Origin of the sequence: Lysinibacillus sp. FJAT-14222 (genome assembly GCF_001278875.1) — a bacterium.
Classification (GTDB): Bacteria; Bacillota; Bacilli; order Bacillales_A; family Planococcaceae; genus Lysinibacillus; species Lysinibacillus agricola.
Genome location: NZ_LIYL01000048.1, coordinates 1 through 57,671, shown reverse-complemented (window position 1 = coordinate 57,671; position 57,671 = coordinate 1). Strand labels below are relative to the sequence as shown.

Genomic DNA, 57,671 nt, shown 5'->3' with positions numbered 1-57,671 from the left:
AAAATTGTTGTATCCTCTTTATTTAGCCAACTTTGTCCGAGCTCGCTTAAATAAGTTAAATCTGCTGATGTTGTAACAAGTTTTCGCATAGGTGTATCCAATACACCTTGATCCTCTAAACGAATTACGAGCATAATTGCACCCACAAGTAATATCGTGACCAACCATTTCCATTTCTTAAACAAGCCCTCATCCTTTTTTTACACTATATGAGGTTGCATGTCCATTCATGCACAAGAAAAAAACCTTCTCGTACAAATGCACGAAAAGGCTGATGATTATCTTGTAAATAACGCTTTAAGTTTTGAAAATACACCTCTATGTTCCGCTTCAATTGCCATAAGTGGAACAGACTCCCCTAGTATACGTCGGGCAATATTACGATAACCTAGAGATGCTTTATTAGTAGGGTCCATTACTACTGGTTCACCTTTATTGGAAGATGAAATAACCTCTTCACTATCTACGATTATCCCTAATAGATCGATAGACAAATGTGTTGTAATTTCATTTACATCCAAAGTATCGCCGCTTTTCATCATATGTTGGCGAATGCGGTTAATAATTAGTTTAGGTGCAGAAATTTCTTCCTGTTCGAGTAAGCCAATAATTCGATCTGCATCACGCACAGCAGAGATTTCTGGTGTTGTTACTACAATTGCATGATCTGCACCTGCGACAGCATTGCGATAGCCTTGTTCAATGCCAGCAGGACAGTCTATTAAAACATAATCATAGTCTCTTTTTAATTCCTCTACTAAGCTCTTCATTTGCTCAGGTTTAACAGCATTTTTATCTGTCGTTTGAGCAGCAGGTAATAAAAATAGTTTCTCATCTACACGTTTATCTTTTATTAACGCTTGATGAATCTTACAGCGCCCTTCAACAACATCTACTAAATCGTAAATAATTCGATTCTCAAGGCCTAAAATTACGTCCAAATTACGTAGACCAATATCAGTATCTACTAAACATATTTTTTTACCTTGTAGAGCCAATGCAGTTCCAAGGTTAGCCGTTGTCGTTGTTTTTCCGACACCGCCTTTACCTGAAGTTATGACGATCGCTTCACCCACACTAGCTTCCTCCCTTAGACCCATTTAACAATGGTCGAATATTTTTTAACGCATGAATTTGATCGTACGTAATGCGCCCATCATAGCCGATAAATGCACAAGTCATCTCTTCCTGATTAATTCCTTTTACATGTTCATCTGACATTGTTTGAACCTGATCAGCAATCATGATATGTGTGGCTTCAAAACGAGATGCTGCAATGATTGCTTCCTTATTACCATGAACACCAGCATGTGCAATTCCTTTGAGTCTACCTAGGACATACACATTGCCACCAGCTTCTACACGTCCGTTCGGATTGATATTCCCCACGATAACAATATCTCCTGGCGAACGCAGAATCTGACCCGATCTGACCACACCTATATATGTATCTTGTTGACTTTCAATCATTTTCTGGTTGTTCTCATGGACAGTCAGTACTTCACTTTGCACCTTTGAGACAATTAGTTGATCTGTTTCTTGAACAATTTTAATAAGCTCTTTAATTTGTTCATCAGAACAGTATCGATAGCCTAAATATAATTGTACATCTACTTTGCTATCGATACCGCTTTCTGACACTTTCTTTTTAAGCTCTTCTACTAAATCGACATACGCACATTGATCATCTAAACGAAGAACAAATCCATCCTTTGTTCCCTTCATATTAACTAACTGTTTTTTCATGAATGCCTCACCCCACGTTGCTCTTTGTTAAGAAACTTCACGTGCTCTCTGTAAGACACGCGCATTAATTAGATATTTGAAGGCCCAACCAAGAATCATTAAAAATAGTGCATTAGCAATGATCGTTGGCAGTAGTCGTGAACGTAAGAAATCCGATAATGGGATCGCTGTAAAGTCGATAAGATAGAAGAATTGATAGAGTATAAATTCTAAAATTGCTACTAAAACAACTGAAATCGTCGTTGTCACAACTAAGTGCTGATGAATAATTTTCATAATAGACCCTGCTAAAAAACAAATAAGAGGATATAGTACTGAATATAATCCAATAATATCAATGTAAAACACATCATACAAGACACCAAAAAAAAGTCCATACATTACCGCTCGCTGACGGCTGTAATAAATGGATATAAATATTAAATATAAGATTAAAAATCTTGGCACTAAATAATAAATTTGTCCTTTCACTTCAATAGGTGAAAGCATTGCAAACTCTGGTTCTAGTAAAAATAATAAAACCGCCACAGAGGGGATGAGAAAACGAACCATCATTTTTCCTCCTCTTCACTCGCCTCTGGCGGATTCGTTAAATCCTTGTTCGTTGCATTACCATCCGACCCATCTATCACAGTAGTGGAACGATTAGCAATAACAACATAGTCTAAAATTGAAAAGTCAGCAGATGGTTTTACATAGGCCATTTTTGTTAAGCCATAATCATCTGTACTTACTTCAGTAATTTCTCCGATTGGCACATTCTTTGGGAAAATGCCGCCAAGTCCTGATGAAACGACTTGCTGGCCTTTTTTAACTGTTAAACTAGAATCGATTCGCTTCATAATGAGTTTATTACGTTCTTTATCAAAGCCCTCAATTAAACCGTATGCTTCATTATCTCCTAAAACCATCGCAGAAACACGATAGTTTGGATTATTTGTATATAAAAGCTCTACCTCAGAGGTGAAAGGTGTCACTAATGTAATTTTACCGACTAACCCTTTCGCTGTCATAACTGCCATATTTTTTTCTACACCGTGTGAAGATCCTTTATCTAAAATAATTTTTTCTTCCCACTGGTCAGGATTTCTAGCAATAACTGTGGCATGAATCGGATTAAATGCTTTTAAGTTCTCCGATTTATCGAGAAGCTCTTGAAGCTTTTTATTATCAGACTTCAAATCCGTTGCCTCAGCTTGTACAGCTGCAAACTCTTCTAAGCGTGCTTTTAAACGTTTATTTTCTTCGTACGTGTTTAAGAGGGAATCCATACTATTAAAAACACCAGTAATATAATTCGCCGGCTTCGCAACAATAGATTGTGCGACGCCGACAGTATCTTTAATAATTTGCTCTGGTAAAGTTGCATTCGTCCGATCACGTAATGAGAAGCTAATCAATGCCACAAGAAAAACCATGCCCACGAGCAGTAAAATTACTTTCTTATTGAAAAAAAACTGTGGCATTGCCTAAACCTCCTTACCCTTTAACTTGTTGTTGACGAATTAAATCAATATGTTCTAGAGCCTTGCCTGTACCAATAGCAACACAGTCCAGTGGATCTTCTGCGATAAATACTGGCATATTTGTTTCTTGGCTAATAACTTTATCTAAATTTGTTAATAAGGCACCACCACCTGTTAGTACAATTCCGCGTTCCATTACGTCTGCAGATAATTCAGGAGGTGTTTGTTCAAGAGTTTTGCGAACACCATCAATAATAGATGCTACCGCTTCACGTAAAGATTCAGAGATTTCCTGTGAAGAAATTTCGATAGTTTTAGGTAAACCTGTTAAAAGATCGCGACCTCTAATGTCCATTTTTTCTTCTGGACCCTCAGCCAACGCTGTACCAATTTCCATTTTTACTGCTTCTGCAGTACGTTCACCAATTGTTAAGTTATACGTTTTACGAATATACGAAATGATGGAATGGTCCATTGCATCCCCACCAACACGCACGGATTCACTTGTTACAATACCACCTAATGAAATAACCGCTACCTCTGTTGTACCACCACCGATATCAACGACCATTGACCCTGTTGGATCCCATACTGGTAAGTTCGAACCGATTGCTGCTGCAAATGGCTCTTCAATTGTAAATGCATCTTTAGCACCCGCTTGGCGAGCAGCATCAATAACCGCACGTTGTTCAACCGATGTAATACCGTAAGGCACACAAATCATAACATTCGGTTTCTTCCAATTTCCACCAGAATTCTTAGAAGCTTCTTTTAAATAGTATTCTATCATTGCTGTAGTAATATCAAAATCAGCAATAACGCCATCTTTCATAGGACGGATTGCTACGATTGAGCCAGGTGTACGACCAATCATATTTTTTGCATCATTACCAACTGCAACAATATCTCCAGTTTTTGTATTTTTTGCTACGACTGAAGGTTCGCGTAAAACGATTCCCTTCCCTTTAATAAACACTAATGTATTCGCTGTGCCGAGGTCAATCCCGACATCTTTACTTCCTAATCCAAACAAATTGTGTACTCCCTTTCTATTTAAGCCATACTTTCGTTGACATCATTACACCCCGGCGCATATTTATACCCGGAAGCTTTATCTTCATTCAATCGACGTTAACCACCTATCGAAAAAACTACACACTCATTTATCTCACACCTATTGAAGTGAGAGTCTTTTTTTGAATAAAAATAAAATCATACCGTTCATTATAACGGAAAAACGCAAGAATTTGTAGTGCCACATACCTCTTCTCGCGGAAAAGATACTATTTTAATTCCCTCCCAAACAAAAACAGTACGTATAGATTAGCATATAATTTTTATTCTTGTAAGACAACGTGTAATAGGCTACCAATTTTTGTGAATATTATAGACATTTCTACGAATACAATAACGTTTTATATTAAAAAAGGTTCGCTTTCATTTTTAGCTTTTCGCAAAAAAATACAAAATATTTATTTTTAAAATAACGAAGAGATTTGATTCTACACAAATAGTAGGGTGTGAAAAAATGAGAGGCTTCCCGAAATGTTCCGACGCCTCTCTTTATAGTCAGTTTTGAACGTTTTCGCGACTACCCTTCCCTTTCATAGAGTCAGCGATTTTTATCGATATATAGACTAAAACGTAAAAAACTCTGCAAAATGCATGCAGAGTTAAAAATAACCTTTTTCTTTCAAACTAATAAACTGATGATCACCGATGATGAATAGTGATAGGTAAGAGACAACCTCAACATTACTCAGTAGGAGCTCTTTCCCCCCACTTCACACCGTACGTGAGACTTTCACCTCATACGGCGTTCCATCATTTCGAATTATTAATTTAATCTCAACTTTTCTCTAAAACCAAGAATTTTTTCCCATACTGTCTTTCCAACCATCGAATAATCCTTAGCACTGTGAATCATTTGATGACATTTGACATGTAGAGGGATGCTAAATTGAGTACTCGATTTACTTCATCTATTGGGAGTTTTGGATTAACATGATGAATATGTATATCATCACCCCAAAGTTCCCCCATACAAACTCTACATTTTCCTAAAGTTGATTTAATTTAACTAATCAAAATGACTATGCCCCTTCACTCCATTTCCATTACAGAAATTTCTTCGCTACTACGGGCTGCTGCCCCTCAAATTCAATTGTCATTTCCTACAATTTAGACACCTTCGATTTAACTACCGTTAACATTATCTTCCGAGGTTCCGCTGTTCCTTACACTTTAGCTTTCCATTTCTACCTTAGCTGTCCTCTTTAACCCGTTAACCATCTATTTGTCCGCTGTTGGAAGGACGCAAGACACTATTCCTTTATTGGAGTAGTACAGATCTAGCAACCATCAATACTAAATCCACGATTAAACTTTGAATTACCAAAGCGAGAAACTTCAGATTCGTTTCCCCCTAATATACGAGCCGTACGTACGAGGATTCCTGGTGTGTCAGCATAGTAGACTTATAGCCTCCCGCTTACTTCACTAACCGCTTCACAGGTCTGCTTTTCAACGCCTTTACCGAGCTTCATACGGTCATGTAGTTAACCATTTCCGCATGTCGGAGTTTCAGAGCATTATTACCAACATTTAATAATGAGCTGGTACTTCCCCAGCCTATTCAAGCGTAAAGTTCAAAGTTAAATAACTTTGCCTAGTTTTATTGCATATTACTATGCAGATTGTCTAGGAACAACGCGCACGATGATCGATTAACTCAATGCCTATAATATAACCAGCCTCTATAATTCTTCTCGTCACTTCAATATCCTCATCACTAGGTGTTGGAACGCCACTAGATAGCAATAGGTAAGACTTTGAAATTATCGCCACCTTTTCCCCTGCTCCACACCGTGCATGCAACTTTCATCGCACACGGCGTTCCATCGTTCGTTACGTTCTTTCATTTTTCTCAAACCACGATTTGTTCATTGTTCCTTACGTGTTAAATTGCTTCGTTTCCAACCATTTTTCTTAATTGATTGATTTTGTTTCGTTGTTCGTCATTTGGCTTCACTATATCTGTATATTTTCGAATGGTTTCGTCGGATGTCGCATGAATGAGTCTGTGTACATCTCTTGATAACAAGACCAAGTTCACATATCGGTCATCCTTCGTTTCATACCATAATGTTTTATGATGACATTCCATTTCGGTTAAAATTAATTCATCACCCATGACAGCGCATTTCCCATTTTGTGCGACAAATAGGGATATACGGTTATCATTTAATTCAATGGTTGCACGTTCACTTGTGATGGGGTGTTCCCGTAACCATTGAAGCTGCCATTCAGGTACACTGCGTTGATTTCGGTGAATCAATGCACGACCTTCAGGGGTAAATTTACAAACGCCATTTTTCGGCATCAATGCCGTTCTAGTTCGAATAAAGCCAATGGGAATAATGGGGTAATCATTGATATACCTCGTCATTTCTGACTTTAAGTACGGTCGAATGCCTTTATCAGTGATACGGTATCCTTTTGAGCGTTTCTTTAAAGACAAATGTTTAAAGCGGTGTCGCTCTACTTGTGTCAATTGATATTGAATCGGTATCAAACTCGCATTGACTTGCGTGGCGATTTGATAGTAATTATGAATACCAATGACCATACTGTTGTAGATTTGAAGTTGCTTTATAAGTTCTGTCCCATAAGGTGCTCGTTGGATGGCACTGATTTGATTTTTCAATTGGTCTTTAATACGCTTTCTCGCCTTTTCGGTGATGTGCGATTGACAAACAAATTTCTTATTTCCAACACGGTCATAGCCTTTTCGTTCCATCTTCAAGTCAAACCCTAAAAATTCACTGCTTTTCTTTTTCAAGTTTGTAATCTGTGATTTTTCTTCCGAAATAGAAAGTCCTAATCGTTCTTCTAACCGCATTTTACTTGCGGTGAAAATCTTCTTCGCATTTGCGCGTGACGTAGTAAAGATTTTAAAATCGTCTGCGTAGCGCACTATATACATTTCTTTTAGCGTTGACGTCTTTCGAAGTTGTCGGTAACGATATTGATGGCTATATAGACCGGTTTTCTTATTAAGATAGTCGTTAATGGAATGGCACTTCTTACTTTCCCACTGATTCGCAATCCACCAATCAAATTCATTTAAATTGATATTCGCAAGTAACGGTGAAAGTATGCCTCCTTAGGGTGTACCTTTTGTCGGATACGTAATGTCGCCATTCGGTAAAACAACAGGTGCTTTTAGCATTTTCCGTAAAATCACGAGTAACTGCTTATCTTGAATACCTATCGTCCAAATTTGACGCATTAATTTTGTATGTTTCACTTCATCAAAGAAACCTTCGATGTCAATGTCTACAACGTATTGCATCTGATTATTATTGATGCGACTAGCCGCTATTGAAATGGCATTTTCAGCGGATTTCGTCGGGCGAAACCCGAAACTATATTTATAAAACTTCGCTTCACATATCGGCTCTAATACTTGTAGGATACATTGTTGGGCAATACGGTCCCACATCGATGGAATACCAAGTGGTCTCGTTTTCCCGTTCGGCTTTGGAATTTCCACGCGTTTTACACGGCGTGGATTGTAATGACAAAAGCGTTTATTAACCGTTTTGATAAATTCATCCGTACTCAATTTTTCAATATCATAAATTGTCACACCATCAACACCCGCTGTTGCACTCCCATTATTACGTTTGATATTGCGATAAGCGAGTAAAACATTATCATCAGATGTGATTATCGACATTAAATTTTTAAATGGTTGGTTTTCTTTGCTTTGTGCATACAATGCATCAAATGTTTCGGTCATGCCATAATATTCGGCATGGCGAAGTCTCGTATTTTTCATTCTAGGAATCTTTTTGAAGTTTTCGCTCAAGGTGCATCACGCTCCATTTGTTGGCTCGTGACCTTTTTAGTCATACGAGAATCCTTGAAGGTTTGAGTTAAAATCACGTAAACAAACGACTTGAGGCTATCGCTCCATTTCTATTACAGAAACTTCAACGCTCATGCCTCTACTCTCACTACCATAAAAGAAAGTTATAGAGAAGCCTCTTTTCCTTTCCACCACTTCATTGCGTGTGTCCGCTCCATGTTGGTAGCTTTCCACGTTCCCTTCACTCTATCTATGTCCTAACTTAGGTGCTAGCTCTTACCTGACATCCTCTCCACCGCCTATAACGGTGCATGGAGCTTTCGAAACCACCATACTTACTCGCCCACGGAACGCGCTTGTCTCTTTCAACAAGCCCACTCATTTCTAAGTGCTCGCCACTCACAGATAGTACATTCGCTAGTTCGTCAGTGTTTTACCACATTCTCACCATATTAGGTTTTTAACGACCCCCGACCTATCCGCTACAGCCCCTACCTCTAGGTGCATTTCGGTACTAAGATTTCTAGTACTACGGTAGCGTTCAACCGACTTCACCGAGCTTCACACCCTATTCAATGACACCTTTGAATAACGCATGTCGGAGTATTAGAGTAGGCGTTTTGAGACGTTACCCTCTCATTCCACCTATCGAGCGAAGAGTTCACGACTCTCTTACTTGTCTTTGCGACGTTCGGACAGCGTGCATAACCTTTTCAGTTATGAACGTGTCGCACGATGGTTATGTGCACAAATTATAGAAGCTGCCGATCTTTTTACAGCCTCGCGAAAGTAGGGTGAGAACCCAGCGCCTTGGTATATTTCTATATTAGGTTTCCAAGAACTCCCCTCCAAACCGTACGTACTCCTCTCAGAGTATACGGCTTTCCATTTACTTTAATCTAACTTGCCATTATGCAAATCGTGATGGCACGATATACATAAAGCCATTGTTTTTCGTCTACGAGCTATCATTTTCTGTTCCCATTTTTTCTTACCTTGTAAATTCTTCAATTTATGAATATGATGCATTTCAAGTGATACACCTGATACACCACACCATTCACATTTTTCGGCAAGTAATCGGTCAATCAGACTTGTTCGCCCTGTATAAATTAGTGTATTTTCAACTATATCAACTGTTGGCTGTTTAATCACATCGTTCTTTTCCATTCGTTGCTCTGTAAAATAAGCAATTCTCGGACCTTCTTTTGCTTCATATCGAATGCCATATTCCCCATTAATCTTATATTTAGTGATAATTTCACTAACGGTACTCTTATATTTATTCGCATACGTTTTAATCATGCTGTATTTCATCGTTTGACGGAAAGACTGTAAAACATGTACATTACTCGCTAGGCGATAGTAATTGTAATAGCCTTCTATTTCTGCATTGTACGTACGAATAATTTCAAGGTCGTCATTATGCACTAAATATGGGCGATGAATAGGTTTCCAACCATTATTCGTTCCTATTTTTAACGCGTTTAATTGTAAGAGCTTTTGAATATATTTTTCATGTGGAACGAAAAGCTTTGTTTGATAGTTGAATTTACGCTTTTTGGTTCCGTTTGGCATTTTCATTCGATGCCAATCTCTTACGACACGAATATCATACCCAAGAAAACGGGCATTCTTCTTGCTATGAGTAATCAATGTTTTCTCAGCACTTAATTCTAGCCTTAACTTTTCTTTTAAGTACATTGTCAAGTCTTGTTTAATTTGTTCAGCTTCCTTTTTACTTCCGATGACGCCAAGTATAAAATCATCTGCATAACGAACATATTTTAGACGTCGGTAATTTGGGTCAAAAAGGTCTTTGCTATCATGGCTTTGCAGTTCTTTATAAAGGTTTTTTAATCCCTTTAAGCGTTCTTTCTTTTCCTCTTCGGATAAGGTCGCCCAATCACGTTTATTCTTACTTTTGCGATGATTAATCTTAGAAGCAAGATTATGATATGTTAAATTGTGTACTCGTTTGTCACCTTTGTTATAGCTTTCAATATATTGCTCCACATATTTATCGAGTTCATTTAAATAAATATTCGATAACAGAGGGCTGATGATTCCTCCCTGTGGTGCACCACTATAAGTTTTATGAAACACCCAATCTTCTACATAACCTGCTCGTAAAAATTTCCAGATTAAATTGATGAATTTTTCATCGTGAATCCGTCTTCTTAAAATGCTAACTAACACATGATGGTCTATATTATCGAAGAATCCTTTAATATCACCCTCAATAAACTATCTAGTTCCCGTAAAAGTATTACGGATTTCTTTTAATGCTGTATGACAACTAAGATTTGGTCTAAATCCATGAGAGTGTACTGAAAACTGCGGCTCATAAATGCTTTCAAGTAATCGCCGAACAACTTTTTGGACTAGTTTATCCTCGAAAATAGGGATGGCAAGCGGTCTTGTTTTCCCGTTCTTCTTTGGGATGTACGTCCGTCGTGCTGGATTTGGTTGATACGCTTGATTTTTTAATTTCTCAATGAGCTTTTCTATACGCTTTACGCTCATGCCATCAATCGTATCTTCATTGATACCTTTTGTATTACTGCCCTTGTTTTTGTACAATTTAGCGTAAGCTTCAAAATAGAACTCTTTGTTGTATAAGTTACGATACAGCCATTCAAATACATAATTTTCATCTTTTGCTTTGGTAGTTAGACGATTTAATACTACTTTTGGAATTCTCATAGAGCCTCCGCTCCTTTCCAATTTTGTATTAACAGCGTAAACTGCTCCCCTTCACCATGTACTAGGCTTTCCCTAGCTCGGATTACTACGAGAGCTCCGTTACCATATCAGATATTCAGTGTCTAAACACATAGCCCATAGGCATTCTGACTTAGGTAATCCCCATTTAGATTTATAAAGACTTATCGCATGTATAATGTCGGATATGACGTTCGCTCGTTACTTTTATACGAAAGTTAGGTGAAATGGTATCACATCATCATTCTCGAAATTTATAAGAACAATGCACATTTCAAATAGCGTAAATCATGACCTCCCACTAAAGGTCCCCGTAGTCCCCCTTGAGCTATCATTCAAGCAGTTTAGCCTTTATCCTTATTTATACAATTCATCTCGCCATTCAGTCGTACTTTGGTCATTAAGTAACTTATGGCTTTTCCAACATGCTACACTCCCTGATTAGTTTCCATTTCAGATAAGTTGGCTGATGATAGGGTACAGATTGTGATATTTCCCTACTGCTGTGCGAAAGCAGATTCCTTATAAACCCTTATGGGCGCACAATCTCCCTCGGATGGACGATTGAAGCATTTATTAATATAGAAGTTTTCCTATTTTATTTCAATTTACCTTATTGTTAAAACGCCTATTTATTGCTGTTTTGTGGACTATCAGAAGTGTTTAAAATCATTTGTATCTATTTTAAACTGTTTAGTTAGTCACTTTTTTAGTCACTTTTTTTAGAATGATATTTGAAGAGAAGTACAATTAAGACCACCCTCAAACGGAGTGGTCTTTTTCTTATCTCCGTACAACACGCCCAACCTTTACGAGGCACTACTACATTTTTATTATCAACAACTTTATTAACAGTCGTGGACGGCTTTTTAGTTTTCATTTCTTCATATTGATCCATATATTCAAAATGAGTCATTTATATTTTCTCTTTTTAGAATGATTTATTGTCTAAATTAACACCATGTACTTAGATGATAACCCATTAACACTCCCCTTCACTGAATAGACTAAGGGGGAAAAGGAGGTGTAAAAATGTGTAGAAATTGTAGCAATAATTCTATGGATTGCAGATGCAATTGCCCATCTGAAAAAAAAGTGGAATGTAATGCAGGACCATTTGTTGGTATTGATGCTGCATGCATTACTCCACCGACAGCTACTGGTTTCATGATCCCATACGCTTCAGGAATAAATCCTGTAACTATGGACACTCTGGATAGTGGTTTAGCTGGAACAGTAAGTACTCTAGGATTTGGCACTACTCTTTCAGTACCTCTCACTGGTACTACTATAGTAGTGATTACAGGAACGGAAGCTTTTTCCGTTTCACGAGCAGGTAATATTACTGCAATTTCAGCTTCCTTCACTTCAACCAGTGCTGTAACCTTTGCAGGAACAGTAACCATCACAGCTCAAATTTACAGTGCGCCTGCGGGAAGCAATACTTTCAGCCCCACGACAGCACTTGTTAATTTAACACCGTCTCTCACAACAGTAACACCAGGTACTATTGCAAATGGCACTATAAACGTTGCACCAGTACCAGTATCTCCTGGTGATCTTTTACTAATGGTGTTCTCAGCTACTGCAACAGGAACTGGTTCCCTAGTCAATACAGTACAAGGTTTCGGAAGTGCATCAATAACTATCGTATAAGATGGACAATAAGTAAGTGCATTAAAGCGAGGTTGATTGTGGAAGGCTATCCCTTTCATTTAACCAATTATAGAAAGGCACTGGACGTTCTTTAGATGTGGTTTCTTCTATAGATAGTGATTTATTAGGCTTCAAGTTAGAACGCTCTACAGCCTTACTATATGCCCCTACAAATACAGCTCTTAATGTACTTGCAATTGTTAATGTACCGTTCGCAATATCACTGATTATGTTAGCTAAAACGTCTTTAGCGTTCACAAAATCACGTATACTGTTCATTTTTGTAGCTAATATGCAATTGTGCCGTTGATCTTTTAAATCGTCACGTAAAGGCAATGAGTGCATGAAATCAAACAGCATTACCTGGTACTCATTCATGTATTCCTTACGAGCTTCTTTTTCAGCGTGAGCGTTATTATATACTTCTTGTTAATTGCTTGTTTTTAAAAGATTAAAAGAGTTAAAAGATAGGTTTTCAGATTGTGGAGGGCAAACACTACTCTCACAAGGCTTTTCAGCATTTGAACCCTGGGACATTGACGGTGAGACATTGTAAGGCAAGATGATATAAATGCTTGCACCTTGTCCACCTTTGCTTTTTTACAGCGTTTCTTTCTTAATGATTCCTAGCGATTCCAATTTTGAAATAGCACGATAAACTGTCTTTGTGCTGATCTCCTACGCTGCAGCAATAGTACTTGCTTTTAAGTGACATACTCCTGGATACTCCAATGAATGTGAAGCAAACTTAAAAACGATGGCACGTTCAGATTCAGTCAAATCATAATAGTGTGTTGCCATGTGATCCTCCACACTTTTGTCCATATCTGCTATTGAATCAAATGTTGTGTATGCTGCTAAATATTCAAATGCCATCGTTTTCACCTCGCTTTCTATTTCTAAATTAATTACAATTCGCTTCCGCAATCACAACAAACTGTAATTGTCTCCAGTCCATTTGCAACTGGAATTGTTTCATTGTTAATGTGTTCGCATTTCTTTTCAGCAAACTTTTCTTCTACAGCTGCTAATCCTTCGTCGATGATACCCAAAAGTTTAGTTGCATACTCGACAACTTCACTGGATTCGTCGTACTTGATAGTTCCTTTCAAATAACCTTTTACGGTAGATAATACGAGTGTTTGCTCTAATAAAAATCTAGATCGTTCTTGCTCGAGTTTGAAATAATTATTCATTGATTTCCCTCCTATTATCCGTTTAGACGTTTTTCCGTCTAAACGTCTTATCGATATTCATGTTATATACGTTTAGACGGAAAGTCAACTATTTTATTTACGTTTAAACGGAAATGTTTTATAATAGAATTAGGAATAATAAATGAAGGAAGGTGAATATATTGGAAATGCGAGTAAAGCTAAAAGAGGTATTAGAAGAACTGAATATGACTCAAGGTGAACTAGTCAAAATGACAGGACTAAGGCAAGCTGTTGTAAGTGAATTAGTGCATAACCAACGAATGAGCTTAAAAAAAGAGCACATCACAAAAATTTGCGAAGCACTCAACATTAAACGTATAGAAGATATATTAGAACTTGTGGAAGACAGATAACTGTTTCGGTTGTCTGTTTTTTTATATGTACTTTCCGCTCCAAATTCCCTAAAATGTAAATGTAAAGGAGGAATTACATATGAAAAAATTAGTCTACATAGGAGCTCTGTCGGCGTTATTACTTGCTGCTTGTGGTGAAGAAAAAGTTGAAGAAACAGATAAGGCTCAGGAAGAATTAGATAAAGCGAAAGAAAAAGAGGCTGAACAGGCCAAAAAAGAAGCTGAGGAAAAGGCTAAAGAAGAGGAAGAACGAAAAGCTAAAGAAGCCGAGGAAAAGGCGAAGTTGGCAAAAGAACAAGAAGAAGTTGATAAAGAAGAGCCTACTACCGCTGAAAAATCGAAACCCATTATTAATACATCTGTTTTTGAATACGCGCAAGCCGTTGATGTGACAGATGCCATTGACTTGAACAATCATGTTACACTGATTATCAGTATGAGCGAAGCTATTAGTCCTGGTTTAGCAACGCAGCACGTCGTGAACCAAGTGTATGATTTCGTACAACAAGTCGATGTAAAGGGTGCCAAAACTATCGGAATAAACGTTAAACAAGGCGCTAATAAAATTGCGCAGTTCACTGTTTACACAGATAAACTCGTGCCCAATGACGATGAACCTATGTCTGACGCTGTGATTGTGGCTTCCGAGATTGAATTTATGACGGATGAGGTGAAGGCTTTCGGCAAAACAATCGGTTCTTGGTAAACACAAAAAGGTCACTCAAACGAGTGGCTTTTTTATATATTTTAGCACAATAGGAAAGGGCCATGTACATCATATTTAAAAATTGGTTACGTTGCATTGCTTTAATTAGTTGTTTTTTCATCCTATGCACCTCTTCGATAAGAACATTTGTTTGTGTTAATATTAGAACAATCGTTTGTGTTTTGGCAAGAAAAATTTTAGAAACGCAAAAAAGCCCAGGCTCAAAATTAATTGAGTACCCGGGCCTACTTTTAGTTATGCAATACAAAATGAAGCATGATGACATTCACGCATATCTTCAATTCTATATTTCTGTCTATTAATTGATGTTGTCTGAAATTAATCAGTTCATGTTCTTCTACATTAATAATTTTCGATAAACTTTCAGTTGATAACATGTAATTCGTTATCAGATCATTTAATAGTATTGTTGTTCTTTCTTTTGCATCAAAACTTTCAAACCCAAAATTTAACATAGTTATTTTATTCTCAATTTTTTCAAATTGTTCATTTGAAATGTTACCTTTATTATTCATTAAATTTTCCAAATCATTCATTGGTAAATCTAATATTTTCGAAAGTTGTTGATGATTGAAATTAAATTTTCCAACTAATTCTTTAATATTTTCTTTAATATAATCAAATTGTGATGAGTTGGTTCCAAAAGATATTTCTACATTATTCTTATATTCTACCATAATATTACACCCCTTCATTTATTTATGCAATTCTATACACTACATCAATATAATATTATATACTATTTTTTGTAATTAATACATATTTTATGGAGGTAGAAAATGAAGAAATTATTTTCACTAGTACTAACTTTATTATTATTTATTGGATTGATGCCAACAAATAATGTACAGGCTGAAGAATATCATGAGGATTACTCTGATGAGCTTCTAACATCAGTTAGTATCTCAATTTATGAAGATGCTGAATTCTTAGAGTATGAAGAGGAACCACAATCTCCAGAAATCGAAAATTCTGAAGAAGCTTTACCTAGTTTTTCTCCATTTCTTGCTAAAAAGAAAGAAATTGCTACGGTGAATTTTGGTGTTAACAAAAGTAATAAAATAAGTTATAAAGTGGTTATGAATAAAGGTTATAAATTTAAATCTTTTTCAGGAGCAATAACTACAACGGACATTTCAAGTGGATTATCTCAAGGAAGAAAAGAGATTTCTGGTCAAAGTGGGTCAGTTCAAATAGCTAAACTCGATGGTCATTCATTCCGTTCAACATTAACTGGTGCAGTTACTACTTCAACAGATTATGGTTACAATCTGGGTGGAGCTAGTATTATGTGGACATATAAGAAATAATTAACAAAAGGTCTGAGTCTAATAAAAATAGCTCAGACCTTTATTTCTATTTACTACGTTGTGCAATGATAAGTTTCAAACCTTCATAATCTCCGACCGTCATAGTTCCAGAATCAAATTTCTCTAACCATGACTTATCAATCAACTTTTTGTCTACTGTTTGTTTAATGTGGTCACGTACTGCAGCCTCTGTTGTCTCATTCGAAAATTTCATTGTATCATCATCCTTTTCATTTTTATTGGTAAACCAAGATAACCGCTTAGAACCGTTAAGAACATTCAAATCCACATTACCTTTTATGCCTGTAACTGCCCCACTTTCAGTGTATTGCCATAAATCACAAGCATAGTTAGGCTTTAACCCTTGTGCGCTAGTACCGCTATATCTCGGAACCCATAGGAAATCATAGTTTTTAACAGTATCCATTTTGTAAGGCTTGTAGAAGTGGTGTCCTGTATATAGCCCTACTTTGACGCCTTTGTCTTTTAAGTAATCCACGAATGCTTGTGTGCCCTGCACTATGTTTTGCACGTTTGCCCCAAAGCTTTCTTCGACATCCACAACGTAAAACAATGGATTGTAACCTTTTGCACGTTCGTAGAAATCTTTTGCTTGCGCCAATGCCTCGGTCTTATTTTTGAACGTTACATAAATGTATACACCGAATGGCACGTTGTATTTTTTACAACCTTCGATATTTTGAACATACTTACGGTCGATTGTACTTGTACCATATTGAGTACGGATGATAGCTAGGTCAACTTCTTTACTTGCTTTTGACCAATCAATATCTCCTTGATGATGCGATATATCAATAATTTTACCCATTCAATTCTCATCCTTTCTTGGAGCGCCATAATTGAGCGCTTGTGAACTGTCGGATGCACCTGAAGTTGTTGGGTCGATGATAATACCAAGCAAACCTAAAATGCTTAGAACTGTCTCTGAAATAGCTGTAACTTGGTCGTTGTAAATTGTAATATCGATATTAAAAATGCCCGCTATTTGATTCGCAAGCACAAGTAGTAATGCAATTAATGACACCCAAAACTGTTTGTGTTGTAAACGTACTTTCCAATTAATCTTCATGCTGTACACTCTCCTTTTTATTCTTTTGAATACCTGCAACTTTTTCTAACACAACGATTCGCACTTCATGATTATTGATGCGCTTTGCAGATTCTTTTGAGGTTTCGTCAACCTCATTTAAATGTTGATTTAATCTTTCTATGCCATTAGTTAAACTAAGTAGCGTTTTATTTAGATTGTTTGTAATGCGCCAAATGAATAAAAGTCCTGCAATTAATGCTGATACAATCGGTAACCAATTGTTAATTGTTTCGACCACTGATCTCACCTTCATTTCCAATATAAAAGCCCTCCACAGATGATTGTGGAAGGCATATTCCTAAAAACATTTGAATATTAAAAAGCACCCTCGATTGAGAGTGCCAAGAATTATTCTTTATGTCTTTTGAAAAACAATTTGATATTTGTGTCGTTCTTTGATTCTTCCTGTATTGCAGAAACTAATTCCCACCCATCAGAACCGTTTTCGTTTAGAAGATTAATTAATGATTCATCAACATTCGGAATCTGACGATCATTTACTTTCGGTATAAAGGTAAAAACTTTATATTCCCAATTCATATAATTCCTCCTTTCGTCTTTACCATAATTCGACAAAAGGAAAGTATTCCCTGCTATTTTAGACATAAAAAATAACGCTAGCTTATGCTGCGTTTCTCTTAAATCATATTAATATTCTCACTCTGGGAAAGTACATTATACTTACCGCCTTTAATTTAGTGGCGGAATAAATTCATACGTGATCTTCATAACCTGTTTATCAGTCTTTGTAATTGGATTAGCTAACAGTGCGCGAGAACCGAACATACTCATCTTTCTATGCATGTACCCAGAAGAGAATAACCAACCATCATGAATTAATAGAACGTTATTTTCAGTCATTCTCCAAGCCTTAGCACCTTTAACGAACCAACTCCCCATAATCATACCATCTTCAAAGTAACTAAGTTGGCCTTTACTGTATGATGGATCAGTAGTTAGAATAGGCTCTCGGCGTAATTCATTAAATGTCTGATCAAAGTACATTAATTCACGCGCAGATGAAGGATAGTTTGCAACTACAAATTCTTGAGTTTTTTCATTATAAAGTATACCTCCGGTGTAGCCATTACCAAAGTCTTTAACTTTAGTTATTTTTCCTGGACTGTCAAGGCTGGCCTTTATTATTGTGTAAGTTGATTTGTCGCATATAAAGTAGATAAAGCCATCTACGATACAGCTTTGTTTAATATCAGAATAGTTTGAGAAACCTTCCCAAGGAAACTTACCTAGCAGTACCCAATCGTCAGAGTATACATATACACCTGAAGATTTTGCAACGTAGTACTTATTTTCTGAATGTGACACGGCATATGCTCCTGATAAAGGTGCAAACCCCTTATTGTTAGTGTAAGGTGCCCTACCGTCTGGTGGGCCAAAATAGACACTTTTAATTTCACCATTAGCGGCATTAGTAGGGAAATCAAATACAAGTTTTACATACCCCCAACGGTTAACTGTTTCTGCTATATTAACTGTACCTCTTAGAGGATCAGCGCCTGTAAATACCTCAGAAGATGACGCCCATCCAATAGTGTTACCATTAATAAGCCACTCTTTAGACGGATCCTCTGGATGCGCTGCGTCAGTTAGGATTATTCGACCAAACATATCGTAGTATTGATATAGTACCTCTTGCGAATCTACTGCTCTACGATAAGTGAAGATGTTATTAATAGCTGCTGCGAACAAAGTTGTAAGTACATCGTTTGCAATAAAGTTATGCTGCCCGATTTCCTGTACTAATTCACCAGTAGAAGCGTCAACTAATTCTATCTTAAGTTGTCCTTTTGCATGCAATGCAGGCAAGTCAATTTTCTCTATCATAGCTTATCCTCCAATACAATGCCGTGTGATGTAATAACTTGACGTGGTTCATTAGTGACCTTCTCTGTCTTCATAGCAGGTCCTAAAGGAACGCCACTAGCTCCGCCTGAACCACCACCATTTATAACAGCGTTTGCTACAACTTTATTCCAGTCATCTTCAGTTCCTTTGAAGCCAGCAGCAACAGCAGCAGGATAAGAATTGTCACCCTTAAGTGAATTTAGCCATTCTTGCTCAGTGCCTACAAAGCCATTCTTAACCGCAACTTGGTAAGCTGAATCCCCAGGATTCCCTTTCGGACCTGGTGGACCTTGCTCTCCACTACCACCTGAAGTTGTTTGAGGGACAAACTTCTCACCATCCCAATATTGCGGTATGACTGCGCCAACTGCATCACGGATTAGCTTCTTTTTTGTAAAATCAATATCTTCGCCACCTGGTACTATAAAAACTTCCTTTACATCATCCCAACCCTGACTAGGTATAGGGCTTCCCAATGCATCACGGATTAACTTTTCTTGATTAATTTTCGTCATATTATCACCTTCTGTAGTTTGCTAATGGCATCCGTTTGCACTTCACGCTTTTTCTTATTGGTGAAAAACGTAATCTTGGATACTCGCCTTCTTTGATTTTCCACACATTTTCAAAATCCCAACCTATATAATTCTCCTGTGTTTTCATTTGTGCTGTAGTGCGAGCTTCTGGAAACTTAGGATTCCCTAATATAGGTTCCCAATAGTTTTCCCACAATTCCCCTGAAATTGGTTTAGCTCTATAAAAAGGAGGATACCGTTCTGGAGGTTCTGTCCAATCATCTCCCCAATAGTTATAATCTTGATCACCTTGAGTTTTAATACATACATAGATATTCTCGTCTGTCCCTTTGACCAAGGCACCTCCACCATAATCGTTATACCAAACATCATCTTCCCAACTGTAATTAATTAGAGTTTCAGCATCGCCATAACAGGATGTCATCTCATTCGAATCGTTAGATGCTAATAAAAATAACATCCCAATACTCCACTTATCAGTTATTAAATTAGTCATATCACCAGTAATTAAACCAGCAGCATAGCAATTTTTATATTTACTTTCAGATAGATAAGAATTCCCACTAAAAATACCACCTCGCAAGTAAGTGGTATCCGGTGTCAAAAGTAATTTAGTTACAGTACCTGTAGCAGAGCAATTTTCATAGTTAGTACGAGCACAACTTCCACAAAAACAGCCGACATTGTAATAACCACTCACATTCGCATTAACTACTTCCATTTTCTTTATATTAGCTCCTTGTACATTGCCAAATGCTCCGCCAATTGTACCTCCATTAGTATCATTTACATCAGGCTCACTAATGGATATATTTTCAACATTTGCATTCCGTAGTACTAATCCAACTAGTGATCCACAAGATGCATTTTCTTTATTATTTAATACTGTAGGTGTAATTAATCGCAAATTTTTGATAGTGCCACTACCATCAAGTAAACCAAACAAACCAGCCTGAGAATGTTCTTCATTCACAATATTCAATCCATTAATATCAAAATTCCCACCATCATATGTCCCCCAAAATGGCGGCGTTGAACTGCCATTGCATATAGGGTCCCATGTACTGCTTATTGTTATATGTTCATTTTGCTTATAATGAAATTTTCCATCTAAATTTTTTTTATCAATGTCCCGCAAATCTTGTTCAGTTTTAATTAAAAATGGGTCATCTTTTGTACCAGTTCCACCACTAAACATAATCCCCCTCTCCTTCTTCTTCCTCTGTCCCCTCTTGACACACGGCTTGTACACTTATATCTACATTTCCACTTTTCAGTCCTTTTAATTTAATTTTTACTCCTATATATTTATCTTCTGCATCATCTTTATTTAATTCCCATAGTGCTACTATTGGCTCTGTTTGTTCTACCTGGCCAATCCCCGTAGTCACACTAATTACTTCATCATAGGAAGTTGTAAAAAGAAAATCAGCCCCTTCACTACCTACTGATACAGTTTCCGACTCTAAATAATATGTTGGTCCAAGTAAACCAGGGTCAACAATCTCATCATTTTGTGCTGTAAATCTAATAGCATACCAAGCTTGCCTGTGCTTTGATGAGTCAAATTCTGATGGTGGTTTTTCAAGAATGCTAATAACAATGTACATCACATTTTTGCGTGGGAAAGTCCAGTCCTTTATACCCTCGTATGATCTGTTAGTTCTTATACCTTTACTGCTGTAAGTACGTATACCAACATAATAAGAACGATATTTTCTTAATAACGTCAAGCGTAATCCGTTGTGTTCGAGTAATGCTGTATAAAATATTTCTGCTTGGATGGCATTTAATGAAGGACTAGCAGGTACTGACACATCATTTAATTGCAAACAATTTACTTCTCCAATACGTAACTCGTACAGAGGTTCAAATGGTATCTTTTCGAAAGCAACGCCATACACCACATTCTTATGAACAGTTGGATCAAATTCTGAATTTGGAACTTCTGAAACAGAAACTACTAAGTATTCTGCATCATCACGCGGCAGTTTCCAATTGGGCAACTGATCTCTTATCGTTTCGTAATCGTACACAAATGGGGCACCATCAGAGCTGAACGTCACAATAGTTATTTTATAATTACTAAATTCACGCCTTAATGATAATTTAATACCTCCGTACTCTTGCATCAGATGATAGTTTAACTTGACAGAAAAATCATCAAGCTCTAGATTTTCACCTTCTGTGTCAATTAACAAGCTACTGTTGCCTAACATGTTGTTCTTACCAATTTTAAATTCACGTAACGGGTCAATATAAACTTTATTGAATTTCACTGCATAATCTCTTACTTTGTGAATCTCTGGATTAAGTTGTTCGAGAGGCACTTCACTTATGGTAATACTGATTGCTTGCATTTTAGGTTTTGGAAATGTCCAGTTACTCATGACGTCAGCTATTTTCTCAAGTTTGTATTCTTCATATTGATTGTCCTCATACCACTCACTGATGTACACGTGGTACCTACTGTATTGGGGCTTAACCTTTAAAGACATACCTTTTAGTTCACCTTGGATATAATAATCAATAGAGGTAGATATATTGTCAGGTAAGATTTCTTCCTCGCCAAGTTCGATTCCATCAAGAGCCATACAATTGATCTTGCCCATTTGCCAGCTCTGCAAAAAGTAATTTAAGGTAGGGTCTTCTTTCTCTTCATATCCCTTATCTTCATTCATGATATTCACAATATCACGTATAACCTGCCCTACATCCAACTTCGGTACTTCTTTAAATAAAGGATTATAACGTTTACCTACGATACGTTCCGTTGCATCAATGGCTAAATCTGTATCAATCATGCGAACGGTATCCCCTAGCTCAGCTGAAGCGATTTCTTGCTGTTGAGAGCCAGACATTTTACTAAAATCGATAATGTCTACTTCATGTGCATATTCAAACGAAAAGTTTTCATCTAAATCAATTTTTTGAGTAATCGATTGAATGTTTTTCCCAACCTCTAACATAAGGTCATTATTGGCACCACGTCTGTTATGAATCGTAATGACAAACTTGTTATATTCAACTTCTAACCCATTTTGGCGTGCAAATTCATTAATGCGACTCCTACCACCTTTAGCGCTTGGCCTATAGTAATAATAACCGCCTGCTAAATCAATAATCTGAAATCCGTTCATTCCCCAGCATTGCGAAATGATACTCCGTGGTGAACCCTCATAAAATTCTTCTTCATCTTCTGCTACAAAGGGCGCTTCCGATGGATTATTTAATACATAACTTACATGCTCAAGCATCAGCTTAATTGCTTTACTTCGATCACGCTGCTTGTCTACCCCAGCAATAATAAAATAATCCCCATCCATTTCCACTAAATTAGGATAGTGTAAAAAGGAGGGGAATATATTTTCAGCCATTTGTATGTCAGCAGTGTATTGGTCATTGATGACTTCATAAATCTCTGCGTTAATAACATTTTCAAGCGTACCGATAAGCGATAGATTGCTATGATTTAAAACCTTAATATCGTAACTCATACAGCCACCATATCAGGTGAACAACGGAACGTTGCCCAAAATAACCCGTCATCCACGATACGCTCAAAATCTTCACTAGAAATAAACTTGGCCATGTATGCCCACTTTGAATCTTCATCAAAAATTAATCGCTCTTTCTGTGATGATTTAAAATAACCACGCAAAGCCCGACAAGCATCATAATAGGTTTGACCTGGCAACGGTGTAAGTAGGAATTGTATGCGAATTTCAATATCACTTTCACTATTATCAGTTACCACTACACTGCCACTAACCTCTGGTAATTTTATAAATGAATCACTAAATTCACCAAAAAGGGGCCTTTCGGTGTCCATAACCTCAAGCCCAAATTGTGAACAGTGTATTCCTTTAAATGTGATGTCACACATACTATTTCCCCCTTCGATCACGTTGCTGCTGCTCATAAATTTGACGTGTAATTTTCTTAACATCAGCTTCTTCGCGAATAATAAATTGTGCGCCTTCTAACATGCGTTCATAATTATTGTGAATTACTTGCGGTTCTTGTTGTCCTCCACCAGATGCATCAAATATGGCTTTACCAATTGCACCTAACACTCGCTCATTAAGAGGTAAAATGGCTTCTGGACCAGCTTCTCCTACCCCGTGCAATCCATTTCCTGTATTAAACAACGTTGGCTTATTAAATACGCCACCTTTTGCATGCCATTGAATATCGATTTTAGGAAGCCCTTCGCCGAACCAATCTAACGGATTGATAGAGCCCTTAATACTAAATTTCGGCACTTTAAGTTTCGGCCAATTAAAATCGAATTTAAAGAATCCTTTTATAGCATCTATTGCTTTTTTAACGGCATCCTTTGCTTTGTTTATTGGTGTCTTAATGGCTGAATAAATAGAATCCCATTTTTCTTTAACCTTCCCAAGCAAATCACCGAATGAAAAGAATCCTTTGATTTTGTCGACAACAGTCTTGGCTATATCAGAAATTTTTGACCAGATATTCGAAAAGAAGTTGGAGACACCCGTAAAAATTTCAACTGTCTTACTTTTTATTGTGTCCCAGTTTTCGACAATCGTTTTTACTAATATGCCAACTGGTCCAGTAACGACAGCAAGGATAGTTTTCCAATTTCCCCTCATGAAGTCGGCTATAACGCCACCAGCTGTTTTGAAAATACCAACAATAGAATCCCATAAATCGGTGAAGAATTCTGCTATAGAATCCCAGTTTTCAATAATTAACGGAACGGCTATGGTTAACGCAGTGACCGCGATCCCAATTGGGCCTGTTAAAGCACCAAAAGCAATTCTTAAAGCTGGTAAGATTTTCGAGGCTAGATTCGTAATGACCGGAATGAGCTTATCTAAAATCGAAGCAAATCCAGCACCACCCTTACCACCACCAAATAAGGTGGTTATGGTGTATATCGCTGGACTGAGTGCGGTGAATGCCCCGACTAATGTTCCAATAGCACCAACAACAGCTACAATTATTGATGTTAAACCAGAATGCTCTTTTGCAAAACTAGCAATACCCGATACTACTTCAGCAATAACACCTAGCAACGGATCAAGTGCTTTTTTTACATCCGTGGCTGCTTGTCTCAACTCTGTCATTGGATCAGTATTTAGTTCTTTAGTTTTGTCATTGACATCCTTTTGACCTTTAGCAACTTCTTGTTGACTAACGTATATACCTTTTAATATCTTGGGAATCTTATCTCCTTGGTCCTCATACATCGTCCCAAAAAGCTCTACACCAATTGTCTCGCGTAGTGTTGCATCTTCAATAGTATCTAACCAAGCAGCCATTTCGGTGAATGCTTTTGCACCCTCTTCTCCGCCTTTAGCTATCGCTTTGCCGAATCCTTCTAACTTAGTAAATAAGGCTTGTACAGCGGCACTGTCAGGTGGGTCTTTCGCTATCGCTAACTTTTCGGCATTCATGGCTTTAAATGAATCTAATTCAGCTTTGTGCGCTTCTCTTACAGCATCCATTTCATCAGACAGCCGTTCATTTAAAGCTTGTTTACGATTGTTTTGTTCTTCTTTAAGTGCCGATAACTTTGCTTGACTCACTTCTCGTAACGCATCAATCTGTGCCTTATTAGATTCACTAAGCACCTTTAATTCCTCTTGTTTGCGTTGTTGAAAAGCTTCTTTTTGAGCGTTATGTCGTTCTTGTAAGGCTGCTTTTTCAGCTGCTTGCATTTCTTTTAATGCATTTTTCCGCTCATCAAATCCACTTTTTAACGTTTCTTTTTCGTTTGCAATTTGCTCTGAAAGTTGTTCTTTTCGAGTCTCAGTCTCAGTTTTAAGCGCTTCTTTTTTAGAATCCGATGCTTCTTTTACCGAATCCTTTTGACCTTTCAAAACTTCAATTTGTTCTTTGCGATCTTCTCTGATTTTTTCAAGACGTAACTGTTCTTCAAAATTGCGTAATTCTCGCATTGCATTCTGCCGATCAGCGTTCGTTTTCGCATTATTTACACGTAAGTTTAGTTCAGCACGTTTCTGTGCGTTCTCTTGTTTCTTAATGGCTTTATCTTCAGCTTCGGTTTTAGCATTTAATGAATCTATTTTATTGTCTAAGGCTTTTAACTGATTATATTTTTCTTCATCAATGAGCTTCATACGCTCTTTGTACTCTTTGTCTATGAGCTTTATTTTTGCTTGAGAGTTTTTCTCAAAAATTTTCAGCTCTTCTTGTTGCGCCTTTTCTAACTGACGTAACTGTTCTTGCTGATTTTTAGTTAATGTCTCAGTTTCAGCAGTTAATCTTTTTTCCAATGCTTTTTGTTGCCGTTCATAGCTTTTAACCGTAGCATCATAATTAGCACTTAATTTTTTTTCGAGTGCTTTCTGTTGTTGGTCATAACTCTTAGATACAGCGTCATACTCTCTTTGAAGCAGTTTATCTAAAGATTTTTGTTGTTGAGCATGGCCCTTGGAGATGGACTTCTCTCGATTACTTAGCGATTTTGCTAAGGCATCTTCTTGTTTAGAAAAGTTGGCTTCCATCGCGGAAAGTTGTTCATCTGACATTTTTTGCGTATCCCCAACAACATCACGAATGGCATCCTTCATGGATTCACTCAAACCGCGTCCCATTTCAACAGCACGAATACGACCTTCTTTTAAACCATCTAAAAGGTTATCGATGTTCCAAGATTTTGATAAAGCTGCATTCGCTAAAATTGTTTGGATCTCCTGAGCATTGTAGCCCGCCCGTTTTAGCTGTCCGCCATATTCGCTGATAATATCTAATTGTTCTGGAGGAAATCCGATATCAAGTAAACTATTAACCAATTCAATAGCTTCTATATTGGAAATACCAAGTGCGTCACCAATTTCGTTTGTTTCTTGGATCAATTCTGTGAAATCGATACTAGCATAAGACCTTGTTATTGTAGCAGCACCCTTAACTACTGCCATATTCGCTTCGTCAGTAGCATCAGCATTCAACGCCCATTGACGACGTACTCCTTCAAGTGCAGCCTCTTCGTCCCCTATTAGTACGGTTACATCTTTTATTGAGCTTCTTACTTTACCTAAAGATTCTTCAGGTACATTAAATGACAAATTAATCGAAGTATCGAGACTGGCACTAGATAATGCTGCCGATACTGCTGTACTTACTCCAATAGCCGCAGTCGCTGCACCTGCCATAGACTTTAAGCTATCCGCAAGACCATTCACTTCTTGTTCAGCTTCATTTGCTTCTTGTCCCAATCGAGCTAAATCTTGTCGAACTTGTTCAACAGAAGAACCGCTGTCTAACGAACGAATGGATGCTCGCAACTCTGTTATATCACGACCTGCGTTTAATGATGAGCGCGCGATTTTATCGAATGCAGTATCTAATTCTTTTGCACTGGCAGAACCATTTTGGATAGCTCTTGTTAAATCTCGCCCCAATAAATCAGAAAAATCACTAACCGATTGGCCAGTGACTGAAAATAAATTTTGTAGTTGTCGTAAAGACTCCGTTTGATCAGCTTGAGCTTGTTTAGCACGTTGTAAGGCTTGTTCTGTTCCTGTGATGGCATTTGCTGCTTGTTGTTCAGCAATTTGATTACGTTTGAGCTGTTCCTCAAGTTTTTTTGCTTCCTCTGAATTTTCACCCCATAAATTTTTTGCACGTGCTAAAGTTGCTGTGGTTTCTTCTGTTTTACGCTTTGCCACTTCATAAATTTGTTGTAAACCACTCATTTTTGCCTCTAGCTTTTCAGTCTCAGAAGCATTGTGTTTCATCTGTTCTTGTTGGAGTTTCATCTGTTGACGTAATGATGTCGTTTCTTTATTCATTTCCGTCATTGATTTATTAAATTCTTGGTTAAATGCCTTGAAGGTTATTTTGACTTCGTTATTATTGTTAGCCATATACTCACTCTCCTATCAGGCTATTACTCCACCCATCAAACGCCAGTTTATTCGCATAAATACGCTCTACTGTTGCGATTGGACCATGCCAAAAGGTTTCTGGGTCGATGCCTGCTATTAATACGTAGAGTGTGTAAAGGTCCTCCACATGCTTGATAACTAGCTTTGGTGGCGTTGTTTTTTTTTAGATTTTTTCGTTTGTTTGTGTAAAGCTTTAGCAAACTCATTCGATTCATTCAATAATCCAACAATCAAATTGGCATAAAGTTGGATTGTATCTGTCAATGGATAATGGTACATTTCTAAAAATTCATCAAAGGATAATCCAAGATTTTTATTGGCGCCAATTGCAGCTAGATAAATAACAGCAATTAATTTTTGCTCATCAAAAGCGTTCAATAACTCAAGAGAAGCTTCTTCATCAGATTGAGTAATAAGTGTTTCAAGTCCCTTTATTTTCAGTAAATCTTCAAACAAACTCGATTCTAATAGGCCTGTATCATAACCTTTTTTCACGGCAGCGTTCGTTAAAAAGGCTGGGTGTACTTTCGTGTTAACAAATCGCTTTTCAAATTCACCTTCCACTTCTACAACTTCTACTTCTTTTAACTCGACCTTTTGAATTTTCATGTGATTCTCCTCCATCTATTCAAAAATAAAAACACCTCCATATTTGGAGGCGTTGAATTGGAATAAAGTTTGATTAAAAGTAATTCTAAAAATCATTTTTTATAGTAAATGAAAAGAAAGCATATTGAATAAAGATTGGTCAACATGCTTTCTTCTTTGTTAATTTAGTATTAAGTTTTTATAAAAAAGTTTAACGATTTTTTAGTAGCTCTTCTTCAACCAAAGCATCCGTTAGTTAATTAAGAACAGCGACGCTTATTCAACAATCGCGCCTGATTGTGGAATGACCTTAGGTTAAATCTTATCTAAGGTAAATTTATGATTTTATTATATGCTGTTTTCCTCTACGAAATTAACAACAAACTCCTTAGCATCTTCAAATGTATTGTTATCAATCAAATCATAACGTATCTCGTACCATCTATCTTCAAACTGTATTTCAAATGCATACATTTCATTTTCTCCAAGTCCTTGAGAATAAAAAACAACCTTGTCCTTTACTTTGAATTCTCCATCATAATAAGGTTGTTTTTCCATCATTCCTGGGCCCATCCAAATAGTGATGACAGGTATTGCTTTGTATTGTTCATCAATAAATGCTTCAAAACCTTGTTGAACACCGCCAATATTTAATCTTTCATCCGTCTTCAAGGAGTAATCAACATATAGATTACTTAATTCGTCAGTGAATTCAAAATCACTGTTATACTTATAATGAAAGCCTGCTTTCCTTATAACATATTTAGGATGTTCGGGTATATGAACTTTGAGATTCATTCTTTCTTCCATTTGTTTTTCGATTTCTTGTTGAGGTGTCCTACTATTCTCAACACCTGTAGTTTGACATCCTGCTAGAACAATTGACAACAAAATAATGGTCGTTAATAATACGAAAACTTTTTTCATAGAAATGATTTCCCTTCTTTAATTCCCTATTCTAGTATAGTTTATAAGAATGCGTTAAAAAAGAAAATTAGCTCATACTCACTTATTAGATTATACCGAAATAATCCAAACGCTTATTAAACTATTCTGCCCCGTTAGCCATCCATGTAGCGCAAAAACCAGCGCTACACCACAGAAAATGAAAGATGATTAAGTTCTTTCATGGGAGTTTAAGTACATTTCTTCACAATCTTCACATTAAATTCAACAAATATCTAGTTGAAAATCACCTCTAACTAAAGAGATGATTGTATCAATCTTTTTTACAAAGCTACAATAAGCGTTCAATTAAGGTGTATCTGGTTCAGTTTTCTCGACTAATTTTCGTGTGAAGTTTGTATGCCAAGTTTCCGCAATTTCTGGATCTTCTAACTCAGCTGTAATCGCCTCATAGTAGAATTGGCCATTTGCATCAGCAACTGCACTAAATGCTAGTTCCAACATCGCTAACTCTTCTTGGGACGTATCAATGTTGATGGTAAAACCACCAGCATTAGATGCTTTAGGGAATGCAATTAATTTTGTGAGGTCCTCAAATTCATCTACCACATCAGCTGTAAATACAAAGTCTTTACCTAATGAATTGGAGCCATAACTATAGATACCAGGCTTTAAATCCTCATTAGATAAACCGAAATAGTCACGTAAAACTTGTACAGGTACATGGACACTAACTGTTACATTTAGCTTTATTGTCACGGTTTTTTCCGCAATTATTGCACGGCCACATTTTTTCGATAAAACGGTTGTCTCAGGTTCAGATGCGATCGTACCTACACAACCAAATTTTGTACCTGGTTCTTGTTTGCCTCCTTTCATAAATTGAATCGATGCGTTTTTGATATTCCACGCATCAAATTGCTCAATTACTTGTTTTGTCATTATAAGCCCTCCTCTATTAATTCTTCTAATGCGCCATGTAATTTCTCTAAAATTTTAGGCGTTGATTTCTGTAATGAACGATCACTAAAATGCTGTGACCAGGGATTCGAAGGTCCTCGACCTTCATCAGGGAAAACCAAGTATCCAAAACTACCTTTTTTATTGGCGGCTCCTCCCTTTGTTTTCACAACAAACCCCAAATTATGTTCCTCACTTGTTGACCAATTACTTTCTTTCGCATGTCTCTTATTGGCAACATTTGAAACGGGTAAAAGATTGGACATTTCTTTTGTAGCAATCTCAATAGCATCCGTGTGTAGAACTTTGTTAATGGCTTTCTCAGCCCGACCCGGTAACGCCTTAATTGTTTCTTCCAAAGAAGTTAAATCATCAAATTCAACTAGTGACCTCATAATTCAACACACCCAGTTACAATTCTGCGTTGATACAAAAACACAATTCTATCAACATAGTTATCCGTATCTTTTCTTTTTAATCTTTGTTTTTGGGTACGTTTCAAAGACATGCGAGGTAAGTTAGATAGTTCTGTAATAATATCAATCGTACGTTCGTCAATGTCGTCACGGTTTTCTGAATAGTAATAGATAACTACATCTTGACTGATAGACCTATTATCATCATTTTTATTCATGTCACCTGTTTCATAAACAAAGAAATGATAGTTCTTTTTCTTAAACTGAGTTTCTTCATCCTCTGCTAGATCATCCTCAAAAACAGGAATATCAAAGGTGTTTAACGCTGTAAGTAAAGCATCAATCTGTTCCTGCATCTTGATTTTCGTTTTGCTCATGTGCTCCCACCTCCTGCAAATAAAAATAAAGATACATCTTTTCACGGTCACTATCTACCTTTATGACATCGTACTCTATGCCTTCTACAATGACTTTCAATTTACTTTTATCAAATTTGCGTAATTGAGGAGGACAGAGCGTGCGAATTTTCAAGCTCAAAACAGCACTTAATACTTTTGCCGTTTCATAATCTTCATCACGACACGACATCTCTTGATAAGCAAGCCGACCTATTGGAACAAATTTTTCACCGATTCGTTTCCTCTTCGCGGACCGCCCAGTTTCCTTTGTGCCATATTGAATATAACCATCGTTTAAAACATCACGGATCTTCTTGTTCACCATCAACAGCCCTCTTCTCTAAGGCGACATGTAGTATTAGACGCTTGAGTTCATCTGCAAAGTTCTTCTCAAATTCATCCGCTGCATTATTGTAAACATAACGGCAACGCTCGAGTAGTAGCTCTGTTTCCCATTGATCCAATTCAAAAGAAAAAGCCTTACTCGTTAATTTTTCTAAGTAAGACTTTGCTCTATTAATGATACGTTCTAATTCAGCATCTTCATCATCCCAGGTAATTCGTAAACGACCTTTTAATTCTTTAAGTAATTCAGGCATGGTTATTCACCGCTTTTTAATGCATTTTCAGCTTCAATAGCTTCCTCTTTACCTTTTACTTTAGTGCCGTCAGAAAGCTCATAATAGCCTTTTCCTGTGTGCTTTGGAAACTCTGACACTTGTTCTTTTGTTTCTTCTTGTTCATTGATTAATACATCGGCAAGATAGATTTTTTTATACTCAGGATGTACACCCGTTAAAAAATACACACGTTCCTCATCAGCCATATAACCTTCAGCTGGATATGTGTCACCAGCCTTATACATATGGCCATCATGTTCAAGCGCTTTAAATGGATTTACTACTTTTGCTGTAATCATGTTCGTTTCCCTCCCAAATTAATTAAGGTGTGTCTGGTGTATTTGTAGTGGCTGTGTTGTTGATAGCCATATTTGTAATATCAAATACGATGAACGAATCATTATCAAGTGGACGACCGTTTGTTAATTGACGAGTTAAATATAAACGTTGATCTTCAATTAAACGTAATACGTCAGTAGATTCTAATTTTGTTTCACCAGCTACACCCATGAAATAATCTTTCGGTTTACCGGAAATCATTGTGTTCAATGGTACAGCTGGCGATTGAATGATTTCCAAACCAGGAATAGCAAAATTATTATGTGTCCAAGAACCGTCATCCCGTTGTTTTGCCCCATATGCAAATAATTTTGTCGCATAATCGAACGGGTTAATGATTAATGATACGCCCGTATAACTACGTGTACCGCTTTTTGTTGTTGGTGCCAATATTTTTTCACCGATTTCTTGAGGTGTGAAAACATCCAAAGTTACTTTGTCTTTATCTGGATATGCGCCATCCACAATAGCACCTGCTAAATTTTTTATCATACCGATCGGTTGTTTTTTACCGGTCCCTTTAACAATGACATTTTCTAACTCTGTTGAAATAACTTCTGTTAAAAATGCACGTACATAACGATCTAACCATTCGGGTCCAAGTTCGAACATTGCTTTGCAGACAACTAAAAATCCAGAAAGTTTATACATACCTTGCTCGATTGTTTCAAATCCATGGTCAACCATTTCTTTGATTTCATCGCATACATCTCCCCAGAAGGCTGTTGTTGCCCCTTCCTTACGCACTACCCATTGCGTATTTGCACCGACGCGCTGAAAATTAACGCGTGACAATAATGGATGGTCCATTGCTAAATCTTCGAATACACGTTCATATACAGTTGGTGGTACAAATGTAGATACACCGTCAAATGATTGCACATCAATTGCAGCGTTATAAAATTTCTTCTCCTCTGTCGTCAATGTACGTATGCCTCGTGATGCTAATACAGCATTGTCCCATTGTTGCTCGTTTGCACGATTGGCCTCGCGGATTGTCGTATTCATTAAATCTTGGAAGTGTAGCATATTACTTTCATAATTCTCAACAATTCGAGCTGCAACTTCGTTTGGATCAGCGCTTTCAAATGCTGCTTTTAGAGCTGCCACTTGAGCTTCTTTATTTTCGATAACTTTTGGTTCATTATCTAAATTTTTAATACCTGTCATATAAATGACCTCCTGTTTTTGAATAAAATAAAAACGCCTACTCAATTGAGTTGCGTTGGAATTTTGTTAAAATATTTTGTTTTGGTGATGACTCTTGCTTAAAACGTGCAAGGACACTATTTTTAAATGCTTCTGCATCTGTTTTGGTTTCGTCGTCATCGGCTGTGTCTTTCACAATTGAAGTTGAGGCGAAGCCAATTGCAATAGCTTCATCAGCAGTAAACCATGTCTCATTATTGACCATCTGCTCGATTTCTTCACGCTCTACTATTGCCTTCGTCATATAGATGTCTACCAAAGATCTATCGAGCTTAGATAATAACTCAGCTTCTTTTTCTAAATCTTTTTTAGTTCCCCAAATACCTGTAGATGCTTCGTGAATCATCAACATTGATCCTGTATTCATTACAAGTTCATCCGCTGCCATCGCTATAATAGATGCTGCAGAACAAGCCCAACCATCTACAATAATTTTCACTTCAGCATTATGATCCTTCAAGCGATTGTAAATTGTAATACCGTCAAAAGCGTCACCGCCAGGACTGTTAATACGAACCGTAATATTGTCAGTCGTTACATCTTTTAATAATGAATCAATATCACTTGCAGAAATAGAATCGTACCACCAGCTTTCCCCAATGTCGCCATAGATGACAATTTCAGTGGTGGACGCATCAATTTTTTTTGCGGATAGTTGCTTTTTAATTTCTGGAATTTGTTCAGCATATTGTTGATTTTTAAATTGCTTTAAACGATTTTTCATGTTAAGTTTCACCCCCTTTCAATGCCTGTTCAACTGTTTGATAATTTTTAGTAATATGTCTTATATTCGCAATTGGATCATCTACCGTTTCGCGCCCCATTTCTTCAAAAATTTCATTTAGCGTAAATCCGATTGCAAACATTTTATCTAATGCGGTTGCTAGCTCTGTAATGTCCGATACTTTGATTTTCGACGTATCAATCTTTAAATACGTGCGGTTTAAATATTCTTCTTTGGAGTAAGCCTTGCGATTAATTTCGTCCTCCATCATCTCGGCAGGCGGATTGATGGCAAACATAATTAAGTTGTCCGTTTGTTTATCGATGTCCGCTAAATCACCTTTGAGTAGACCACGTGGTACATGAAAAGCCATCGCCACATAATTAAAAATGTCATCTATAAGATTACTAATGTCTCGACTGTCAATCGTTAATCCGACTTTAGCGTCTGACATATCTTCAAGTTCAAAGCCTTCTTGTAGTTGGAAAGCAACGCTTTTCTTATCTGGATCAAACCAATTTTTCAATTGTGTTTCAAACATATCGTCAATTGCTTCTTGCGTTTTATCATCTTGCGGTCTTAAAAAATCACCTTTTACTAATACACGCTTATTATTTTTAAGCTTGTAGTAACTCTTAGCTGCCTCAATCATTCTTCCATGAGATTCATACAAATCATTTATGACAGATAGTATTTTTGTATCCGTCAACTTCAAACGAATGACTTCGGATTCTACAAATGTCTTGTCCATCGTTAAATCACCAATTTGGATACCAGAATATTTATTCTCATAGAATGCAAACTCTTCCACATTAAAGCTATCAGCTATATAGAAGTTGTTATTCTGCATAATAATTAAACAATCGCCATCATAGATAAGTTTTCTGATTGCTTTATGAAAGAAAGCAGTCGCATTTTGATTTTGGTTTGGCTGCACATTTAAAGCGTAGTACATGTTTCCTCTGTGTGCTTTACCTTCTTTGAATGTCTTAATTTCACATCTTGATAAGGCATTAGCGATTAAGTTTACACATGTTTCTACAGCTAGTTTCTTGTAATAATACTCAGCTGACAGTTCATAATAGCAATCTTTTAAGCTTTCTAATTGGCCGTTTTTAAAGAATCGCTTCACCCATCCCCATAAACTCAATATTCTCACCTCCTAATAGCTGTATGTTTTAAATGCTTTTGCTACATTTTCTTTTGTGATAATTCGCTTTTCAGTTAATAAGTTTTCATGCTGCAGCGCGTGCAAGAATGCAAAAAAGCCGTCAGTCTTTCGTAATTCCGGCTCAATTTTTTCATAAGTAATATTTCCTTTTCCATCTCGTTTCACATACGTATTCCACGTATACCAACGCATCATGAAATCATCTCCCCACAGTATCTTTTCATGTGAGAACATTTCTTCAATAACTGGCTCTAATATCGTGTGAGTTAGTGAACCTTTGCGCGCCTTAATAAGATCTAGCCCATAGTCTTTAAATTTTTCTTCTAAATGAGCAAATTTTACATGGTCCGCTGCAACCGTTTTTATCCGATATTTTTTCGACTGTTCAAGGAACCAATTAGCGATTTTTTCTGGACTATTTGTTTCTTCATAAATAATAGTGGCTAGTCCTTGTTGCACCGCCAAATCAATATCAATTTTAAAATCATACAACTTTAAACTACGATGATTGATAAATGTATGATGTATCCAAAAACGTTTTCCTTCATGTTTAAATAGTAATCCTACCCCTACAAAATCACGTATATCTGCATAGTCGACGCCACCGATACATTCTAATCCTTTTAGGTCTGGCAATGATTTACTAGCCGCTTCTAACTTCGGCCAATCCGTAACGCCATTTGCAGACAACATAAATGGCATGTTCATACGTTTCGTAATAAATTCAATTCGTAAAGAAGGTCTAGTTTTTAAATTATCATACTCTAGCAGCATTTCTGATTTTAAATGTGGTAAAAAGTTGATTCCTGGATTCGCCTTTTCCCACATGGCCACATCATGCATTTCCTCTTCATCGTCAAGATGTGCAAGAAACGGGAACATTCGCGAGTTAGGAAGCTCGCCTTTCAAAATCATATCTGCTTCAGCTTTAAAATCATCGAGTACACCACCACGTACATATCCGTCAGTTGTGATATAGATACGTCTTCCCAGTGGCACTTTACCAAGAGCTGAAGTAAATACTTTGATATTGTCATACGACTCATACTCATGGACCTCATCAAAAATTATCGCACCTGGACGCAATCCATCCTTTGTTTTGGCATTATTCGTATGATAAGTTAATATCGATTTTGATTTTATATGCTTTATTTCTTCTTTGGTCCACTTAAAGTGTTTCTTCATCTTTTCTTTACGATCATCTAAAATGTCGTATACATCATTAAACGAGGTTTTTGCTTGTTTTTCAGAGGTTGCAACAATGTCAACGTTATACCCTCTGACGCCCTGCTTTGCTATAAAGTATTTACTGATAGCAGCAATAAAACCGTTTTTGCCTGCCCCACGTCCCCACATTAAAAAGAATTCATTAAATACTAATGTCCCATCTTCATAAAAAAGTCCAACCATACATGCCAACACAAATAGCTGTGCTGGATACAGTTTGAATGGGAAATAGCGTTCAATAAATTCCTTCGCTTCTGTTATTTCATTCGTTTCAATACTTACATTTGGCTGTTGCAGCTTACGATCCACTAATTCTACAAGCAATTTGACATTTTCAGATACGATATACTTTCCGCTTCTGACACCGTTAATATAATCATCGATGTAAGGATGATATTTATAATTCGTCATCTTCATCATCCACATTCTCCATATCCGCTGCTTTCAATCCCAGTTCAGCGAGTATGCGTAACATTTGTGCGTTTGTCTTATTCAATTCAGCTACGCTATCATTCTTCTTTTCCACGTACATGCCAGGTACAACGACACCTCGTTCATTAATATCCTCGATTAAGAGGTTTTTAACATCCCAAAGGGCCATATAATCATCGACTAAATCAATGTAATATGATTGATCAAGACCTCGCAACTTGAGTTGATCTTTTAGATCCCTTTCAATTAGTAATCGTAATTTATTATGACTAGGTACTAATTCGATGGACGGTGGTGCATCGACTATCTCAACACGCACACTTTCGTGTGCACTATTTTCCTTTTTTTCTTTCCAATTGTATCTTTTATACCATGACTTAACTGTGTTTTCTTTCACACCATATTTTTCAGCAATGTCCTTATATTTCATGCCTTTTAGCCAATCTTCATACGCCATTTCATGTTTCATGCATCCTCACCGCCCACCTTCCTTCATGAATATTTATGCACGCTTACATAGGGTGCAATTACTACGTGGAAATCAAAAAATATTTTCTCCCATGAACCCTACTCGTTGAATGAATCCCTTAATAAATCGGAAATTTTTTGACCGGGGGGTATTTATTTTACGTATTTCAAATGCTGATCAGCGAAGTCAATGATGTACCAAATTTCTTCAGCCGAAACTGATAACAGCTCACACGTGAATCGTATTTTATCAGTTGAGTTTAATTTCTCACGCACTTTATCAATCGTCATGTGCTTGCACTTACGAGCATTAACACAATCTCTTATCTGTTTGTATCGATAGTAAGCGTAACGAATAAAGGCATTCAGCATGTCTCGCTCATACCAATCACGATACTCATTTGTAACTGCAACATTGATAACATCTGTATCATATGTCCATGTGCCATCAGTAAGTTGCATCCCTACCACCTCTCGTCATTTGTATATTTATTTTTACGTGTTGATTCCAAACGATCATGTACTTCATTGTGGCATTTAATACATAAACATTGTAAGTTATTTAGAGTCAATGACAGCTGTGGATGCGTCTTGACTTCCTTCATGTGATGAACGTTCTCGGCCTTATGATAGCGACCAGCTGCTTTACATAATTGACATTCAAAGTTGTCACGCTTTAATGCTTCTTTGCGTAAAGACATCCACTCATTTGATTTATAGAACTTCATAAGCTCACCGCTAAATATGAACGAGATGAGCTCTTGCTTACGTGCTTCTTTAATCATTGTTCATCCCTCCACAATTCATAGTCTACTCGCAAGATCCATTCGATACATCCATCGGACTTCATGGCATAATAAAAAGCCACATAAAGTAATATGACTATTTCTAAACTAATTCTTCAATCTGTTTTTGAATAATATTTATATGGCTTTTTAAGTACCTATCAAATAATATAAGGTTCTCATTCCTTTCCAATATTATCCTTCGTAATCCTAATACTCTTCTTGCCAAATAAGTATCTGGGATTCTTTCTAAGCCTTCAATATCAATATACATGTTATTTATTTCCCTACTAAATTTTAGATAATCAGTAATGTATCCTTCTCTTAATATCTCATAGTTAATACTATTAACATTATTGACTATCCAAAAAAGATCTTTTTCTCTAAATCTTATATTGGTCCGTAATTCACTATCATAGGAAGGATTAGAATGTTGTTCAGCAAAAAATCTGACAAATTCCATTGCTTCATCATTTAAACGTTTCAAAATTACTAAATTGTGTAAAATATTTTCTTTCTTCTGTCTTTCTTCTTTTTTCTTATCATGTTCTATTTGTTTTTTCATTTGGTATGTAGCAACAAAATATGCGCCAAATGCTCCAGCAATTCCACCAACCATGCTTAATAAGCCGCTAATTATAGCAATTCTATTAGGTTTTTCGAGTTCACCAACACCAATTTGATACGCAATAATTGTAAGAACTACTACTACACTAATTGTAAGTCCAGCTAGTGAAATCAAAACATTTACTAATAATTTCTCACTTTTATTCACTAAAATACCCCCAAAATTTACTAAATTGATAGTATCATGGGAACGAAATAAAGACTACACTCTTATGAATGTAGTCCTGATTGATTGTGTTAAGCAATAATAAAAAGTCACACCTGTTAGATGTGACCGGATAACGCTATTTATAGATAGATTCCCTGTTATAATAAGGGAAAGGAGGTGATAACATGAACAAGAGACCAACTAGTAAACTTTCTAACCCTAATACTGTAACACCACGTAAAATTAATGACTCTGTTGATAAACCCTCATTTACCAGCAGACCCCCAAAACCGGTAACACCTAAGAAGTAAGTCCATTAGGAAACCTATCGTTGAACAAATCTTGCGCTTCTAGGGCGCTATTTAAATTGTAGATATTTATGACAATTCCATTATCAATATCTACATAAGTCTGATCAATTTGAACATCGTAATATTCCATAATTTTTGTCCAATGATCAACTGCCTCGAGTACTATTGATTTTCCACTTTCATGTGCTCGAGGCACTTTTATTAAAAGTCCAATCATAGATGTAGATTCTCCGTATTTCTTAAACTCTATTATTTGCCCTTCATTATTCAAAAAAGTGGAATCCCATACTGTTGTATGCACATTTAAAGGGGCAATATTATTTTTTTCTCTTACTTCATTTATTTTGTCCAACATTTTTTTGTATGCATTTTTTGAAATAAATTTCGCTAAATAAAAACTAACTACAATCGTGATTGAAATATAGAACAATATAAACCATACGCTTCCTGATAATTTAATCAGGCTTTCTAAATTATCAACATACATCCAGTCTTTTTTTAAAAGCGGAAAATCAAAATTCGGCTGTATCACAGTCCATCGAGACATTAATGCAAGTGAATTATAAATCGTTAATACTACAGATACAATCGGAATCCATAATAAAATACTTATTGCAACTACTTCACTATTTTCTCTTTTAGTGGTTGGTGTTATTCCAAATAAATTTATCCAAAAGTACGTTAATAGTCCAGGAACTGTGAATATAATTAGTGTAATTACCTCTTTCAAATTCAACACCTCCTTTAATTAAAATCTAACTTTAATAATTATAACGATTTTTTTACCTTAATTAAATTAGCATAATAAAAAGCCACACCTTGTTAGATGTGACTCTGTAGTGTTGACGTTTTTGCAAACGTCTATTTAGTTGGAAGACTAATGAGTAAGTCCACTTACTCTACATTTACACTATACAATATTTAAAATGCATTTAAAACGACACGTTTACGACGATATAATATTTAATTTAAGTTTGTTCATTTAGACACTCTGTCATCTAATATTTTCAAAAACATCGCTACCATTATGATTAATGGTATGCATAGTACAATTATTATTGGCCAAGAATCCCATACTTCTGTCAAAGATTTTAGCTTTTGCTTATTACTTTCAGAACTAAATACAACAGCTGCAATAATTAAGTAAACAAATGTTACAAAACCAATCGTAAAGGCACCATTATTACTAAGGACCTTCATAAGATCTTTCTCTGTATCATAATTGAATGATTTACTTATAACAACATTTACCCATCTAGTAAGTAAAAAGAGCATACTTAAAGTTGCTAGTGCTACAATGCTAGAAATTATTACTACCTTCCAAATAGGAACTTGATTTATTTTAGAAAATGATTCAGATAGAAGAGTCATTCCACCAAATACACTTAAAACTACAGCTGTAAAAATCCCTAATATTGTAATGAACTGAGGGTATAATTTACTTACTTCTTTTTTGGATTCATTAATGTCATCAATCATTTTTATCTTTGACTTATTCATTTCATTTACTACTTCACCAATGTAAAATCCTACTTTCGACTCTAAATCTTTTTCATAATCTACTTTTAAAGACTCAAAGTACTCTTTCTGATTAAACGATAATTTGAAATGCCTTGCTATTTTTTGAATTTTCTCCGCTATTTCTTCCTGACCACTTTCAATACTATTAGCAGCAGTCATCAAAATTTGTAATATTCCCTCAATTTCCTCTGACTTTAAGTTATTCTTAATAACCATACTAAATATAGCTGGATAATCAATTTCTATTTCACTCTTTAATACTGTATGTATAAGTGGAGTGGTTTTTTTATAAATACTTTCATCGATAGCATTCTGATTATTCACCACTCTCACTAAAGTCAAATATAATTTTTCTTGATTAGAGTTAGATTGTTTCATTATTTATTTACTCCAAATTTGAAATTTTGGATTTGTAATAAAATCAAAGCGTATTTCATCATCTGAATATGAGATATCTTTTTCACCATTAGCAATCTTTGAAGAATCATTTAACCAAGCTTTATGTTCATGAGTAAGGTGCACTAATCGAAATGGATCGTAAGGCAGTAAATTAGTTAATGCATCTTTAATCATTTGCTTATCTTCGTCTGCGACTTCTTCTTTATCATCTTCTGATTCAAATAGAAATGTTTCTTCTTGGCTAGAAAAAAAATCAAAAAATTCACTAAAATCAATTTCCTTCGGAACTTCTTCAATATTTGAAGCTCCATAATGATCAAAACGGAAGTATACGTCCGGAACTACCGGACCATACTTCCACTTTTGAATTTCATTATGAAATAATTTCTTATTGAATTCAGTTAAATATTTTGCTTGTAAAAAATATAAGATTTTCTGTAACTTTAAATTGCTAACAGGTGTCCCTCTAGATGATGAGTCTTGAATAACAAAATCTGCTATTGTATTTGCATCATATGGTCTAACCATGCGTGCTCCTCCTTTTTAGAACTAATCATCTTCAATTACAGTTTATCAATTTTCCAACATATTCTCAATACATTCCATCCAAGTCACACTAATTACCAAGAAAGACGTAATCCATCTGTGCCAAAGAACAACACCGACATCGCATGGACCGCTTCTTTTAAATCCCTTTGAGCAGTACGTTCATGGACATGGTGCAACTCTGCTATTTCAGCACAAGTTTTCTTTTCTTCAGTAATATAGAAATGCATTAATGTATTGTACCTCCGTACCTCTTCGGCTCCTAAGTGCTTACAGTCCATTTCATATACTTTAATCATATTATCGATAAAACGCATCATAGCAAGTGTACGAGCTTCACTTCTTTTTATTGATTCTAATGATAAATATTCCTTATCAGTGGTGAATAAATCATCTGGTTCTCCCTCATCAATATCCACTGTCTCTTTCATTTCATCACAGTACATTTTTAAATGGCGGTAGTTTTTCAATAATATCTTTGTATTAAATAACCGTCTGTCTAAACGTCTAGTTTTTTCCTCTTGTTGCAGTTCATTAAACTTTGATATTGCTATCTCTGCTATAGCAGTTATTTGTTCTTGTTCAAGATTACTCATTAGTACACCCCGTTTCATTCTACCCGATTTATACTTGCTTCCGCTTAAAAATATAAATTTAATTCTTCTTTAATAGACATATTGCCAATCACCTTCCAATCTTAATTCATAAAATATAAGTGAAAACAAGATAGATTTTTTTGAAAATTTTTCACTGTACGGGGGCAACAACATGTGCAAAAGGGAGGTGAAAAAATAATGAAAAAAATGGACCCACAAAAATTGATTTGTGACAGTTGTTGTGAAAATAACCGAGTTCTTTGGCCCCGTATAAAAGCTGTTGACATATGTTCTATTCAACCTCCTCCAGTGGTTACCCCTGGAGGAACTATTATTCCAACAATAAATAGATATTTCTATATTGTTACAGAAGATATTGATTTAACAAATGGGGTAACCCTTCTAGCTAATTTATTTACAGATGATAATGGCGATCCAGTATCAGAATTCAAACTTTTTAATCCCAATGGCTATGTCAATCTTTACATTAATGCAGTGATGCAAGAGGGCGGTGCATATAAAGTAACTCCAGATTCGTTAACCCTTAACCCATTTAATACAACGATTTTTGCGGGAACTCCAATCATTATAGAATCTTTGGGATTCCAACAAATGTGAAATAAAAATCTTCTAGATAATATTTTTCCCTTGAAAGGAGGTGAAAAAAATGGCACTTTCAATTATTAATATTCATGTAAACGTTAATGGTACTTCCACAAGATTTTTTGATGTGTTAGCAGCAGATTTAACAGTTGCTGATGGTACTACAATCGCTGCAACTGCCTTTCTAAATGATAGTGGGACTGCTGCGACTGCCTTTCCAGTAGTAGCGAACGGTTACTATAATTTCTATATTAACGGCGTATTACAGGAAGGTGGTTCTTATACGATTTCTGCAACTGAGTTAACTTTTAACGGTGTTGCTGGTACAATCGGAGCCGGAACTCCATTAGTAGTAGAAGCTGTAGAATTAGTTACACAAACTTAATGATTAATTTCATTCCAAATCATAAGTTTTAATAGTATGAAGCTTTCTAGCCTTTCTTCTATTTTGGTGTTTAGGGTCACTTTTATCCCAAGTGACCCTTTACATTGATTTGTTTTTAATTACCTGTCAAAAGCCTGGATATATTCATAGAGAAAGCATTATATAGTGTATCCCTCTTTTCTCCGATTCTTTAAATTTCCATTTTAGCCATTTCTTCTTAAGGAGATAGCTTTTTTCATCGTTTACACAAATTTTATAGTAATGTTTTTAAATCCGATTACATACATTAGTTTTGGGATAGCAACCTGTTGCATTGCATCGCCCAAGTTGTTATTACACACCGCTATCCCGCCAATACATAATTTAACCGACGAAGCTGCAAATTTTTTAATGTATAGGTAACATCAATTTGCACAAATTAATTTTGAGTGTTTCGCACGCACTTATTAGGTTGTGTGGCGTTGGTTGACCGTCACACCCTCCCTCACTTAGGGTCACTTCCAACTCAGTGACCCTTTTATAATTTCTTTCCTCATATTGTGCAGTAATTGAATCAATCCATATTTTCAAATATTACCTAATTATGTTATCCTTATATAAGTTATTAACTTATATATCAGGAGTTGTTATGCAATGAAAACAATGTCTACAATGGGATGGATTATATTTTTCTTAGGCACCTTTTTATTTTCACGCGGATGGAGCAGAGTATCAGGTACCTTCGAATACAATTCATCTATTCCAGATAAATCTGTTGCACTAATATACATTTCTATGGGCGTTTTTGTTATTTTCATTTCATTCTTTGTAAAACCTCTAAAGGATAAATAACTTTACTGAACAATTTCTTTCAATTGCGTTTAAAAATTCCCATTGAATTAATCGCATTGCTAATTACCATCAATCGTCTTTCTAGCGGCAACGACAACCATTTTTTAAATCTCAATACCCTACGCCTCCGATCGGTTGCAAAGATTCATCATAGAGAAAGGCAATGCTTCATCAAGAGTGAATTTAATGTTGTTTATGTCTTCTAATGATTTCTTCGCATCTTTGATACAGCCATAATATAGACCGCTTCCTGAAAACCAATAATCCTTTACGATTGTTTTGTTACATTCCTCATGCAAATGAAAATTCATGCGTTGTTCATCTTCTTTAGCCGCAACATATACCACACTTTCACCTTTTTCGATTTCCTCTATACAGCCAAAACACGTATGAGCTTTTCGTGTTGTAACCATTCGTTTATTTTTAATGTCTATCATTAGCGATTCCCCTCCCGAACCAGCTACGTTTTTTCGAATGTAATGTCAGTGTTCCTGGCAGAAAAAACACTGGCTTTTCTTGACGTAACATATAAGACTTCCCTGTTTCTTCATCTATTCCGATTACAGCCTCGTTTGGCTCTGTTACATAAATTTTCAATACTTTACCGTTTAATCTACTCCAATCTATTGTTTTAACAGTTGTCATTATTTGTCCGCTCCTTCCCTTAAACTTTCAATCTGCTTCCGATTAAGTTTCGACACATTCGTTGGAAGACCATATTTCTTTCGCACTTCTTCCTGTGTCATTCCATGCTCTAATCGACAGTGCGCTGTAGTGATAATAATCCCTACATGGTTGCACCCTTCAACAAGACACTTGATATAACCACCATGTTTAGCACTCCAATAATTTTCCGCCATCACAATTCACCCCTTTACAAAGTAGTTTTTAATGTAATAAATTTTGGTTTATAAATTCATAGCAACGTTCGATATTCCTAAAGACCTCTTCAAATTCCGCTTCTTTTTCTACGACATAGAATCTTTCAGTTCTGCTAATTTTCAGTTCTCCTACATTTAATGTCCTCTCAATCTGTAAAGCTTCTAACCGTTGAAATATCCAATCATTTTGTTGAATGTTAGTATCACAATCAAAGATATTTAACTGTTGAACTAAGGACATCCCCAACACGCCCCTTGCACCTTATTTCTGTACCAACTTTTTCGATTGGTCTAAATTGAGCGCTGCTAAATAATCAACAGGAATGCCGTTTCTCGATTTCGCAGGTTCACAATTATCTCTAAAGAAATCGAGCGATATAGATTTAGAACCCCGTCCAGCATTTTGGTTTTCATATGCCGCTTCTAACTGCTCAAAACGCAACACATAAATTTCCGGCTCATTTTTACCTTCCAACCAAAAAGCCACTAACAAAAATGCAATTGCTCCATGCTTATTCCATGATTTCAACAACTGATATTGATGCGGCGAGATATTTTTCAATGGGAATCGTTTAACTTTGGTTTCTTTCGCATCAAAAATGATTGAATGACCCTCGTAAATTCCGCTATAGTCAACCCACGTCGGTGTATCAAGGTGTCCCGTTACTTTATTTCCTTCAGTATTTAAAATTTTTACTGGCGTAGGTACTTTTCTAATATCCGCTAACCAAGCATTTCGATATTGGTTATTTGTCATTTCTACTAACATTTCTAACTTCGCGCCTCTATTTGCGTGACTTCTGCTGTATGTTTTCCTCAATGCTTTCAACCCTTTCTACAAGCGCGGCCCAATGTATGAGCCGCCTATTGTTATCTAATTTTTTTAATGCTCATAATGACATAATCTTCTGGAATGCCGTTTTCTCCGCCTTCTTGTAAGTAAATGACTCTTACTTCTACAAACCTGCCTGTGTGCAATATTTTGTCATCGTCAAATTCATTTATTTTCAACTTGTCACCAACTCGAAAGTTCTGATTATTAAAACCACATACAAATGTTTTCAAGCCTTTTATTACCGCTTCAAATTCATCTGGATAGCTGTCTAATTCGTGCGTCATCGGTTTTTCTTTTTGCTCCGATTCAATGACTTCCTGTCGCTTCTCTTTTGCAACAGATGGCGTTAGCGCATTGCCTTCCTTGTATTCTCTGACAACTTCTTGTTGCTGTTCTTCCGGCAACCTCGACGTTTCATAAGCAGTTGTAATATTGATGTTTTCCTTGTCAAACTCCTCTTTTAACTCAGGAATCAACTTTTTATTTATGCTTTCCATACGTGCAACTTGTGTAGGTGATACCTTCATAAGCTGCGCGACTATTTCTCGTCTTCGCCCTGATATAGGAAACCCACTTTTCTTTAAATCCGTTAGTAGCTCCTGTAGTCGAGCCGCTTGATACGTTTTTTCAGCATCTGTTAACTCCCTAGCTGTCGAGTTTGCTAGGATAAGTTGCAATTCAGCTTGAATGTCGTCTACCGACTTCATAACCTTGCATGGTATCTTTTTAAACTGCTCATTTCCCTCCACAAACAGTTCTTGCATGGCTTTCAATCGTCTATGTCCACTTATAACCTCAAAACCGTTTTCTTGCTCACGAACTAATAAGTTTTGTTGAAGCCCCATTAATTCAATACTGGATTTTAGCTCCGCTACATCTTCAACAGTGTATTTATTCTTTTCTGACGGTCGTAACCGCTCAATCGGAATGTGTTCTATTTTGAAAGCAAGCCCTTCCTTTTCTACCGCTTCTTTAGATTTATCATTCATCAGCTGATTTAGATTGAATTTCATGTGTCCGTACCCCCTTTTTTGTGTCCGAAACTAACACATTTGTAGGTATTCTTCGACCAATTTTTCATAGTCTTGTCCAGCAGTTGACTTCTTGTAATCTAATAGCGGTTTGCCGACGAATGTCGTTTCATCAACTTTCACTGTTTTTCTTACTACAGTGTGGAAAAGTGGATAACTTGTGGATGAAAACAAATATTCGCATCCTTGTACATTTACACCATTTTTTTGGAACATCGTAATGAAGCATCCTTTGAATATGATGTTGTCATTAAATTCTTTAACATCTGCTATTTGCTCCACCAGTAGCTCTAAACCATCAAATGCAAACTTATCCACCTTAATTGGCACCAATACATCGTCAGAAGCAACAAGAGCATTAATAACCGTCATGTTAATGTCTGGCGCATTATCGATAATGCAATAATCGTATTCATTAGTTATCTGTGATAATGCTTTCCGTAGTCGTGTTTGCTGCGGGCGCGAAACGTCTAGTAATATCTCTTTATTAGCACGTAACAGATTCATATTTGCAGGAATAATGTTTAACCCTTCGTATGCTGTAGGTTTAATAACACTCTCTATGCTGCAATCTCTATCTGTCAGCAGATCTGCTAAACTTTTATCCTCATAGCTATGCAAACCGAAAAATTTAGAGGTATTCCCCTGTTTATCGTTATCAATGAGCAGTACCCTTTTTCCATGCACTTTTACTAATGTGTAGGCAATATTGATAGCAGATATGGTTTTAGCCACCCCGCCTTTTAGGTTGATTATGCTGATAGTTTTCATATATCCAATCTCCTTTTCTTTTCTACTAATGTTTCCATTGTATCTATCTGCATCATTTCCACCTGAATATACGCGCCACTTACGTAATCCGAAAATGACACATTCATTTGTTTGAACTGATAGTTTTTATACATTTTTTCAAAGATCTCTTGCGCATTAATTTCTTCCGTTGCGATTTTAGTAGCACGTCTACGCGTCAACTTCGTGTCCGACACGGTTACTTTAGGTTTTTTGAGATTACGACTAGGTGTATAGCTCTTCATCGTTTTTGGTCCTCTCTCTTTAACCAAGTAATTACCTAACGGCCTGAAACTCTCACCTCTTGAATCTAAACGTTCCGAACCCGCCCTCCCTTTATTCCACAGCAATTCAGCCGCTTCTCTATCAGGAAAGTTAGTCACCATATGATGATGTGCACGCACCTTCTCACCGTTACGCGTATGTTCTGTTGTATAAATATATTTCAACTCGAAATCAGCATATTTCTCTTGTTTCTTTAGCCAATTCTTCAAACGTCTGACGTAGTTCTGCATATCCTTTTTAGCTTGCGCATGGTCTTCTGGCACATTGTGGTCATCATACGTATGTGTCATGTATAAATCGTGATGGTTTCTAAAGTTCACATTTATCAATCTCGCTACATGTTTTTGTCTATTTTTTTCATTCAGCTTTGTTTGTGCCTTGCTGCTGTTTTTATCCCTCTTTACACGTTTCCCTTGCGGTACTGTCCAATACGGGTAAGCTTCTACCTCTAGAACAGGTCCGCTCCAAATACTTTTCACACGATACCCCGCAATAGCTCTATCCAGTAAGCTATCTTCATGCATTTTCATTAATTCTGACTCACCAAATGTTTCTTCATATGACGCTAAAACGTGTCTAACCTTACGCTGTTTATCCTTCATGGCTACTCTCTCCCAATGTGTTAATAATCTAGTATCCTTGTGGATTATGGTCGTAAATCTAATATCCATTACAAGGACGCTAATTGACTGTTTGCCATGAAGGTTGCTATACTAGCAATAGTCAAACGAGCCGTGTTAACTGTCCAGAGTTTATACGGCTTTTTTTATTTTCTAAAATCAAAGCCCTTGCGATTGCTCACAAAGGCTTTTTTGTTTTTTATGGCGCTGGAATCGTACGTGGTCGTCCAGTTTCACGATGCACAATTAACCAACTATCCGTTAACTTTTTACTTATAAGCCAGTTAAAAGGATTTAATCGGAAACTAGCTATATATTCTTTTTCCTGTCTTGTTAAATTGCGTGGTCTTTTCAACGTAATATACCCCCTTATTGATTTTGATGGCTTGTCCATCTTTGAATTGCTAGACACTATATCCGCTTCTTGTTATAATCGGATTAATCTAAATCTGACGTTTTAGACCGTGCTGTTTAATCGCTACAACGATTAAGCAGTTTTTTTATGTCATAAACTTGAATTTGCATTAAATTTCACTACTTTCGCTGATTTACCTTGTTTGCATAATTGACTAGCCATCTCATATAAATTGTTACGGCGTTTTGCTTTTATCTGATTTTCTAAGTGCTCGATTTTAGAAACACTTTTTTCTAAGGCTGCTATACAAGCCCTCACCGAATCATAATCACCATCACGTAAATACCAATTAATTGCTGTTGTTATATCCTCGCAACATGCTATTTCTTTTGACAGTTCCAATTCTGATAAATCCTTTTCTTTCATCCCATCACCTCCAATAACAGATTTACTTGAAAAATTCACGAACACTAGATTTTTCAGACCTTGTTCATATGCTTGCTGTAGCTGTTCAATCAAATCCTCATTCCTCCCTTTCCTCCCAAAAATCTACTAAAATTTGCTATAATCACCTAAAGGAGGTGATTCGAATGTATACAATTCAACAATTACAAGCTGCTGATTTCTTATTAAAAAGATTAAGTAATTCAGATTTTTTTAGTTTTTATAATCGGAAATTAAAACTCGTTATCGAATTAAACGGTTCTTATTGGTATGGAGATTTCGTAAATTTCAAAGATAACTATCCAATACAGTTTTTTATTGAGGGTGATGGAGACGTTGACTATACTCGCTTTTATTCAGATGGAATAAATGCTACTATCATCTTCAAAAAAATCATAGAAACGTATAACGCTCAAACCAATAAGGGTACGTTTTATACAAATCCATTCAAAAAAATTTCAACCCTCGATTTACTATTTAAAACCATCTTTGAATTAGTAGATTTAGCAGACATTAAAGTTGATGAATCCCCTATCTACCCATATCTGCTAAACGCTCGAACGCTAGATGGTAAATTAAAACTTCCATTCATTAACCTAGAAAATCAACAAATCAATGTTGTGTCGTTTATCGATGTTACAGACGTAATCGATTAGCTCGATATTCAAGGTCTAATCGAATATAACCTAACATGGCGTATGCATCTGTGTACGTCATGTCTTCTGCTTTTAAAAGCTCAATTATTTTGTTTGAAATTTCCTGTGCTTTTTCAAAATCACAGTTCTCCCAAAATAAATTGCTATTGTAAGCTTCTTCTATGTTGTTTACATTTAGCGGATACTTTTTAAGCAAATACTCTTTCACTGGTTCTCGCGGCATATTTCTCACCTTCCTAAAAATTTTATTTGACGTTGCTACCGTCATATAAGCTATAAGTTACGACTATACCGTCATTGGCTCGGTATCACAGCACTTTGATTAGTTATGTATGAAGATGACCTTCACATCAAGCAGCTTGTAAATGTTAATCTTTAGAGGATAAGGTTAACCAACCTTTTACAAACTGCTTGACGTGAGCGAGCTTTGTACCTCGCAAACGTCTAACTTACTGCATGTTGATGATTCAATTTGCTTTGTATTCTTGCATTGTTCCTCCTAACCATTCGTCAATATCATCTAAATCAAAAATTAAAATTCTATCGGCAATTCTGATATGCGGAATCTTTTCTTCTTTAATTAATTTACTGATAGTAGATTTTCCAATCGGACATTCAACAGAATCTAGATATTCTAATAATTTATCTATTGTCCTTACTCTTCTCATTAAGATCCCTCTTTCCAATAAATTATGCTGGTTCTTCCTCTTGCCCTTTCGCAATACTCAAACCAACTCGGATACCCGCTTGATACCCCTGAAGCAACATCATGAAAGCCTGTTGCTCTTGCTCAGTCATATCTTTCAATTTAGTTGCTAAATCGTCAAAAACCGTTTCATCTTTGATGTCATATATTACATCCACTCGACTCACCACTTTCAAATGAGATTACTTTTTAATTGAAATACAAAAGTTCTGTATGAATACATAATAGTATTCATTGAAAACTTTGTCAACGGTTTCGAAATAAAAAGTTTTCATACAGAACTTTTTGTGTTATATTCACTGCAAGGAGGTGATGATATGAATGAACAAAAAGACCGTATTAAGGAATTACGCAAAATTCTCAAATTAAGTCAGGAAGAATTCGGAGATTCAATTGGACTTACAAAATCCAGTATTTCTAATGTTGAAAAAGGTGTTCGAAACGTTACCGAACAACATATAAAGCTTATTACATCCGCTTTCAACATTAACGAGCACTGGCTACGCACTGGTGAAGGTGAGATGTTTGTAAAGGATGAAACTTTCTCATTAGATGAAAAGGCAAAAAAATTCAATCTTTCGGAATTAGAGATTGATATTATGAGTGGCTATATGGAGTTACCTACTACCACACGTAATGAACTTATAGGGCTGTTTGGAAAGATATACAGTAAGCACACTGAAACAGCTGCTACTACCATTGAGGATGAGATCGATGCGGAAGTAGAAAGTTATCGCAAAGAGTTGGAAGCTGAGAAAAAAGCAAGAACACTATTAGCTTCACAAAGGCGCGAAACAAGTTAAGAAAGAAAAGTAAAATCAATAGGATTTAGACGTTTGGCCAAACGTTTTCTAAAACAAAAAAAGAGTAGCTTTTTGGCTACTCTTTCTTACAATTTAAGGAGGAATGCACATGGCTAGCTACGAGATTTTGGAACCTACAAAAAAAGGAGAAGATCGTATAAAAGTCACTGTAGAAGAAGGATACGATGAAAGAGGCAAGCGAATTCGATATACGAAAACTGTTCGCATGAAAAGCTTGTCCGATCGCGCAATCAAAAAAGCGATTAAAGAATATGAATTAGAGGTAGCAACATCAAATAAAAACGTTAGTTTAGATAACATTACATTTGAGGCATTTATTACAGATAAATGGATGGAATTACATGTGAAGAAAAATTTACGTATACGCACATATCAAACTTATAGTAATACCGTAAACAATTTCATCATTCCTTATTTTAAAAATATGAAATTAAATAAGATTAAAACTATTCATATCGAGGAATTTTTTGCTCATGAGAAAGCTGAAGGTAGAAAAAATTTTAAGGGGAAATATCTCATACTAAAAAGCATTTTTACTAAAGCCGTCGCCTGGAAAATGATACACAAAGATGATGATCCGATGGCTGCTATTAAAGAGCCTAATGACGCTAAACGAAATCGTGAAAAATATTACTATACAGAAGAAGAACTAATCAACTTATTCAAAATATTAGATAAAGTAAAGTTGAAACAAAAAATAGCAATTAAAATGGCGGCTGTACTCGGACTAAGACGTTCTGAAATCTTAGGAATACGCCACCATTGTATAGACTTTAAAAATAATACGATTTTAATTGATGCTCAATTGCATTACGACCAAGAAGATAAAAAGTTTCTATTAGGACCTCCCAAAAACGGACAAGCTAGAACAGTTATGGTTCCATCTAAATTTATGGACGAAATCAAAGAATTTGCTGAAGAACACAGACACTTAAAAGAACGATGTGGTAATGCATGGGAACCGGCTCTAGATGAGAATGGTGAACCTATTGATTTAATATATACAAATCCTTATGGTTATCCAAATCATTTAAATAGCATTACAAACGAATGGAGGAAGTTGTTAGAACGTAATAATTTTACTTACATCAATTTTCATGGACTAAGACATTCATTTGCTAGTTTTATGGTTGCTAAAAACTCGAACTTTAAGGTGATTCAAGAGCAGCTTGGTCACTCGGACATTCGTCAAACAATTCAAACTTACAGTCACTTAACCAATGAAGATAAATTAAAAGAAGTTTCAAAATTTGATAATATTTTATAACATTGGTCACTTTTTGGTCACTAAATGAAATCACAACGCATATCTAACGCCTGAAACCACTGGCTTTTCTTCTTTTTTATTTTATAGATGAACAATCGAAGCATTTAGACTGCCTATAAAAATCGTCTGCCTATGAATAATTTGATTTTTAACGTTTAAAAAAAGAACTACGAAATGTTCCTGGCTCAGTGAGGTCATATCAGGCATTAAATAGGCAGCGGCATCTTGCGGTGAACGAATCGTATATTTTTCATCGCTTTGTTTCTGTGCGAGACGTCTACCGAGTTCAATTGCAGCTAATATTTGAATGGCTTTAACCTCTCCAATCCCTCTAATAGCAACCATTTCTTCAATTGTTGCATGTTTCAAATGATGTAAACGTTCAAAAACACTTAGTACGCGATTTGCAAGTACAAGAACAGACTCTTCCTTAGTGCCTGTCCTTAGTAAAATAGCCAGTAGCTCCTGATTCGATAAACTCATAGCTCCTTGTCGCAGTAGTCTTTCACGAGGTCGATCCTCTATATTAACGTCTCGTATCATCGTTCTTGGTAAAACATCATTCAGCAAAAAAGCCTCACTCCTTCGCAAATTGGATAATATTGAGTGCTACCAATTGCGTAAACAACGCTGCAAGTGGTAAGCCGACAACATTGTTATAGTCTCCTTCAATTCGTTTCACTAAAAGGGTTCCAGCCGTTTGAATGCCATAACCACCTGCTTTATCAAATGGATCTCCCGAATCTACATATGCTTCGATAAGCTCCCGTGATAAATGATGAAAGACAACAGTTGTCTCTTCGACAAATGTAGTTTCATTACCGTCAGGCTCAATAATGGCTACAGCTGTCATGACCGCATGATGCTTGCCTGATAAGCGTAATAAGTGAGAAATTGCCTCCTCACGATTTTTTGGTTTATGAAGTAATTCATCATCATAAACAACAATAGTATCCGCTCCAATAATCGTTGCATTTGGAGCTTTTTTTGCCACATCACGTGTTTTTAATAGAGCTACACCTTTTACATAATCTTGCATTGTAGTTGCCTGGACGCTTGTCTCTTCTACTTCACTAGTTGTTATGTCGAATGGAAGTGATAGCATAGCAAGCAATTCCTTTCGCCGTGGTGAAGCAGAAGCAAGCACTAGCTTGTAATTTGTTTTAAACATTATCTGACCATTCCTCCTTATTAGTTATCATAACGGAGAATTTGGGATTTGAAAATTTTCTAAAAATCAAGATAATGCTTATTTCACTATCTTTTATGTTTAAAATTTCACTTGAAGACAAGCATTTTTCGATTTGTAATGGGCAAAAACATGTAAGCGAATGATGTTGATATCGTTTGAAATAGAAGAGGCTGCCGTTCCAATAGATTGCCAATCAGCAGGCAGCGTAGAATCTTTCGAATCATCCTTAAAATTTAATTTTGTTGCTTTTTTGTCAGCTAGCACAGATGGAAGCTCTACAATCGTTGCCTCCTTACAACTGTCACCACTCAAACTAAATGCTTTTTTAAATGTTGCAGGATCCTTTAAAAAGACAAGCTGACTTTCTTCTGTTACCATACTTGTCCAAACATAAAATTTCCCATCAACCTCGACAATGGCACTTTCTTTTAATGAAGGGTGTTCAGATACAAACGAGCTTGCACTTTCATAATTTGAATAGACCCCTGCTTGGCTTGCAAAAAACATGGACCCGTTCGTTGCTCCCCCCGCTGTCGGAATTGTTTCCGTGTCCGTATTATTATTACTACTATTATTGGCTACCCCGCTACTATCATTTTTCAAAGAAAATTGAGTGCTTGCTTGAAGAATACCTAAAAAAATGGCTACACCAAAAAGTCCAACTATTCCCCCAATAAACATCGCTCGAAATATTTGTTTTTTCATCATCTGACTAACAATTTTCATTCGTCCACCTCATTCTCCAACGTATCAAAGTAAATTTTAAAAAGACGAGATTGCTACAATTTGATATAAGTATATGTATAAAAGGTTGTGTAAATGCGAATTTACTACATTTTGATTTAATAGTTCTTTTCAAAGTTTTACTTCAACATAAAATATTTTTGTAACGAAAGATTTACTTTAAACAAAAAAGAGGTGCATTCATTACTCTACTCTTTTATACCTCTATCAAAGAACAATTTTGCTGAATGAGAAAAGGAGTTAATAGAATGGAAATAGAAATAATATTACAGGTGTGTTGATTAACCATTTTTTATCCATCCTAATTTAATACCGAAAATTTAATTTATATATAGTAAAAGATGGATTTATTCATATTAGGGTTTATTTCACCTCAAATTAGAAATTTCTTGCTGTTGAAGGGAAGCTGCCAAACGAGCATATCTTGCAATTACTGAGGATGCTGCACATAAGCCGACAGAAAGGGCATAAAAAAATCAGGACTCATTTTTATAATGAGTACCTGATTTTACTGTAAATATATTACCTTCTCGACTATATGTTAACTATTTTTGAATCTACTACGTACTTCCGTTAATAAATACAACGATCCCGATACAATAGTCCTCGATTTACTTTCTGACTGTTGTTGTAAAAATTGCACATAATCTTCTAAAACTGCTTTACGAGAGGCGTTAGACAGCTCCAGCATTTTTTGAGCGGCCATCGCACGAGGATTATTGAAATCAACAAAACAAAAACAATCACTTATCTGCTCAAATTGATGCAAAATCTCTTTGACAGCCTTGTCAGCAAGAATGCCAATTACAAAAGTAATCTGCTCTCCTGGGAACTCATGCTTTATCGTTTCTATTAATTTCTCAGCACTCGCTGGATTATGAGCACCATCTAAAATAATAAAAGGCAAAATTTCTTCAAAGCGTCCTAAAATGGTTGCGTTTTTCACAGCTTTTTGAATAGCCTCTTTACTTACTTGTAACTCTATCGTGGTCGCCACTTCCAAAAAGGCTGTAATAGCAAGCGCCATATTATCCGCCTGATGTGCGCCCTTCATTGTGCGTGTGAGCTTTGTAATACGGAAGCCATTGTCATTATACTCATAGCTCTCTCCATCATTCTCTTGCTCCACATAAAATTGATGATTTAGCTCAAGAACGGCTGAATGTTTTTTTGAGGCTTCCTGATAGACTATATTCTTTGCCTCTAACGGTAGATCACCGATAATAACTGGACGATATGGCTTCATAATTCCGGCTTTATGGTGGGCAATACTTTCAATCGTACCTCCTAAAAAATTCGTATGCTCTAATGCGATACTCGGTATGATTGATACAATTGGTGTAACTACATTCGTACTATCAAGTAAGCCCCCCATACCTGCTTCAATAAGGGCAATATCTACATTACTAGCAACAAAATGTAAAAATGCTGCAACAGTTAATAGTTCAAAATCTGTTAGTTTCCCACTAAGTCCAGCTGCAAGTATTTGTTGGAATACTTGATTCATTTCCGCTTCTGTAATAGCTTGACCCTCTACTTGAATTTGGTCATGCACGTCCAAAATACAAGGAGACATAAATTTACCAACACGTAAGCCATGTTCTTTGGCGATAGATTCTAGAAATGTAAGTGTCGAGCCTTTACCGTTCGTCCCTGCTAAATGCACGACTTGCAATTTATTCTCTGGGTTACCTACTCGTGCCAATGCTTCTTCAATCGCAGTTAGGCCAGGTTTAATAACATCATCGCTCTGAACATTCCACTTTTCCTTATAGCTATTAAAATTTGGGATCATCGTTGTTCCCCCTGTAGCCATTGTCGTATTTCAGCTATAAAATACAACGAGCCTGTAATGACTATAATATCCCCATCATTCCTTTGATGTAGCATTGATTGAACCATTTCACGCCAATTCGCATTATACGCTTTATTCGTATTTGTAGATAATGCAGCTAATTTGTCAGCAGGCATAGCATTCGGTAGCTCAATTTGTGTAAATGCTATTGATGTAGCAATACTATCCATTAAAGCAATACTATTCGCATGATCTTTATCTGATAATGCGGCATATATAAATCGATAGTTTTGGTGCGGATATACCGTTTTAAGTGTTTGAACAAGTGCAGCAGCTCCTTCAGAATTATGCGCTCCATCTAATACTATATTGTTAGGTAATTGCTCAAAACGGCCTGCCCACTGAGCATTTGCCAGTGCTTGACGAATTGACTCATCTGAAATGTTAATTGTTCCATTCTCTCTTAATGTTTGGATAGCCGTAATCGCTAGACTTGCATTATTTATTTGATGTGGCCCAGCCATTTTTAATGGGACAGTTACCATCTCCATATTTGCTTTTTGGTAATTAAAGTGCTGTATATTAGTACCTTGTATAATGTTTTCAACCGTAAAATCCTTCCCTAAAACAAAGCAGGGAGCATGGCGTTCATTTGCTACCTCCTGGATAACCGTGAGTGCCTCTTCACTTTTAACACCTACTACAACGGGTACATTTTCCTTAATAATTCCCGCCTTCTCAAATGCTACCTTTGCTAAAGTGTCTCCTAAAAACGCTGTATGTTCTAGTGAAATCGTTGTAATAATTGAAATAAGTGGCGTCATAACATTCGTAGCGTCTAAACGTCCACCAAGTCCTGTTTCAATCAGCGCAATATCCACTTCTTCATCCGCCAAATATTGGAACATAATAAGTGTGACGACTTCAAAAAAGCTTGGAAAATCACCTTCATAATGTGTCTCAATAATCTCAGCAACTTTGTTCATATAACGTAAAAATTGTGCATCAGAAATTTGAGCTCCATTAATAGTCATTCGTTCATTAACACGCTCTAAATGAGGTGAAGTAAAAGCGCCAACTTTGTAGCCAGCATGTTGTAACATTTCTCTTAGCGCATTCACTGTTGAACCCTTTCCATTTGAGCCTGCTAAATGAATAGCGCGTAGCCTGTCCTGTGGGTTATCTAGAAGTGCTAGTACCTCTCGCATCAATACGAGCGGTGCACGTTTATGATCAACTGCCTTTAACGTAAAAATAAAATCTGTACATTCTTTCATCGTTTTAAACAAAAGAAACACTCCCTTTTACTACAATATCTCTATTTTAGTACAAGTAGCGCTCAATACACATATATTTCTAAAAAAACTCTTGTTTAATTACACTTTGAATGAAAGCTAAAAAAACACACAGAAAAGCACTTTATAAAGTGAGAATTCGTGTGTTTTTAAGTAAATTTCATACTATTTAATGATAACCAGGCAAGGGAGTCTCGGGACTGTCAATATTTTTGTGTAAATGACAATCCAACCTTTTCTTATAGATCATCACTTTTTGATTTTAAATAGA

67 protein-coding genes and 4 pseudogenes (1 of these 71 running past the window's edge) are annotated in these 57,671 nt (G+C 36.2%); 10 read left to right on the top strand and 61 right to left on the bottom strand.

Annotated elements, in window-relative coordinates:
• The 9 genes and pseudogenes from AN161_RS20295 to AN161_RS20255 all read right to left on the bottom strand — a co-directional run.
• A protein-coding gene (locus AN161_RS20295; protein ID WP_053596147.1) for a M23 family metallopeptidase crosses the window boundary here: on the bottom strand, positions 1–185 show its 5' portion. 370 nt of this gene lie to the left of the window's left edge; only the first 185 of its 555 coding nucleotides appear in the window; the start codon lies at positions 183–185; its stop codon lies beyond the left edge, outside the window.
• A gap of 93 nt (positions 186–278) precedes the next feature.
• Positions 279–1,076 (bottom strand): septum site-determining protein MinD, encoded by a 798-nt coding sequence (gene minD, locus AN161_RS20290; RefSeq protein WP_053596146.1) that lies wholly within the window; start codon positions 1,074–1,076, stop codon positions 279–281.
• Position 1,077: 1 nt separating this feature from the next.
• Complete coding sequence (minC, locus tag AN161_RS20285) at positions 1,078–1,746, bottom strand: septum site-determining protein MinC (protein WP_053596145.1); 669 nt, start codon at positions 1,744–1,746, stop codon at positions 1,078–1,080.
• A gap of 27 nt (positions 1,747–1,773) precedes the next feature.
• Positions 1,774–2,298 carry a rod shape-determining protein MreD gene (gene mreD / locus AN161_RS20280; protein ID WP_082340247.1) on the bottom strand — a complete coding sequence of 175 codons (525 nt, stop codon included), beginning with the start codon at positions 2,296–2,298 and terminating at the stop codon, positions 1,774–1,776.
• Positions 2,298–3,212, bottom strand: a complete 915-nt coding sequence (gene mreC, locus AN161_RS20275; RefSeq protein WP_053596143.1) for a rod shape-determining protein MreC — start codon at positions 3,210–3,212, stop codon at positions 2,298–2,300. The genes mreD and mreC overlap by 1 nt, the downstream gene beginning before the upstream one ends.
• A 13-nt stretch (positions 3,213–3,225) precedes the next feature.
• Positions 3,226–4,245 carry a rod shape-determining protein gene (locus tag AN161_RS20270; RefSeq protein ID WP_053596142.1) on the bottom strand — a complete coding sequence of 340 codons (1,020 nt, stop codon included), beginning with the start codon at positions 4,243–4,245 and terminating at the stop codon, positions 3,226–3,228.
• A 1,667-nt stretch (positions 4,246–5,912) separates the two neighbouring features.
• A pseudogene (locus AN161_RS20265) lies at positions 5,913–6,023 on the bottom strand (JAB domain-containing protein); the annotation flags it as partial.
• A gap of 148 nt (positions 6,024–6,171) precedes the next feature.
• Positions 6,172–8,055: pseudogene (ltrA, locus tag AN161_RS20260) on the bottom strand (group II intron reverse transcriptase/maturase).
• Positions 8,056–8,979: 924 nt separating this feature from the next.
• Positions 8,980–10,791 (bottom strand): annotated as a pseudogene (locus tag AN161_RS20255) (reverse transcriptase domain-containing protein).
• A 1,050-nt stretch (positions 10,792–11,841) separates the two neighbouring features.
• On the opposite strand from AN161_RS20255, the gene AN161_RS20245 reads away from it, so the two are divergent.
• A complete protein-coding gene (locus AN161_RS20245) occupies positions 11,842–12,465 on the top strand; it encodes an exosporium glycoprotein BclB-related protein (protein ID WP_053596139.1) in 624 nt (207 codons plus the stop codon).
• Positions 12,466–12,486: 21 nt separating this feature from the next.
• Here the strand turns inward: AN161_RS20245 and AN161_RS30705 are convergent, their stop codons facing one another.
• From AN161_RS30705 to AN161_RS20230, 3 genes are all read right to left on the bottom strand, one after another.
• Complete coding sequence (locus AN161_RS30705; protein WP_053596138.1) at positions 12,487–12,825, bottom strand: hypothetical protein; 339 nt, start codon at positions 12,823–12,825, stop codon at positions 12,487–12,489.
• Positions 12,826–13,143: 318 nt separating this feature from the next.
• Positions 13,144–13,341, bottom strand: coding sequence for a hypothetical protein (locus AN161_RS20235; RefSeq protein ID WP_053596137.1), 198 nt, complete (start codon positions 13,339–13,341; stop codon positions 13,144–13,146).
• A 32-nt stretch (positions 13,342–13,373) separates the two neighbouring features.
• Positions 13,374–13,661 carry a hypothetical protein gene (locus AN161_RS20230; protein ID WP_053596136.1) on the bottom strand — a complete coding sequence of 96 codons (288 nt, stop codon included), beginning with the start codon at positions 13,659–13,661 and terminating at the stop codon, positions 13,374–13,376.
• Between the two features lie 167 nt (positions 13,662–13,828).
• On the opposite strand from AN161_RS20230, the gene AN161_RS20225 reads away from it, so the two are divergent.
• Positions 13,829–14,035, top strand: a complete 207-nt coding sequence (locus AN161_RS20225; protein WP_075807310.1) for a helix-turn-helix transcriptional regulator — start codon at positions 13,829–13,831, stop codon at positions 14,033–14,035.
• A 79-nt stretch (positions 14,036–14,114) separates the two neighbouring features.
• Complete coding sequence (locus AN161_RS20220) at positions 14,115–14,741, top strand: hypothetical protein (RefSeq protein ID WP_053596134.1); 627 nt, start codon at positions 14,115–14,117, stop codon at positions 14,739–14,741.
• Positions 14,742–14,992: 251 nt separating this feature from the next.
• Here the strand turns inward: AN161_RS20220 and AN161_RS20215 are convergent, their stop codons facing one another.
• On the bottom strand, positions 14,993–15,439 hold the full coding sequence (locus tag AN161_RS20215; protein WP_053596133.1) for an HTH domain-containing protein: 447 nt from the start codon (positions 15,437–15,439) through the stop codon (positions 14,993–14,995).
• 102 nt (positions 15,440–15,541) lie between these two features.
• Between AN161_RS20215 and AN161_RS20210 the strand changes: the two genes are divergently transcribed.
• Positions 15,542–16,072 carry a hypothetical protein gene (locus tag AN161_RS20210; RefSeq protein ID WP_053596132.1) on the top strand — a complete coding sequence of 177 codons (531 nt, stop codon included), beginning with the start codon at positions 15,542–15,544 and terminating at the stop codon, positions 16,070–16,072.
• Between the two features lie 46 nt (positions 16,073–16,118).
• Here AN161_RS20210 and AN161_RS20205 read toward each other — a convergent pair whose 3' ends face one another.
• The 30 genes from AN161_RS20205 to AN161_RS20060 all read right to left on the bottom strand — a co-directional run bounded on the left by AN161_RS20205 (position 16,119) and on the right by AN161_RS20060 (position 41,862).
• Positions 16,119–16,901 (bottom strand): GH25 family lysozyme, encoded by a 783-nt coding sequence (locus tag AN161_RS20205; RefSeq protein ID WP_082340245.1) that lies wholly within the window; start codon positions 16,899–16,901, stop codon positions 16,119–16,121.
• Positions 16,902–17,162, bottom strand: coding sequence for a phage holin (locus AN161_RS20200; protein WP_053596131.1), 261 nt, complete (start codon positions 17,160–17,162; stop codon positions 16,902–16,904). It abuts the gene before it with no gap.
• Positions 17,152–17,442, bottom strand: a complete 291-nt coding sequence (locus tag AN161_RS20195) for a hypothetical protein (protein ID WP_053596130.1) — start codon at positions 17,440–17,442, stop codon at positions 17,152–17,154. The genes AN161_RS20200 and AN161_RS20195 overlap by 11 nt, the downstream gene beginning before the upstream one ends.
• An 89-nt stretch (positions 17,443–17,531) precedes the next feature.
• Entirely contained in the window at positions 17,532–17,723 is a 192-nt protein-coding gene (locus AN161_RS20190) for a DUF4177 domain-containing protein (protein ID WP_053596129.1), read from the bottom strand.
• A 150-nt stretch (positions 17,724–17,873) separates the two neighbouring features.
• Positions 17,874–19,010, bottom strand: a complete 1,137-nt coding sequence (locus AN161_RS20185) for a hypothetical protein (RefSeq protein WP_143114943.1) — start codon at positions 19,008–19,010, stop codon at positions 17,874–17,876.
• Between the two features lie 14 nt (positions 19,011–19,024).
• Positions 19,025–19,564: a hypothetical protein gene (locus AN161_RS30210; protein ID WP_053596127.1), complete on the bottom strand. Its 540-nt coding sequence runs from the start codon at positions 19,562–19,564 to the stop codon at positions 19,025–19,027.
• A gap of 4 nt (positions 19,565–19,568) precedes the next feature.
• Entirely contained in the window at positions 19,569–20,783 is a 1,215-nt protein-coding gene (locus tag AN161_RS20175; RefSeq protein WP_053596126.1) for a hypothetical protein, read from the bottom strand.
• A complete protein-coding gene (locus AN161_RS20170) occupies positions 20,776–23,082 on the bottom strand; it encodes a hypothetical protein (RefSeq protein WP_053596125.1) in 2,307 nt (768 codons plus the stop codon). The genes AN161_RS20175 and AN161_RS20170 overlap by 8 nt, the downstream gene beginning before the upstream one ends.
• Positions 23,079–23,471, bottom strand: a complete 393-nt coding sequence (locus AN161_RS20165; RefSeq protein ID WP_053596124.1) for a distal tail protein Dit — start codon at positions 23,469–23,471, stop codon at positions 23,079–23,081. Before AN161_RS20165 ends, AN161_RS20170 begins: the two co-directional genes overlap by 4 nt.
• A 1-nt stretch (position 23,472) precedes the next feature.
• Positions 23,473–27,450 carry a hypothetical protein gene (locus AN161_RS20160; protein WP_053596123.1) on the bottom strand — a complete coding sequence of 1,326 codons (3,978 nt, stop codon included), beginning with the start codon at positions 27,448–27,450 and terminating at the stop codon, positions 23,473–23,475.
• A 159-nt stretch (positions 27,451–27,609) separates the two neighbouring features.
• Entirely contained in the window at positions 27,610–28,080 is a 471-nt protein-coding gene (locus tag AN161_RS20155; RefSeq protein WP_075807306.1) for a hypothetical protein, read from the bottom strand.
• Between the two features lie 327 nt (positions 28,081–28,407).
• The gene (locus AN161_RS20150) at positions 28,408–28,986 is read right to left on the bottom strand and encodes a hypothetical protein (protein WP_053596121.1); all 579 of its coding nucleotides are present in this window, start codon (positions 28,984–28,986) and stop codon (positions 28,408–28,410) included.
• Positions 28,987–29,313: 327 nt separating this feature from the next.
• Positions 29,314–29,907 carry a hypothetical protein gene (locus tag AN161_RS20145; protein ID WP_053596120.1) on the bottom strand — a complete coding sequence of 198 codons (594 nt, stop codon included), beginning with the start codon at positions 29,905–29,907 and terminating at the stop codon, positions 29,314–29,316.
• Positions 29,907–30,320, bottom strand: a complete 414-nt coding sequence (locus AN161_RS20140) for a hypothetical protein (protein ID WP_053596119.1) — start codon at positions 30,318–30,320, stop codon at positions 29,907–29,909. The genes AN161_RS20145 and AN161_RS20140 overlap by 1 nt, the downstream gene beginning before the upstream one ends.
• The gene (locus tag AN161_RS20135) at positions 30,317–30,718 is read right to left on the bottom strand and encodes a hypothetical protein (protein ID WP_053596118.1); all 402 of its coding nucleotides are present in this window, start codon (positions 30,716–30,718) and stop codon (positions 30,317–30,319) included. The genes AN161_RS20140 and AN161_RS20135 overlap by 4 nt, the downstream gene beginning before the upstream one ends.
• Positions 30,681–31,064, bottom strand: coding sequence for a hypothetical protein (locus tag AN161_RS20130; protein ID WP_053596117.1), 384 nt, complete (start codon positions 31,062–31,064; stop codon positions 30,681–30,683). The genes AN161_RS20135 and AN161_RS20130 overlap by 38 nt, the downstream gene beginning before the upstream one ends.
• A complete protein-coding gene (locus AN161_RS20125; RefSeq protein WP_053596116.1) occupies positions 31,042–31,338 on the bottom strand; it encodes a phage head-tail connector protein in 297 nt (98 codons plus the stop codon). Before AN161_RS20125 ends, AN161_RS20130 begins: the two co-directional genes overlap by 23 nt.
• Positions 31,339–31,340: 2 nt before the next feature.
• Positions 31,341–31,658 (bottom strand): hypothetical protein, encoded by a 318-nt coding sequence (locus AN161_RS20120; RefSeq protein WP_053596115.1) that lies wholly within the window; start codon positions 31,656–31,658, stop codon positions 31,341–31,343.
• Positions 31,659–31,680: 22 nt separating this feature from the next.
• On the bottom strand, positions 31,681–32,868 hold the full coding sequence (locus AN161_RS20115; protein ID WP_053596114.1) for a phage major capsid protein: 1,188 nt from the start codon (positions 32,866–32,868) through the stop codon (positions 31,681–31,683).
• A gap of 37 nt (positions 32,869–32,905) precedes the next feature.
• The gene (locus AN161_RS20110; RefSeq protein WP_053596113.1) at positions 32,906–33,631 is read right to left on the bottom strand and encodes a head maturation protease, ClpP-related; all 726 of its coding nucleotides are present in this window, start codon (positions 33,629–33,631) and stop codon (positions 32,906–32,908) included.
• A gap of 1 nt (position 33,632) precedes the next feature.
• A complete protein-coding gene (locus tag AN161_RS20105) occupies positions 33,633–34,781 on the bottom strand; it encodes a phage portal protein (RefSeq protein ID WP_053596112.1) in 1,149 nt (382 codons plus the stop codon).
• A gap of 12 nt (positions 34,782–34,793) precedes the next feature.
• A complete protein-coding gene (locus AN161_RS20100; protein ID WP_053596111.1) occupies positions 34,794–36,449 on the bottom strand; it encodes a terminase TerL endonuclease subunit in 1,656 nt (551 codons plus the stop codon).
• Positions 36,427–36,930, bottom strand: coding sequence for a helix-turn-helix domain-containing protein (locus tag AN161_RS20095; RefSeq protein ID WP_075807304.1), 504 nt, complete (start codon positions 36,928–36,930; stop codon positions 36,427–36,429). The genes AN161_RS20100 and AN161_RS20095 overlap by 23 nt, the downstream gene beginning before the upstream one ends.
• Before the next feature lie 152 nt (positions 36,931–37,082).
• Positions 37,083–37,391 carry a hypothetical protein gene (locus tag AN161_RS20090; protein WP_053596110.1) on the bottom strand — a complete coding sequence of 103 codons (309 nt, stop codon included), beginning with the start codon at positions 37,389–37,391 and terminating at the stop codon, positions 37,083–37,085.
• 2 nt (positions 37,392–37,393) lie between these two features.
• Positions 37,394–37,657 carry an HNH endonuclease signature motif containing protein gene (locus AN161_RS20085; RefSeq protein ID WP_053596257.1) on the bottom strand — a complete coding sequence of 88 codons (264 nt, stop codon included), beginning with the start codon at positions 37,655–37,657 and terminating at the stop codon, positions 37,394–37,396.
• Between the two features lie 160 nt (positions 37,658–37,817).
• Complete coding sequence (locus AN161_RS20080; RefSeq protein WP_053596109.1) at positions 37,818–38,489, bottom strand: hypothetical protein; 672 nt, start codon at positions 38,487–38,489, stop codon at positions 37,818–37,820.
• 300 nt (positions 38,490–38,789) lie between these two features.
• Positions 38,790–39,530, bottom strand: coding sequence for a hypothetical protein (locus tag AN161_RS20075; RefSeq protein ID WP_053596108.1), 741 nt, complete (start codon positions 39,528–39,530; stop codon positions 38,790–38,792).
• Between the two features lie 248 nt (positions 39,531–39,778).
• Complete coding sequence (locus AN161_RS20070) at positions 39,779–40,699, bottom strand: hypothetical protein (protein WP_053596107.1); 921 nt, start codon at positions 40,697–40,699, stop codon at positions 39,779–39,781.
• A gap of 3 nt (positions 40,700–40,702) precedes the next feature.
• Entirely contained in the window at positions 40,703–41,248 is a 546-nt protein-coding gene (locus AN161_RS20065) for a type II toxin-antitoxin system antitoxin SocA domain-containing protein (RefSeq protein WP_053596106.1), read from the bottom strand.
• A gap of 92 nt (positions 41,249–41,340) precedes the next feature.
• Positions 41,341–41,862, bottom strand: a complete 522-nt coding sequence (locus AN161_RS20060; RefSeq protein ID WP_053596105.1) for a hypothetical protein — start codon at positions 41,860–41,862, stop codon at positions 41,341–41,343.
• Positions 41,863–42,060: 198 nt separating this feature from the next.
• Between AN161_RS20060 and AN161_RS20055 the strand changes: the two genes are divergently transcribed.
• From AN161_RS20055 to AN161_RS20045, 3 genes are all read left to right on the top strand, one after another.
• On the top strand, positions 42,061–42,480 hold the full coding sequence (locus AN161_RS20055) for a DUF4183 domain-containing protein (protein ID WP_053596256.1): 420 nt from the start codon (positions 42,061–42,063) through the stop codon (positions 42,478–42,480).
• Positions 42,481–42,529: 49 nt separating this feature from the next.
• Positions 42,530–42,850 (top strand): DUF4183 domain-containing protein, encoded by a 321-nt coding sequence (locus AN161_RS20050; RefSeq protein WP_053596104.1) that lies wholly within the window; start codon positions 42,530–42,532, stop codon positions 42,848–42,850.
• Between the two features lie 633 nt (positions 42,851–43,483).
• Complete coding sequence (locus AN161_RS20045; RefSeq protein ID WP_053596103.1) at positions 43,484–43,681, top strand: hypothetical protein; 198 nt, start codon at positions 43,484–43,486, stop codon at positions 43,679–43,681.
• Positions 43,682–43,800: 119 nt separating this feature from the next.
• Here AN161_RS20045 and AN161_RS20040 read toward each other — a convergent pair whose 3' ends face one another.
• From AN161_RS20040 to AN161_RS20000, 10 genes are all read right to left on the bottom strand, one after another.
• Positions 43,801–44,118: a hypothetical protein gene (locus AN161_RS20040; protein ID WP_053596102.1), complete on the bottom strand. Its 318-nt coding sequence runs from the start codon at positions 44,116–44,118 to the stop codon at positions 43,801–43,803.
• A complete protein-coding gene (locus tag AN161_RS20035) occupies positions 44,105–44,326 on the bottom strand; it encodes a hypothetical protein (protein WP_053596101.1) in 222 nt (73 codons plus the stop codon). Before AN161_RS20035 ends, AN161_RS20040 begins: the two co-directional genes overlap by 14 nt.
• Complete coding sequence (locus AN161_RS20030) at positions 44,326–44,541, bottom strand: hypothetical protein (RefSeq protein WP_053596100.1); 216 nt, start codon at positions 44,539–44,541, stop codon at positions 44,326–44,328. The genes AN161_RS20035 and AN161_RS20030 overlap by 1 nt, the downstream gene beginning before the upstream one ends.
• Positions 44,542–44,569: 28 nt before the next feature.
• Entirely contained in the window at positions 44,570–44,803 is a 234-nt protein-coding gene (locus tag AN161_RS20025) for a hypothetical protein (protein ID WP_053596099.1), read from the bottom strand.
• Between the two features lie 21 nt (positions 44,804–44,824).
• On the bottom strand, positions 44,825–45,382 hold the full coding sequence (locus tag AN161_RS20020; RefSeq protein ID WP_277815964.1) for a Holliday junction resolvase RecU: 558 nt from the start codon (positions 45,380–45,382) through the stop codon (positions 44,825–44,827).
• A gap of 50 nt (positions 45,383–45,432) precedes the next feature.
• Positions 45,433–46,410 carry a DUF3850 domain-containing protein gene (locus tag AN161_RS20015; RefSeq protein ID WP_053596097.1) on the bottom strand — a complete coding sequence of 326 codons (978 nt, stop codon included), beginning with the start codon at positions 46,408–46,410 and terminating at the stop codon, positions 45,433–45,435.
• A 30-nt stretch (positions 46,411–46,440) separates the two neighbouring features.
• The gene (locus tag AN161_RS20010; RefSeq protein ID WP_053596096.1) at positions 46,441–47,199 is read right to left on the bottom strand and encodes a ParA family protein; all 759 of its coding nucleotides are present in this window, start codon (positions 47,197–47,199) and stop codon (positions 46,441–46,443) included.
• Positions 47,196–48,104, bottom strand: coding sequence for a hypothetical protein (locus AN161_RS20005; protein WP_053596095.1), 909 nt, complete (start codon positions 48,102–48,104; stop codon positions 47,196–47,198). Before AN161_RS20005 ends, AN161_RS20010 begins: the two co-directional genes overlap by 4 nt.
• Positions 48,105–48,321: 217 nt before the next feature.
• Positions 48,322–48,477: a hypothetical protein gene (locus AN161_RS29020; protein WP_241774608.1), complete on the bottom strand. Its 156-nt coding sequence runs from the start codon at positions 48,475–48,477 to the stop codon at positions 48,322–48,324.
• A gap of 150 nt (positions 48,478–48,627) precedes the next feature.
• Complete coding sequence (locus tag AN161_RS20000) at positions 48,628–48,996, bottom strand: hypothetical protein (protein WP_053596094.1); 369 nt, start codon at positions 48,994–48,996, stop codon at positions 48,628–48,630.
• A gap of 71 nt (positions 48,997–49,067) precedes the next feature.
• Here AN161_RS20000 and AN161_RS19995 point away from each other — a divergent pair, with 71 nt between their 5' ends.
• Positions 49,068–49,577, top strand: a complete 510-nt coding sequence (locus AN161_RS19995; protein WP_053596093.1) for a hypothetical protein — start codon at positions 49,068–49,070, stop codon at positions 49,575–49,577.
• Here the strand turns inward: AN161_RS19995 and AN161_RS19990 are convergent.
• The 3 genes from AN161_RS19990 to AN161_RS29895 all read right to left on the bottom strand — a co-directional run bounded on the left by AN161_RS19990 (position 49,558) and on the right by AN161_RS29895 (position 50,441).
• Positions 49,558–49,800 (bottom strand): hypothetical protein, encoded by a 243-nt coding sequence (locus tag AN161_RS19990; RefSeq protein WP_053596092.1) that lies wholly within the window; start codon positions 49,798–49,800, stop codon positions 49,558–49,560. The genes AN161_RS19995 and AN161_RS19990 overlap by 20 nt on opposite strands.
• A 244-nt stretch (positions 49,801–50,044) precedes the next feature.
• Complete coding sequence (locus AN161_RS19985; RefSeq protein WP_053596091.1) at positions 50,045–50,245, bottom strand: helix-turn-helix domain-containing protein; 201 nt, start codon at positions 50,243–50,245, stop codon at positions 50,045–50,047.
• 22 nt (positions 50,246–50,267) lie between these two features.
• Positions 50,268–50,441 (bottom strand): hypothetical protein, encoded by a 174-nt coding sequence (locus AN161_RS29895; protein WP_158003075.1) that lies wholly within the window; start codon positions 50,439–50,441, stop codon positions 50,268–50,270.
• Positions 50,442–50,600: 159 nt separating this feature from the next.
• Between AN161_RS29895 and AN161_RS19980 the strand changes: the two genes are divergently transcribed.
• Complete coding sequence (locus tag AN161_RS19980) at positions 50,601–51,086, top strand: helix-turn-helix domain-containing protein (protein ID WP_053596090.1); 486 nt, start codon at positions 50,601–50,603, stop codon at positions 51,084–51,086.
• A 109-nt stretch (positions 51,087–51,195) separates the two neighbouring features.
• Entirely contained in the window at positions 51,196–52,374 is a 1,179-nt protein-coding gene (locus tag AN161_RS19975) for a tyrosine-type recombinase/integrase (protein WP_053596089.1), read from the top strand.
• Between the two features lie 87 nt (positions 52,375–52,461).
• On the opposite strand, the pseudogene radC reads toward AN161_RS19975, so the two are convergent.
• The 5 genes and pseudogenes from radC to AN161_RS19950 all read right to left on the bottom strand — a co-directional run.
• A pseudogene (radC, locus tag AN161_RS19970) lies at positions 52,462–52,917 on the bottom strand (DNA repair protein RadC); the annotation flags it as partial.
• 34 nt (positions 52,918–52,951) lie between these two features.
• Positions 52,952–53,545, bottom strand: coding sequence for a Maf family protein (locus AN161_RS19965; RefSeq protein WP_053596088.1), 594 nt, complete (start codon positions 53,543–53,545; stop codon positions 52,952–52,954).
• A 99-nt stretch (positions 53,546–53,644) separates the two neighbouring features.
• Complete coding sequence (locus tag AN161_RS19960) at positions 53,645–54,292, bottom strand: hypothetical protein (RefSeq protein WP_053596087.1); 648 nt, start codon at positions 54,290–54,292, stop codon at positions 53,645–53,647.
• A 559-nt stretch (positions 54,293–54,851) separates the two neighbouring features.
• On the bottom strand, positions 54,852–56,105 hold the full coding sequence (locus AN161_RS19955; protein ID WP_053596086.1) for a folylpolyglutamate synthase/dihydrofolate synthase family protein: 1,254 nt from the start codon (positions 56,103–56,105) through the stop codon (positions 54,852–54,854).
• Entirely contained in the window at positions 56,102–57,403 is a 1,302-nt protein-coding gene (locus AN161_RS19950) for a folylpolyglutamate synthase/dihydrofolate synthase family protein (RefSeq protein ID WP_241774607.1), read from the bottom strand. The genes AN161_RS19955 and AN161_RS19950 overlap by 4 nt, the downstream gene beginning before the upstream one ends.
• Positions 57,404–57,671: the final 268 nt, after the last annotated feature.

Bases quoted from the DNA above. Each gene is read 5' to 3' on its own strand.
- AN161_RS20220 (WP_053596134.1), top strand. From the start codon at position 14,115: ATGAAAAAATTAGTCTACATAGGAGCTCTGTCGGCGTTATTACTTGCT.
- AN161_RS20040 (WP_053596102.1), bottom strand. From the start codon at position 44,118: ATGATAGACATTAAAAATAAACGAATGGTTACAACACGAAAAGCTCAT.
- AN161_RS20070 (WP_053596107.1), bottom strand. From the start codon at position 40,699: ATGAAACAATCTAACTCTAATCAAGAAAAATTATATTTGACTTTAGTG.
- AN161_RS19985 (WP_053596091.1), bottom strand. From the start codon at position 50,245: ATGAGAAGAGTAAGGACAATAGATAAATTATTAGAATATCTAGATTCT.
- AN161_RS20145 (WP_053596120.1), bottom strand. From the start codon at position 29,907: ATGACAAAACAAGTAATTGAGCAATTTGATGCGTGGAATATCAAAAAC.
- AN161_RS20060 (WP_053596105.1), bottom strand. From the start codon at position 41,862: ATGAGTAATCTTGAACAAGAACAAATAACTGCTATAGCAGAGATAGCA.
- AN161_RS20015 (WP_053596097.1), bottom strand. From the start codon at position 46,410: ATGAAATTCAATCTAAATCAGCTGATGAATGATAAATCTAAAGAAGCG.
- AN161_RS20100 (WP_053596111.1), bottom strand. From the start codon at position 36,449: ATGATGAAGATGACGAATTATAAATATCATCCTTACATCGATGATTAT.
- AN161_RS19990 (WP_053596092.1), bottom strand. From the start codon at position 49,800: ATGCCGCGAGAACCAGTGAAAGAGTATTTGCTTAAAAAGTATCCGCTA.
- AN161_RS20135 (WP_053596118.1), bottom strand. From the start codon at position 30,718: ATGAGCAAAACGAAAATCAAGATGCAGGAACAGATTGATGCTTTACTT.
- AN161_RS20095 (WP_075807304.1), bottom strand. From the start codon at position 36,930: ATGAAACATGAAATGGCGTATGAAGATTGGCTAAAAGGCATGAAATAT.
- AN161_RS20210 (WP_053596132.1), top strand. From the start codon at position 15,542: ATGAAGAAATTATTTTCACTAGTACTAACTTTATTATTATTTATTGGA.
- AN161_RS20115 (WP_053596114.1), bottom strand. From the start codon at position 32,868: ATGACAGGTATTAAAAATTTAGATAATGAACCAAAAGTTATCGAAAAT.
- AN161_RS19995 (WP_053596093.1), top strand. From the start codon at position 49,068: ATGTATACAATTCAACAATTACAAGCTGCTGATTTCTTATTAAAAAGA.
- AN161_RS20035 (WP_053596101.1), bottom strand. From the start codon at position 44,326: ATGACAACTGTTAAAACAATAGATTGGAGTAGATTAAACGGTAAAGTA.
- AN161_RS19965 (WP_053596088.1), bottom strand. From the start codon at position 53,545: ATGTTTAAAACAAATTACAAGCTAGTGCTTGCTTCTGCTTCACCACGG.
- AN161_RS20170 (WP_053596125.1), bottom strand. From the start codon at position 23,082: ATGAGTTACGATATTAAGGTTTTAAATCATAGCAATCTATCGCTTATC.
- AN161_RS20110 (WP_053596113.1), bottom strand. From the start codon at position 33,631: ATGAAAAATCGTTTAAAGCAATTTAAAAATCAACAATATGCTGAACAA.
- AN161_RS20225 (WP_075807310.1), top strand. From the start codon at position 13,829: ATGCGAGTAAAGCTAAAAGAGGTATTAGAAGAACTGAATATGACTCAA.
- AN161_RS20050 (WP_053596104.1), top strand. From the start codon at position 42,530: ATGGCACTTTCAATTATTAATATTCATGTAAACGTTAATGGTACTTCC.
- AN161_RS20085 (WP_053596257.1), bottom strand. From the start codon at position 37,657: ATGAAGTTCTATAAATCAAATGAGTGGATGTCTTTACGCAAAGAAGCA.
- AN161_RS20065 (WP_053596106.1), bottom strand. From the start codon at position 41,248: ATGGTTAGACCATATGATGCAAATACAATAGCAGATTTTGTTATTCAA.
- AN161_RS20120 (WP_053596115.1), bottom strand. From the start codon at position 31,658: ATGATTACAGCAAAAGTAGTAAATCCATTTAAAGCGCTTGAACATGAT.
- AN161_RS20005 (WP_053596095.1), bottom strand. From the start codon at position 48,104: ATGAAGGATAAACAGCGTAAGGTTAGACACGTTTTAGCGTCATATGAA.
- mreC (WP_053596143.1), bottom strand. From the start codon at position 3,212: ATGCCACAGTTTTTTTTCAATAAGAAAGTAATTTTACTGCTCGTGGGC.
- AN161_RS20030 (WP_053596100.1), bottom strand. From the start codon at position 44,541: ATGGCGGAAAATTATTGGAGTGCTAAACATGGTGGTTATATCAAGTGT.
- AN161_RS20190 (WP_053596129.1), bottom strand. From the start codon at position 17,723: ATGAATTGGGAATATAAAGTTTTTACCTTTATACCGAAAGTAAATGAT.
- AN161_RS30210 (WP_053596127.1), bottom strand. From the start codon at position 19,564: ATGACGAAAATTAATCAAGAAAAGTTAATCCGTGATGCATTGGGAAGC.
- AN161_RS20215 (WP_053596133.1), bottom strand. From the start codon at position 15,439: ATGGTAGAATATAAGAATAATGTAGAAATATCTTTTGGAACCAACTCA.
- AN161_RS20200 (WP_053596131.1), bottom strand. From the start codon at position 17,162: ATGAAGATTAATTGGAAAGTACGTTTACAACACAAACAGTTTTGGGTG.
- AN161_RS30705 (WP_053596138.1), bottom strand. From the start codon at position 12,825: ATGCTGTTTGATTTCATGCACTCATTGCCTTTACGTGACGATTTAAAA.
- AN161_RS20010 (WP_053596096.1), bottom strand. From the start codon at position 47,199: ATGAAAACTATCAGCATAATCAACCTAAAAGGCGGGGTGGCTAAAACC.
- AN161_RS20090 (WP_053596110.1), bottom strand. From the start codon at position 37,391: ATGCAACTTACTGATGGCACATGGACATATGATACAGATGTTATCAAT.
- AN161_RS19955 (WP_053596086.1), bottom strand. From the start codon at position 56,105: ATGATCCCAAATTTTAATAGCTATAAGGAAAAGTGGAATGTTCAGAGC.
- AN161_RS20025 (WP_053596099.1), bottom strand. From the start codon at position 44,803: ATGTCCTTAGTTCAACAGTTAAATATCTTTGATTGTGATACTAACATT.
- AN161_RS20045 (WP_053596103.1), top strand. From the start codon at position 43,484: ATGAAAACAATGTCTACAATGGGATGGATTATATTTTTCTTAGGCACC.
- AN161_RS20140 (WP_053596119.1), bottom strand. From the start codon at position 30,320: ATGAGGTCACTAGTTGAATTTGATGATTTAACTTCTTTGGAAGAAACA.
- AN161_RS20230 (WP_053596136.1), bottom strand. From the start codon at position 13,661: ATGAATAATTATTTCAAACTCGAGCAAGAACGATCTAGATTTTTATTA.
- mreD (WP_082340247.1), bottom strand. From the start codon at position 2,298: ATGGTTCGTTTTCTCATCCCCTCTGTGGCGGTTTTATTATTTTTACTA.
- AN161_RS20150 (WP_053596121.1), bottom strand. From the start codon at position 28,986: ATGAAAAAAGTTTTCGTATTATTAACGACCATTATTTTGTTGTCAATT.
- AN161_RS19975 (WP_053596089.1), top strand. From the start codon at position 51,196: ATGGCTAGCTACGAGATTTTGGAACCTACAAAAAAAGGAGAAGATCGT.
- AN161_RS20055 (WP_053596256.1), top strand. From the start codon at position 42,061: ATGAAAAAAATGGACCCACAAAAATTGATTTGTGACAGTTGTTGTGAA.
- AN161_RS20160 (WP_053596123.1), bottom strand. From the start codon at position 27,450: ATGGCTAACAATAATAACGAAGTCAAAATAACCTTCAAGGCATTTAAC.
- AN161_RS20125 (WP_053596116.1), bottom strand. From the start codon at position 31,338: ATGCCTGAATTACTTAAAGAATTAAAAGGTCGTTTACGAATTACCTGG.
- AN161_RS19960 (WP_053596087.1), bottom strand. From the start codon at position 54,292: ATGAAAATTGTTAGTCAGATGATGAAAAAACAAATATTTCGAGCGATG.
- AN161_RS20235 (WP_053596137.1), bottom strand. From the start codon at position 13,341: ATGGCATTTGAATATTTAGCAGCATACACAACATTTGATTCAATAGCA.
- AN161_RS20205 (WP_082340245.1), bottom strand. From the start codon at position 16,901: ATGGGTAAAATTATTGATATATCGCATCATCAAGGAGATATTGATTGG.
- AN161_RS20130 (WP_053596117.1), bottom strand. From the start codon at position 31,064: ATGGTGAACAAGAAGATCCGTGATGTTTTAAACGATGGTTATATTCAA.
- AN161_RS20155 (WP_075807306.1), bottom strand. From the start codon at position 28,080: ATGAAAATTCAAAAGGTCGAGTTAAAAGAAGTAGAAGTTGTAGAAGTG.
- AN161_RS20245 (WP_053596139.1), top strand. From the start codon at position 11,842: ATGTGTAGAAATTGTAGCAATAATTCTATGGATTGCAGATGCAATTGC.
- AN161_RS20175 (WP_053596126.1), bottom strand. From the start codon at position 20,783: ATGTTTAGTGGTGGAACTGGTACAAAAGATGACCCATTTTTAATTAAA.
- minC (WP_053596145.1), bottom strand. From the start codon at position 1,746: ATGAAAAAACAGTTAGTTAATATGAAGGGAACAAAGGATGGATTTGTT.
- AN161_RS20165 (WP_053596124.1), bottom strand. From the start codon at position 23,471: ATGTGTGACATCACATTTAAAGGAATACACTGTTCACAATTTGGGCTT.
- AN161_RS19980 (WP_053596090.1), top strand. From the start codon at position 50,601: ATGAATGAACAAAAAGACCGTATTAAGGAATTACGCAAAATTCTCAAA.